At 63.4% G+C, this 40,539-nt stretch carries 35 protein-coding genes and 2 tRNA genes (1 of these 37 cut by a window edge); 14 read left to right on the top strand and 23 right to left on the bottom strand.

Annotation, left to right across the window (positions count from 1 at the left end):
- Window positions 1-44: 44 nt before the first annotated feature.
- Both ACSH0F_RS14795 and recG read right to left on the bottom strand, forming a co-directional pair.
- Window positions 45-803, bottom strand: a complete 759-nt coding sequence (locus tag ACSH0F_RS14795) for an oligosaccharide flippase family protein (protein ID WP_435203871.1) — start codon at window positions 801-803, stop codon at window positions 45-47.
- 159 nt (window positions 804-962) lie between these two features.
- Window positions 963-3,026 (bottom strand): ATP-dependent DNA helicase RecG, encoded by a 2,064-nt coding sequence (gene recG / locus ACSH0F_RS14790; RefSeq protein ID WP_435203870.1) that lies wholly within the window; start codon window positions 3,024-3,026, stop codon window positions 963-965.
- 161 nt (window positions 3,027-3,187) lie between these two features.
- On the opposite strand from recG, the gene ACSH0F_RS14785 reads away from it, so the two are divergent.
- The gene (locus tag ACSH0F_RS14785) at window positions 3,188-3,466 is read left to right on the top strand and encodes a succinate dehydrogenase assembly factor 2 (protein WP_435203869.1); all 279 of its coding nucleotides are present in this window, start codon (window positions 3,188-3,190) and stop codon (window positions 3,464-3,466) included.
- 117 nt (window positions 3,467-3,583) lie between these two features.
- Window positions 3,584-7,075, top strand: coding sequence for a transcription-repair coupling factor (gene mfd / locus ACSH0F_RS14780; RefSeq protein ID WP_435203868.1), 3,492 nt, complete (start codon window positions 3,584-3,586; stop codon window positions 7,073-7,075).
- On the opposite strand, the gene ACSH0F_RS14775 is transcribed toward mfd, so the two are convergent.
- The gene (locus ACSH0F_RS14775; protein ID WP_435203867.1) at window positions 7,072-8,394 is read right to left on the bottom strand and encodes an EAL domain-containing protein; all 1,323 of its coding nucleotides are present in this window, start codon (window positions 8,392-8,394) and stop codon (window positions 7,072-7,074) included. The genes mfd and ACSH0F_RS14775 overlap by 4 nt on opposite strands.
- Before the next feature lie 130 nt (window positions 8,395-8,524).
- Here ACSH0F_RS14775 and ACSH0F_RS14770 point away from each other — a divergent pair, with 130 nt between their 5' ends.
- Both ACSH0F_RS14770 and ACSH0F_RS14765 read left to right on the top strand, forming a co-directional pair.
- Window positions 8,525-9,304: an NAD kinase gene (locus ACSH0F_RS14770; RefSeq protein WP_435203866.1), complete on the top strand. Its 780-nt coding sequence runs from the start codon at window positions 8,525-8,527 to the stop codon at window positions 9,302-9,304.
- Between the two features lie 95 nt (window positions 9,305-9,399).
- Window positions 9,400-9,474 (top strand) — tRNA-Asn (locus ACSH0F_RS14765).
- A gap of 5 nt (window positions 9,475-9,479) precedes the next feature.
- Here ACSH0F_RS14765 and ACSH0F_RS14760 read toward each other — a convergent pair.
- Window positions 9,480-10,217: a sulfite exporter TauE/SafE family protein gene (locus tag ACSH0F_RS14760; RefSeq protein ID WP_435203865.1), complete on the bottom strand. Its 738-nt coding sequence runs from the start codon at window positions 10,215-10,217 to the stop codon at window positions 9,480-9,482.
- Between the two features lie 60 nt (window positions 10,218-10,277).
- Here ACSH0F_RS14760 and ACSH0F_RS14755 point away from each other — a divergent pair, with 60 nt between their 5' ends.
- Window positions 10,278-10,895, top strand: coding sequence for a GNAT family N-acetyltransferase (locus ACSH0F_RS14755; protein WP_435203864.1), 618 nt, complete (start codon window positions 10,278-10,280; stop codon window positions 10,893-10,895).
- Window positions 10,896-10,913: 18 nt separating this feature from the next.
- Here ACSH0F_RS14755 and secA read toward each other — a convergent pair whose 3' ends face one another.
- Both secA and ACSH0F_RS14745 read right to left on the bottom strand, forming a co-directional pair.
- A complete protein-coding gene (secA, locus tag ACSH0F_RS14750) occupies window positions 10,914-13,679 on the bottom strand; it encodes a preprotein translocase subunit SecA (protein ID WP_435203863.1) in 2,766 nt (921 codons plus the stop codon).
- Between the two features lie 99 nt (window positions 13,680-13,778).
- Window positions 13,779-14,051 (bottom strand): hypothetical protein, encoded by a 273-nt coding sequence (locus ACSH0F_RS14745; protein ID WP_435203862.1) that lies wholly within the window; start codon window positions 14,049-14,051, stop codon window positions 13,779-13,781.
- A 163-nt stretch (window positions 14,052-14,214) separates the two neighbouring features.
- Between ACSH0F_RS14745 and ACSH0F_RS14740 the strand changes: the two genes are divergently transcribed.
- Genes ACSH0F_RS14740 through ACSH0F_RS14725 form a run of 4 tightly spaced genes read left to right on the top strand, consistent with a single transcriptional unit; the run spans window position 14,215 to window position 18,346 of the window.
- Complete coding sequence (locus ACSH0F_RS14740) at window positions 14,215-14,691, top strand: hypothetical protein (RefSeq protein ID WP_435203861.1); 477 nt, start codon at window positions 14,215-14,217, stop codon at window positions 14,689-14,691.
- A complete protein-coding gene (locus ACSH0F_RS14735) occupies window positions 14,604-16,274 on the top strand; it encodes a spermidine synthase (protein WP_435203860.1) in 1,671 nt (556 codons plus the stop codon). The genes ACSH0F_RS14740 and ACSH0F_RS14735 overlap by 88 nt, the downstream gene beginning before the upstream one ends.
- Before the next feature lie 39 nt (window positions 16,275-16,313).
- Window positions 16,314-17,540: a bifunctional glutamate N-acetyltransferase/amino-acid acetyltransferase ArgJ gene (argJ, locus tag ACSH0F_RS14730; protein WP_435203859.1), complete on the top strand. Its 1,227-nt coding sequence runs from the start codon at window positions 16,314-16,316 to the stop codon at window positions 17,538-17,540.
- A gap of 5 nt (window positions 17,541-17,545) precedes the next feature.
- Entirely contained in the window at window positions 17,546-18,346 is an 801-nt protein-coding gene (locus ACSH0F_RS14725) for an inositol monophosphatase family protein (RefSeq protein WP_435203872.1), read from the top strand.
- On the opposite strand, the gene trxA is transcribed toward ACSH0F_RS14725, so the two are convergent.
- From trxA to ahcY, 8 genes are all read right to left on the bottom strand, one after another.
- Entirely contained in the window at window positions 18,343-18,663 is a 321-nt protein-coding gene (trxA, locus tag ACSH0F_RS14720) for a thioredoxin (protein WP_278327032.1), read from the bottom strand. The genes ACSH0F_RS14725 and trxA overlap by 4 nt on opposite strands.
- 52 nt (window positions 18,664-18,715) lie before the next feature.
- Window positions 18,716-22,195 (bottom strand): double-strand break repair helicase AddA, encoded by a 3,480-nt coding sequence (gene addA, locus ACSH0F_RS14715; RefSeq protein WP_435203858.1) that lies wholly within the window; start codon window positions 22,193-22,195, stop codon window positions 18,716-18,718.
- A complete protein-coding gene (addB, locus tag ACSH0F_RS14710; protein ID WP_435203857.1) occupies window positions 22,192-25,197 on the bottom strand; it encodes a double-strand break repair protein AddB in 3,006 nt (1,001 codons plus the stop codon). Before addB ends, addA begins: the two co-directional genes overlap by 4 nt.
- Window positions 25,190-25,912 (bottom strand): nucleotidyltransferase family protein, encoded by a 723-nt coding sequence (locus tag ACSH0F_RS14705; protein ID WP_435203856.1) that lies wholly within the window; start codon window positions 25,910-25,912, stop codon window positions 25,190-25,192. Before ACSH0F_RS14705 ends, addB begins: the two co-directional genes overlap by 8 nt.
- The gene (locus ACSH0F_RS14700) at window positions 25,909-26,898 is read right to left on the bottom strand and encodes an aminoglycoside phosphotransferase family protein (protein WP_435203855.1); all 990 of its coding nucleotides are present in this window, start codon (window positions 26,896-26,898) and stop codon (window positions 25,909-25,911) included. The genes ACSH0F_RS14705 and ACSH0F_RS14700 overlap by 4 nt, the downstream gene beginning before the upstream one ends.
- Window positions 26,895-27,332 carry a tRNA (adenosine(37)-N6)-threonylcarbamoyltransferase complex ATPase subunit type 1 TsaE gene (gene tsaE / locus ACSH0F_RS14695; protein WP_435203854.1) on the bottom strand — a complete coding sequence of 146 codons (438 nt, stop codon included), beginning with the start codon at window positions 27,330-27,332 and terminating at the stop codon, window positions 26,895-26,897. The genes ACSH0F_RS14700 and tsaE overlap by 4 nt, the downstream gene beginning before the upstream one ends.
- The gene (locus ACSH0F_RS14690) at window positions 27,329-29,671 is read right to left on the bottom strand and encodes a PAS-domain containing protein (protein WP_435203853.1); all 2,343 of its coding nucleotides are present in this window, start codon (window positions 29,669-29,671) and stop codon (window positions 27,329-27,331) included. The genes tsaE and ACSH0F_RS14690 overlap by 4 nt, the downstream gene beginning before the upstream one ends.
- A 73-nt stretch (window positions 29,672-29,744) precedes the next feature.
- Window positions 29,745-31,160 (bottom strand): adenosylhomocysteinase, encoded by a 1,416-nt coding sequence (gene ahcY, locus ACSH0F_RS14685; protein WP_435203852.1) that lies wholly within the window; start codon window positions 31,158-31,160, stop codon window positions 29,745-29,747.
- A gap of 224 nt (window positions 31,161-31,384) precedes the next feature.
- Between ahcY and ACSH0F_RS14680 the strand changes: the two genes are divergently transcribed.
- Window positions 31,385-31,864: a peroxiredoxin gene (locus tag ACSH0F_RS14680; RefSeq protein WP_435203851.1), complete on the top strand. Its 480-nt coding sequence runs from the start codon at window positions 31,385-31,387 to the stop codon at window positions 31,862-31,864.
- Between the two features lie 79 nt (window positions 31,865-31,943).
- Window positions 31,944-32,228, top strand: a complete 285-nt coding sequence (locus tag ACSH0F_RS14675; RefSeq protein WP_435203850.1) for a hypothetical protein — start codon at window positions 31,944-31,946, stop codon at window positions 32,226-32,228.
- 4 nt (window positions 32,229-32,232) lie between these two features.
- Here the strand turns inward: ACSH0F_RS14675 and folE are convergent, their stop codons facing one another.
- Genes folE through ACSH0F_RS14660 form a run of 3 tightly spaced genes read right to left on the bottom strand, consistent with a single transcriptional unit; the run spans window position 32,233 to window position 34,885 of the window.
- Window positions 32,233-32,844, bottom strand: a complete 612-nt coding sequence (folE, locus tag ACSH0F_RS14670) for a GTP cyclohydrolase I FolE (protein ID WP_435203849.1) — start codon at window positions 32,842-32,844, stop codon at window positions 32,233-32,235.
- On the bottom strand, window positions 32,841-34,379 hold the full coding sequence (locus tag ACSH0F_RS14665) for a phospholipase D-like domain-containing protein (protein WP_435203848.1): 1,539 nt from the start codon (window positions 34,377-34,379) through the stop codon (window positions 32,841-32,843). Before ACSH0F_RS14665 ends, folE begins: the two co-directional genes overlap by 4 nt.
- Window positions 34,380-34,393: 14 nt before the next feature.
- On the bottom strand, window positions 34,394-34,885 hold the full coding sequence (locus ACSH0F_RS14660) for a hemerythrin domain-containing protein (RefSeq protein ID WP_435203847.1): 492 nt from the start codon (window positions 34,883-34,885) through the stop codon (window positions 34,394-34,396).
- A 93-nt stretch (window positions 34,886-34,978) separates the two neighbouring features.
- On the opposite strand from ACSH0F_RS14660, the gene ACSH0F_RS14655 reads away from it, so the two are divergent.
- Window positions 34,979-35,371 (top strand): metallopeptidase family protein, encoded by a 393-nt coding sequence (locus ACSH0F_RS14655; protein WP_435203846.1) that lies wholly within the window; start codon window positions 34,979-34,981, stop codon window positions 35,369-35,371.
- 101 nt (window positions 35,372-35,472) lie between these two features.
- Here ACSH0F_RS14655 and ACSH0F_RS14650 read toward each other — a convergent pair.
- Together ACSH0F_RS14650 and ACSH0F_RS14645 are read right to left on the bottom strand one after the other, a co-directional pair.
- Window positions 35,473-35,549, bottom strand: a tRNA-Arg gene (locus ACSH0F_RS14650).
- A 44-nt stretch (window positions 35,550-35,593) separates the two neighbouring features.
- Complete coding sequence (locus tag ACSH0F_RS14645) at window positions 35,594-36,016, bottom strand: NUDIX domain-containing protein (RefSeq protein WP_435203845.1); 423 nt, start codon at window positions 36,014-36,016, stop codon at window positions 35,594-35,596.
- A 91-nt stretch (window positions 36,017-36,107) separates the two neighbouring features.
- Here ACSH0F_RS14645 and ACSH0F_RS14640 point away from each other — a divergent pair, with 91 nt between their 5' ends.
- The gene (locus tag ACSH0F_RS14640) at window positions 36,108-36,287 is read left to right on the top strand and encodes a Flp family type IVb pilin (protein WP_435203844.1); all 180 of its coding nucleotides are present in this window, start codon (window positions 36,108-36,110) and stop codon (window positions 36,285-36,287) included.
- Between the two features lie 118 nt (window positions 36,288-36,405).
- The gene (locus ACSH0F_RS14635; protein ID WP_435203843.1) at window positions 36,406-36,588 is read left to right on the top strand and encodes a Flp family type IVb pilin; all 183 of its coding nucleotides are present in this window, start codon (window positions 36,406-36,408) and stop codon (window positions 36,586-36,588) included.
- Between the two features lie 77 nt (window positions 36,589-36,665).
- On the opposite strand, the gene ACSH0F_RS14630 is transcribed toward ACSH0F_RS14635, so the two are convergent.
- The 4 genes from ACSH0F_RS14630 to ACSH0F_RS14615 all read right to left on the bottom strand — a co-directional run.
- Window positions 36,666-38,141 (bottom strand): M48 family metalloprotease, encoded by a 1,476-nt coding sequence (locus ACSH0F_RS14630; RefSeq protein ID WP_435203842.1) that lies wholly within the window; start codon window positions 38,139-38,141, stop codon window positions 36,666-36,668.
- A 105-nt stretch (window positions 38,142-38,246) separates the two neighbouring features.
- Window positions 38,247-39,191 (bottom strand): acetyl-CoA carboxylase carboxyltransferase subunit alpha, encoded by a 945-nt coding sequence (locus ACSH0F_RS14625; protein ID WP_435203841.1) that lies wholly within the window; start codon window positions 39,189-39,191, stop codon window positions 38,247-38,249.
- Between the two features lie 9 nt (window positions 39,192-39,200).
- On the bottom strand, window positions 39,201-40,079 hold the full coding sequence (locus tag ACSH0F_RS14620) for a tyrosine recombinase (protein ID WP_435203840.1): 879 nt from the start codon (window positions 40,077-40,079) through the stop codon (window positions 39,201-39,203).
- 9 nt (window positions 40,080-40,088) lie between these two features.
- Window positions 40,089-40,539 carry the 3' portion of a hypothetical protein gene (locus ACSH0F_RS14615; protein WP_435203839.1) on the bottom strand. It continues 1,388 nt past the right edge of the window, so the window shows 451 of its 1,839 coding nt (coding positions 1,389-1,839); its start codon lies beyond the right edge, outside the window — the gene reads right to left on this strand; it ends in the stop codon at window positions 40,089-40,091.

Here is a 40,539-nt window from a genome sequence, read left to right as displayed (position 1 = left end):
CTTCGTCACTACGACGAAGCCCAAATCCTCCTTAAATCACAACCTCAAATCTGTGCCATAGGTGCTGACGGGGGACAGGCCTGAGTACGGCTCACGGTCGTAAGCTGACCGAACATGGTCCAGCCGCCGAATGCAACCATATCCCGCATCAGGGGCAATTCGAAGCGCAGCGTGGCCAGTCTGCACTCGTCATATTTGCGCACGCAGTACACGAAAAAGTTCAAACCGAGCACGAGCGCCACCCCAACGAGCAGAACTCCGTATGCGACCAATTGCCCTTCCTGGAGGAAGATCAGAGCAACCGCCGCCCCCAATCTTAATATAGCGTCGAGGATCGATATCCATGCAAAGGCGTGCATATCCTTATGCGCCAGAATGACCGAGGAGTGAAAGGTCGAGAAAATGTTTAGGGCGAAGGCGAGGCTCAGCAAGTAGAAAAGAATTTGCGCGGCTTCGAACCGCTCCGCCGCGATGACCAATTCGGTCCGCACGAACCACGTGCCAGCTGTTGCCAGAAGGCCCAGCGACAAGACCGCCGCGATTATGGACAAGAGCAGTCCCGCATCATGGACTTTTTTCAGGGAAAATTGCGATTGCTTACCCATCGCAAAAGCAAAGTACCTTTGAATGATGGTGCTCATGGACAGCGTGAAGAACGATCCGAGCATCACCACGCTGAGTATCACATTGTAGATTGCGAAGTCCTGGACGCCTAGCTGATTAAGAAGGATCCGGACCGTAAACAAATTTATGAGGATGGTGAAAATCTGGCGCACGAACAGCATGGCCGTATTCTTTGCCATTCGCGATGTTTCTGATGCACTCACTAGACTACGTGATCCTGGTCATAAGAAAATTTCGTTTCGCAGAATCTGGCTAGCGCATGCCTGCTCGGTGGCTCGTCCGGTCGCCTGCGCGCGCGACCGATAGTGAGGCGATGCGCAAATGGCAAAGATTATGAACTAGCCGCCCCGAAGCGTCTTTACGCCGTAATCCCGTTCGAACAGATAAAGCAGCACCCGTGCCGCTTCACCGCGCTTGCCCTCAAGACCGCCGTCCCGCTCCATGAGGAGCCGCGCATCGTCATGGGCTTTGGGCAGTAGCTGAGTAATCTGGTCGAGGCTGGCGACGGTGAAAGGCGTATCGCCCGATTGTCGCGTGCCGAGCAATTCCCCGCCGCCGCGCAGGCGCAGATCCTCCTCGGCCAGCAGGAAGCCATCCTGCGTCTGGCGCATCAGTTTCAACCGTTCCTGAGCGGTTTCGGACAGATTCTCGCCATGCAGCAGCACACAGAAGCTCTTCTCGCTGCCCCGCCCCACGCGTCCACGAAGCTGGTGAAGCTGGGCCAGCCCGAAGCGTTCGGCCTGTTCGATCACCATCAGCGTTGCATCGGGCACGTCCACACCGACTTCGATCACGGTCGTCGCCACCAGCAGCTTCGCATCGCCGCTGGCGAATCGCTCCATCGCCGCGTCCTTGATCTCGGGCGCGAGCTGGCCGTGGACCATGACGACATCGCTGCCGAACCGCTCCTTAAGCACGGCGTAGCGCGCTTCGGCGGCGGCGATCTCCTCCGGCCCGTCCAGTTCGCGGACCATGGGGCACACCCAGTAGGCCTGCCGCCCTTCCGCAATTTGCGCGGCGAGACGATCAACCAGCGGGCCGATCTTGTCCTGCCCCATCACCACGGTGTCGATAGCCTGCCGACCCGGAGGCAATTCGTCGAGCTTGCTGACATCGAGCTCACCATATTGCGCCAGCGTCAGCGTGCGCGGGATCGGCGTGGCGGTCATCGCAAGAACATGCGGGGCGCGCTTGCCCTTGCTGGCAAGCATGAGCCGCTGTCCGACCCCGAAGCGGTGCTGTTCGTCGATCACGACCATGGCGAGATTACGATAAGCGACCTTATCTTGGAAAATCGCATGCGTGCCGACCGCGATGTCCACACTGCCGTCGAGCAAACCCATCAGCGTCGCCTCGCGCGCCCTGCCCTTGTCGCGCCCGGTCAGCAGCGCGACATGCGCGCCGGTCGGTTCGGCCATACGACGCAGGCTTTCGTAGTGCTGTCTTGCGAGGATTTCGGTCGGGGCAAGCAGCGCGGCCTGCGCGCCCGCTTCTACTGCGATCAGCATGGCTTCCAACGCGACCACCGTCTTGCCCGCGCCTACATCACCTTGCAACAGACGCAGCATGGGTGCCTCCTGCGCCATGTCGCCCTCGATCTCGGCAATCGAACGCTTTTGATCGCCCGTCAGCGGGAACGGCAGTTCGAGCCGTCCGCGATAGCTGCCGTCTCCTTGCAACGCCTGGCCGCGCCGCTTGCGATTGTCCGCGCGCACCAGCATTAAAGCGAGGCTGTTGGCGAGCAGTTCGTCATAGGCGAGCCTGTCGCGAGCCGCTTTGTTCTCGCCCTTGTGCGCCAGGACCAACGCATCGCGCCACGCGGGCCAGCCTTCCTTGTCCAATTGCGAGCCGTCGATCCATTCGGGCAGTTCGGGCGTACGCTCCAGCGCTTGCTCGATCAGCCCCGCCACCTTCGGCTGCGTGAGGCCTTCGGAGAGGCGATAGACCGGCTCGCACAGGCGCTGTAGGCTCTCGCCGCCTTCTTCCAGCACATGATCCGGATGGACGATCTGCAACATGTCGCCGAAGCGTTCGAGTCTGCCCGCCACCCAGCGCGTTTCGCCCACCGGCAGCTGCTTTTTTGCCGTATAGGACGCGCGCCCGAAATAGGTCAGCGCGAGGATATTGCCGATCGCATCCTGCGCCAGCACACGATAGGGCGCGCGCGGACTACGGCTGGCGCGATGCTCGGTGACGGTCAGCTTGACGACGATCTGCTCGCCCTCGCCCGCCTCGTCGATATTGCCGACCGCCCGGCGGGTCACGAAGCGTTCGGGAAGGTGATAGTCGAGATCGCGTATCCGCGTGAGACCGAGGCGCCCGAGCGGTTTCTTCAGCTTCGGCCCCACGCCGTCGAGCGTCTCCGTTTCGGCGAACAGGGGGTTGAGGACCTCGGGGCGCATGGTCGGTCGCTACCAACTTCCGCCCGTCATTGCGAGGAGCCGGAGGCAACTTGGTAATCCATCTCCAAGGCTGTCCACAGCTCAAGGGGCGAACGCTGGATTGCTTCACTTCGCTCGCAATGACTGTTGAAAGGCCGCTTCTCGTGGCCTAACCGCTCCCCATGCCCGAAATGCTCACCTTCGATGGCCGCAAGCAGCGCGCGAAGTTTCGCGCCTGGCACCGCGGCACGCGCGAGGCCGACTACATGATCGGCGGCTTTTTCGACCGCTATCATGCGGACTGGTCCGAAGAAGAACTCGCCTGGTTCGAAATGCTGCTCGAGGAAGACGACGTGGATGTCATGGCCTGGGCCCTCAAGACCCAGCCCACCCCGCCGCGTTTCCAGGGCGAGTTGATGAACGCGATGCAGGAACTCGATTACGTCGACATTCCGCGTTGACGGGCGGCCCGCGGGCACTATCTCGCCACTGACGTATTACTGAAGCACCCCCTTCCCGACCGGGCAGGGGGCAAACGTGCGTGTGCGACAGGCTGCGCCCCCGACGACAGGATTCCGATGCCCGACCTTGCCCGTATCCTGAAAGCCGATAGCCCGCTCACGCTGGCGCAAGTTGCGCGCGGCGCGCAGCCGCTGGTGATGGCCGATCTTGCGCGGGCAAGCGCTGGGCGCGCCGTATTCATCGCGCCCGACGATGCCGCGATGCGCGGAATCGTCGACGCGGCGGACTTCTTCGCGCCCGAGCTGGAAGTGATCGAGTTCCCGGCCTGGGATTCGCTCCCCTACGACCGTGCCAGCCCCGCCCTGTCGATCAGCGCGCGGCGTCTTGCTGCGCTTCACCGACTGCAGACCGGCAAGGCGAAGGCGCAACTGGTCATCACGACCGCCAACGCCGTGCTCCAGCGCGTGCTTACCCCTTTCCGCATCCGCGAGAGCGTACGCGAGTTCAAGCCCGGCACGGAAATCGGCCGGGAAAGCTTGTCGGTGCTCCTGCAAAAACAAGGATACAGCCGAACCGATACGGTCATCGACAAGGGCGACTATGCCATCCGCGGATCGATCGTCGACGTCTTCCCCAGCGGGCTGGACGAGGCGCTGCGGCTCGACTTTTTCGGCGACGAGCTGGAAAGTCTGCGCAGCTTCGATCCCACCACCCAGATGAGCACCGGGCGGCTCGACAGCCATCTGCTGCTACCCGCCAGCGAAGCACTGCTGGACGAGGACAGCATCAAGCGCTTCCGCAGCCGCTATCGCGAGATGTTCGGGGCCAATGCCACACAGGACCCGCTCTACGAAGCGGTCAGCGAGGGGCGCAGGCTCGCCGGCATGGAGCATTGGCTCCCGCTGTTCGAGGACAAGCTGGTCACGCTGTTCGACCACCTCGGCAAGGACGATGTCGTCGTGATCGACAACGCCTCGCTTGCCGCTGCGGAAGAGCGGCTGAAGGATATAGGCGATTATCACGACCAGCGCACCGCGATCAGCGGGCAGGCAAAGGGCAATTACCGCCCGCTGAAACCCGACGCGCTGTATCTTACCGAGAGCGAGTTCAAGGCCGCTCTCGCCGATGCGCCAGCACACCGCGCGACAACATTCGACGAGCCGGAGAGCGACAAGGTCATCGATTTTGGCTTCCGCTCCGGCCGCGATTTTGCGCCTGAGCGCGCGCGCGGCGACAATGTCTATCCGGTGCTGGCCGACCATTTGAAAGCCATCGGCAAGGCCGGCAAGCGCCCGCTGCTGGCGACATATTCCAAGGGTAGCCGCTCTCGCATCGTCTCTATCCTCGACGAAGCCGGCGTAACGGTGCAATTGGCCGATAGCTGGCAGGAAGCACTCGGCCAGTCGGCCAAGGGTAAGCCCTCGGCGATGATTCTGCCCGTCGAGGCCAGCTTCGCCAATGACGAGCTTGAGCTGCTGACCGAGCAGGACATTCTCGGCGACCGACTGGTGCGTCGCAAGCGCAAGCGCAAGGATGCCGACGCCTTCCTTGCCGAACTCCAGGCGCTCAGCGTCGGCGATCTGATCGTCCACACAGAGCATGGCATCGGCAAATATCTCGGCCTCGAACCCATCCCGGTCGGTAAATCGAAGCACGACTGCGTCCAGCTCGAATATCGCGGCGGCGACAAGCTGTTCATCCCGGTCGAGAATATCGATGTGCTCAGCCGCTATGGCTCCTCCGAAGAAGCGGTCCAGTTGGACAAGCTCGGCGGAGAAGCCTGGCAGAAGCGCCGCGCCCGCCTGAAGGAGCGCATCCGCGAGATCGCTGGCGAGCTTATGCAGGTCGCCGCCCAGCGCGCGCTCAAAAAAGCGCCGGTGCTGGAAGTGGAGGACGGCCCGTACAACCAATTCCTCGACCGCTTCCAGTACGAGGAAACCGACGATCAGGAACGCGCGATCGAGGACGTGCTGCGTGATCTCGAAAGCGGCAGGCCGATGGACCGGCTGGTCTGCGGCGATGTCGGCTTCGGCAAGACCGAGGTCGCCCTGCGCGCTGCCTTCGTCGCCGCGATGAACGGCCAACAAGTCGCCGTGGTCGCCCCCACCACCCTGCTCGCCCGCCAGCATTTCGAGAATTTCAGCCAGCGCTTCGGCGGCTTTCCCCTCAAGGTCGGGCGGCTGTCTCGACTGGTGGGCTCTAAAGAAACAAAAGAGACGCGCGAAGGTCTTGAGAAAGGCGATGTCGACATCGTTGTCGGGACGCACGCGATCCTGTCCAAACAGACGAAGTTCAAGAACCTCGGCTTGGTGATCGTGGACGAAGAACAGCGGTTCGGCGTGACGCACAAGGAGAAGCTAAAGCAGCTGCGCGCCGATGTGCACATGCTGACGCTGACCGCCACGCCGATCCCGCGGACGTTGCAGATGGCGATGACGGGCCTGCGCGAACTTTCCACCATTCAGACCCCGCCCGTCGATCGTCTCGCCGTGCGGACCTACGTAATGGAATGGGACGACATGGTGATGCGCGAGGCGCTGCTGCGCGAACATCATCGCGGCGGGCAAAGCTTCATCGTCGTTCCGCGCATTTCCGACATGGAACAGGTGTCCGACTGGCTTCACGAGAATGTGCCCGAGGTGAAGTTCGTCGCTGCTCATGGCCAGATGAACGCGGGGGAGATCGAGGAGCGGATGAGCGCTTTCTACGAAGGCAAATACGATGTGTTGCTCGCGACGACCATCGTCGAAAGCGGCCTTGATTTGCCAAGCGCAAACACGATCATCATCCACCGCGCCGACATCTTCGGCCTCGCCCAGCTCTATCAGTTGCGCGGCCGCGTGGGCCGCTCGAAGCTGCGCGCCTACGCCTATCTCACGTATGCCGCCGATACGCAGTTGAGCGAAGTCGCGGAGAAACGGCTGAAAGTCCTGGGCGATCTCGACAGCCTCGGCGCGGGCTTCCAGCTGGCGAGCCACGACCTCGACATCCGCGGCGCAGGCAATCTTCTGGGCGACGAACAATCGGGCCATATCCGCGAGGTCGGCTTCGAACTCTACCAGTCGATGCTCGAGGACGCGATCCTTGCAGCCAAAGCCGGTGAACTGGGCCTCGAGGCCAAGCCGGAGCGCGTCAGTCCGCAGATTACGGTCGATGCCCCAATCATGATTCCGGAGGATTACGTGCCTGACCTCGCCGTCCGCATGGCTCTCTACCGCCGTCTCAACGATGCCGGGGACAAGGCTGAAATCGAGGCGCTCGCCGCCGAAATGATCGACCGCTTCGGCGATCTGCCACCCGCGACCGCGAACCTCGTCCGCCTGATCGAGATCAAGCATCAGGCCATCGAGGCGAACATCGCCAAGATCGACGTCGGCGCGCAGGGGACGCTGGTGACCTTCCACAATGACGATTTCCCCGACGGCCCCGGCCTGATCTCCTATGTCGATCGCCTGCAGGGAACGGCCAAGCTGCGGCCCGACATGAAGCTGGTGATCAGCCGCGCATGGAATTCGCCGGAAAGCAGGCTGAACGGCCTGTTCCAATTGACGAAGGGGCTATCGGGGATCGTGCGGAAAGCAAAAAAGCGCGAGAAGAAGGCGGCCTAAGCCTCTGCCAGCTCTAGAAATTCCTGCGCTGTCTTAGGTTCGGCGCGCAGGAAACCCTGATAATATTCGCAACCTTCGGCGGCGATCAGCGCGCGCTGCTCTTCCTTCTCCACGCCTTCCACCACGACCGCGAGATCGAGCGCGCTGGCCATCGCGATGATGGCGCGAAAGACCGCGAGGTCGCGATCGTCTTCCAGAACGCCGTCGATCATCGAGCGGTCGAGCTTGATGCAGTCGATCGGCAGAACCTTGAGGTAGCGGAAGTTGCAGAATCCCGCGCCGAAATCGTCGAGCGCCAGGCGGATGTCGAAAATCTTGAGTTGGTCGAGCACATGTCCGACCCTGTCGAGATCGGCGAGCAGGACCTGCTCGATGATTTCCAGCGTGATGCGCGACATGGAAAAGCCGATCCGCTCGGCCAGTCGGGCAAATTCCATCGCAAAGCTGTCGGCAGCGAGATCGGCAGGCGTGACGTTGAGCGAGAGCCGCAGATGCTCGGGCCAGTGTACCGCCTGTTCCAGCGCCCGCTGCGCGATATGGCGCGAGAGGTGCGCGACATGGTCCGCGCGCTCGGCAATCTGGAACAGGGATCCTGCACCCACGCGCCCGATGGTGGGATGGTGCCACCTCGCCAGCGCTTCGGCCCCGATCATCTTGTCGTCGGCCAGCGCATATTGCGGCTGGAAGAGTATCTCGATCTCGTCCTTGTCGATCGCAGCGAGCAAATCGGCCTCGAGATCGCGGAACGAACGGCCCGACAGTTCGATCTCTCCGCTCGACCAATCGATCCTGCGTCCCTGCCCCTGCCGCATGCGGTTGGCCATCTCGGACAGGCGATCGAATATTCGCTCAGGAGAGTCGTCTTCCGTCGCACGCAACAAGACCACGCGCGGCCACAGGCGCAGGCTGCCGACATCGTCTCCCGGGCTGGCGATCGGCATGGCGATCGCATCGGCAAGTGCTTCGGCGAGCCATTCCCAGCGTTCGCGGCTGCATTGCTGGCGTGAAAGCAAGAGGAAACTCCCGCCGCTGATCCGCGCCGCCAGCCACGCCATGCTGTCGAGCTCGTCGGCGGCGAAATGCTTGATGCGCTGCGCCACTTCGACCAGCGCCCCGTCGCCCGCGCTTTCGCCGAAGGCCACGTTGACGGTGTCGATCCGGCCGAGCGTGATCATCATCGCATGGATCGGGCACGGGATCGTGTCCTGCGGCCAATCGCGCTGCCACCGCGCAATGGTCGCGCGTGCTTCTTCCAGATCGGCCAGGCCGGTCAGGCTATCGCGCGACTCTCTTGTATTGTCTTGGGGCAGCGTTGCCATGGGAACGTTCCTATCCGCTTTACCGACAATTTAATCCAGTCATTTGGCTCTGTTGCCAAATGGGACGGGCGGCCATAGGTAGCGCGCCGAACCGGGCGACCTGCCTGCGGAACGGAGCACGCGCCGCACCATGACCGATTATCGCCGCTTGGCTTTGCTGGTATCGGATACGGAGCGCGCCCAAGAGGCCGCCGCCGGTTTTCGCGACATCGCCGATTGGGTCCCGATCGAGGAGGCGGAGGCGGCCGTGGTGCTGGGGGGCGATGGCTTCATGCTGCAAACCTTGCACGCGATGCTGGACAGCGACCGCGTGATTCCGGTCTATGGCCTCAACGTCGGCACCGTCGGCTTCCTCATGAACCGCAATCGCAACCCCGATACGCTGCTGACCCGCATCGGCAGGGCCAAGCCGGTCACGATCTCTCCCCTGTCGATGCAGGCCACCACGCAGGACGGGACGCAGCACCGCTTTTGTGCCATCAACGAGGTCTCGCTGTTGCGCGAAACGCGCCAGACCGCAAAGATCGAGGTCAGCGTCGACGGCAAGGCGCGCATCAAGGAACTCGTCTGCGACGGCGTGCTTCTGGCGACCCCAGCAGGCTCGACCGCGTACAACCTGTCGGCCGACGGCCCGATCCTGCCGCTGGATTCGCATCTGCTCGCCCTCACCCCGATCTCGGCGTTCCGGCCGCGGCGCTGGAAGGGCGCGATCCTCCCGGACCGAAGCCGGGTGACCTTTCGTGTGAACGAGCCCAACAAGCGCCCGGTCAGTGCGGTGGCCGATCAGAAAGAACTGCGCGACGTCGCCGAAGTCAGCCTTGAGATCGCACAGGATAGCGAATTGACGCTGCTATTCGACCCTGGCCACGCATTGGACGAACGCATCGTCGCCGAGCAATTCGTGGTCTGAGCGTCACGGCTCGGCAAGGCTGCGAATTTTTGCCAATTGCCCGCTTGCAAAACCGGAATCGCCCCCATATACGCGCTGCCTGCCTAACGGGCTGCTCCCCGATAGCTCAGCGGTAGAGTAGGTGACTGTTAATCACTTGGTCGTTGGTTCGAATCCAACTCGGGGAGCCATTTTCTCACATCGTCAGCAGCAGGCGTGCGCCGACCCAGATGGTCAGCGCCGCGGTGCCGAGCCGTATCCAGCCTTGCGGTAGGTATTTGAGGGCCAGAAAGCTGCCGATCTGACCTCCGATAGCGACGGCCAAGAGCAGCGGCAGGCCCAAGTCGATGGCCACGGCGATCCGTCCAGTGCCCCCCTTGATGGTCTGACCCACCAGCCCGAAAATAGAATTCACCAGGATGAACAGGCTGGCGGTGGCAGCCACTGCCTTGGCCGAGTTCCAGCGTACCAGATGCAGTAACGGCGCAAGGAAGATCCCACCGCCGATGCCGACCAGTCCCGCCAGATAGCCGAGCGGTATCGCGAGGAAAGGCATGAACCGCGCAGCCTTGGCTGGCTCCGCCGACGAAACGCTAGGTTTCAGGAGCAACGCTCCACCGGCAAGCAGCAGGCTTATACCCAGGATCGTGAGGAAGAGTGTCTCGGAAATAGGAGTCAGTCCTCCCACCAGAGCGGCGGGTGCAGCGAGTGCCGTGAGAAGCCCTGCACTTCGCCAGGGCGTAACGCCGGCCCGAGCGAACCGGACGGTGCTCCCAGCAACGACGACGATGTTGCAGGAGAGCGCAAGCAACGGAAGGATACGATAGTCCAGTCCTGACAGCGCCAAAAGCGCGGTATAGGTGGAGCCGCCGCCGAACCCGACGCTGGCGTAAAGCAGCGCGGTGACGAAGAAGGCGAGGATCAGAAGCGGCATTTGGTTCGACTAGACCGCCCCGCCCCGTCCCGCTAGCTTGCGATGGGGGTAAAGAACGCAATGACAGCTGACGATATCGTCCTCGGCGATGACCTGAGCCGAGCGGGAGCGGATGATGCGAGATTGCTGGGCGACATCACCGCCGACGCCTTCCGCAATGACCCGTTCAACAGATGGATGTTCGGCAATTTTGCCGGAATCGAGCATCTGTTCCGCCTGCAGGCACGCCGGATCTACTCGCAACGCGGATACTGCTACACCAGCGGCACCGAGGGCGCCTGCATGTGGATGATGCCGGGCGGCGATGCGAGCTTCAGCAAAATGGATTACGCCGCCTTCGCGATCCCGACGCTATTCAAATGCGGAGCGGGCGCAGTTAGGCGCGGAATCCGGACGGGCGAAGCGATGGAGACGCGCCATCCGAGCTTCGAACACGCCTACCTCTTCAGTATCGGCGTGCGGCAATCGGCGCAGGGCAAAGGCTTGGGGCGTAAGCTGATCGAGCCGGTCCTCAACGCCTGCGACCACACCGAGACAATCGCCTACCTCGAAAATTCGAACCCGGCCAACCGCGGATTCTACGCCAGCTGCGGGTTCGAGGAGATGGGCGGGCCTATCATTCCGGAGGAAGGCGCCCCGCCCCTCGTTCCGATGGTTAGGCAGCCCCGCACCACTTAGAAGCGGGGCTGCTCATTCTCATGCCTGCGGAGCTGCGCCAATAGCGCCGTGGCAATGCTTGTACTTGTTGCCCGAGCCGCAGGGGCACGGCGCATTGCGGCTGATGTTCATATCGGCATAGGGATTTTCCGTCGCCGAACCGCCGGGACCGACGGCTGCCTGCGAGCTACCTGCCAACGCGCCGAAGAGCGCCTTGCGACTTTCCGATCCGTCGCCGTCCTCCGAATTGTCGAGTCCGGTGAGGGGGTCGATATGGCCGGTCAGGAAGTCCGGCAGTTCGGGCAGGTCGATCGGGGGCAGCGCCTCCGGCTCGCGAAGTTCGATACGCAGCAGCTTGTTGGTCACCGTCTCGCGCAGCTTGTCGAGCATGCTTTCGAACAGGATGAAGGCTTCCTGCTTGTACTCGTTGAGCGGCTGCTTCTGCGCATGGGCACGCAGGCCCACGACCTGCCGCAGCGCGTCGAGCGTCGCGAGGTGGTCTTTCCACTCGCTGTCGAGTTCCTGCAGCAGGATGCTCTTCTCGATCCGCCGCCACATGGCTGCATCGCCCGAAGCGAGCTTGCTGTCCATCGCCTGGTCGGCGGCCTCGCGGATGCGCTCCTCGATGATCTCCGGCTCGACCTGTTCTTCCTGGAGCCACTCGTCCAGCGGGAAGTTCATCCCGAGAACCTCTTCGGTCTGTTCCTTGAGGCCCTCGATATCCCACTGCTCCGGATAGGAGCCCGGGGGGCAGGCATTGGACACCAGCGAATTGATCGCATCGTGGCGCATGTCGACGACCACATCATCGACCGCTTCGCTATCCATGATCTCGGCGCGTTGTTCATAGATGACCTTGCGCTGATCGTTCATCACGTCGTCGTATTGGACGACCTGCTTGCGGACCTCGTAATTGCGCGCCTCGACCTTCTTCTGCGCGGTCTCGATGGCCTTGGAAAGCCACTTGGACCCGATGGCCTCGCCGTCCTCGAGGTTGGAGTTCATCATCTTCGAGAACAGCGTATCCGGCCCGAAGATACGGAGCAGATCATCTTCGAGACAGAGGTAGAACCGGCTCAGGCCAGGATCGCCCTGACGACCCGAGCGTCCGCGCAGCTGGTTATCGATGCGGCGGCTCTCATGCCGCTCCGTGCCGAGCACGAAGAGCCCGCCGGCATCGAGCACGCGTTGCTTTTCCTCCGCGACCTCGTCCTTGATCTTGGCGATGGCCGCGTCTTTTTCAGGGCCGTCCGGCATGTCGGCCAGCTCGTCGCCGATACGGAAATCGACATTGCCGCCTAGCTGGATGTCCGTGCCGCGGCCGGCCATGTTGGTCGCGATGGTGACGGCGCCGATGCGGCCCGCCTGCGCCACGATATGCGCCTCGCGCTCGTGCTGGCGGGCATTCAGGATCTCGTGCTCGACGCCTTCCTGGTTGAGGAATTCGCTCAGCAGCTCGGACTTTTCGATCGACACCGTGCCGACGAGAACCGGCTGACCGATCTCGTTCTTCTCGCGGATCGCTTTGGCGATGGCGCGGAACTTGTCCTGCGTGTTCTTGTAGAACTCGTCGTCCTCGTCGATGCGCTGGACGGGAACGTTGGTCGGGATTTCGACCACGTTCATTTTGTAGATGTCCCAGAATTCCGCCGCTTCGGTGGCTGCCGTACCGGTCATGCCGGACAGTTTGGGATACATGCGGAAATAGTTCTGGAAGGTGATCGAGGCGAGCGTCTGGTTCTCCGGCTCGATCTTCACGCCTTCCTTGGCCTCTACCGCCTGGTGAAGGCCGTTCGACCAGCGGCGACCGTCCATCATGCGGCCGGTAAACTCGTCGATGATGACGACCTTGTCGTCCTTGACGATGTAGTCGGTGTCCTTCTTGAACATATGCACGGCACGCAGGGCCTGGTCGAGATGGTGCACGACCTGGGTGTTTTCCACGTCGTAGAGGTTCTCGGTTTCGAGCAAGCCGCGCTCGATAAGCAGCTTCTCGACCTCCTCGGTGCCTTCTTCGGTCAGCTGGATGCTGCGCTGCTTCTCGTCCTTCTCGTACCAGTCCTCGGGGAAGGTCTTCACCACCTCGTCGATCGAGATATAAAGGTCGGACTTATCCTCGGTCGGACCGGAGATGATCAGCGGGGTGCGCGCTTCGTCGATCAGGATCGAATCGACCTCGTCGATTACCGCGAAATTGAAGGGGCGCTGCACCATCTGGCTGCGCTCGTGCTTCATATTGTCGCGCAGATAATCGAAGCCGAGCTCGTTATTGGTCGAGTAGGTAACGTCGGAATTGTAGGCTTCACGCCGCTCGAACTCGTTGAGGTTCGGAACGATCACCCCGACCGTGAGACCGAGGAACTGGTGCAAGCGGCCCATCCACTCGGCGTCGCGGCGAGCGAGGTAGTCGTTGACCGTCACGACGTGGACGCCCTTGCCCTCGATCGCGTTGAGGTAGGTGGCGAGCGTCGAGACCAGCGTCTTGCCCTCACCCGTCTTCATCTCGGCAATCTCGCCGCGGTGGAGCACGATGCCGCCGACCATCTGTACGTCAAAGTGGCGCATGCCGAGCACACGGACCGAAGCTTCGCGCACGGTGGCAAAGGCTTCGGGCAGAATGTCGTCCAGCGTCTTGCCATCGGCCAGCTGCGCGCGGAACTTCTCGGTCTGGGCAGCCAGCTCTTCGTCGGAAAGCGCCTGCAGTTGCGGCTCGAGCGCGTTGATCTGGTCGACGATCTTGCCGAGCGATTTGACGTAACGATCGTTGGACGAGCCGAAGACGGCTTTCATCACGGAATTGAACATGGAACGGGGTGCCCCTGAATCTGGTAGGCTGTGTCTATAGATGGAATGCCCGCGCACACCTGCAGTGCCGGGTCTTGGAATACTGGCGCGGTAGAAGCCTTATTCGAAGGCGCGGTCGGGCCCGAACATCACGGTCGGGATGACGACGGTGACGGTACTGGCCGGCCGACACGGCCGCGCTTTTTCTCCGCGGGCCTTGCGCTGCCGCTCCCGCTCTTCGCAAGAGGCGATGTCACCCTTGGCCGGCTGGTCGGCCCGCTGGCTCTGCTCCAGCGCGACGCCGAGCGTACCTGCCGCAGACACATGCACCGGCGCACCGACCGCGGTCAGGCCTGTGATGATCGCCAGAAATGTGAGCAGGCGCTTCAGCATACTCGACACAAGATAGCGTGAATGGCCGAATTGTCTACCGTCCGCCCTTTCGGCCCACAGGCCTGCCGCATCCGACGCGACATCTTTACCTGCTGGTAACCATACTTCCGATAGCACCCGGCACGCGGTGGGCGATGCACGCCCGACACCGGGGGGAAATGAATTGACCGACATCACTGCCGACAATGCCGCATTCGCTGGCGGCAATGGAACTCAAACGACTGCGGAGAAAGCGATCGACGACAATCCGGCAGTAGTCCGCCGGCTGATCCTTGCCGCATTCACGATGCTGTTCGTGGAGCTTGCACTGATCCGCTGGCTGGGCGCCAATGTCGTGCACCTGTCCTATTTCTCGAATTTCGTCCTGCTCGGCTCGTTCCTCGGCATCGGCGCCGGTTTCCTGATCAGCCGCAAGAGCTGGTCGATCTGGCCGTTTTCCCTGCCCCTGCTCGCGGTGCTGGTCATCGCCGTGGTCAAATTCCCGGTTACGATCGAACAGAGCGGTTCGGACATCATCTATTTCTCCTCGCTCAAGGTTTACGGCCCGCCCGCGTGGCTCGCGCTGCCGCTGGTATTCGTGACGGTGCTGCCATCCTCGCCGGTCCAGCCGAGCTGGTCGGACGTTGCTTTGCCAAACTGACCCCGCTCACCGCCTATCGCTGGGACCTCATCGGCTCGCTCGCCGGCATCCTGACCTTCACCGCGCTCAGCTTCCTTCGTGCACCGTCGATCGTCTGGGGGCTAATGGCCATCGTGCCCTACCTGGTTCTTACCGATCCCAAGCGCCGTCTGGTCAGCCTAGCATGGTGCGTGGCCCTTCTGGTGCCGCTGGGCCAGGAGAGCCTGCGCGACGACATCTACTGGTCGCCCTATTACAAGGTCGAAACCACGGCCAAGGAAGGCATGCCGGGCTTCATGGAAATCCGCGCCAACCGCGTGCCGCATCAGCTGATGGCTCCCGCCCAGTGGAAGATCGAGCAGGGCGAACACATCTACGAGATGCCATACAACCGCTTGCCGGTCGGCGATCTCGGCAATGTCCTGATCATCGGCGCAGGGTCCGGCTCGGACGTGGCCATTGCCTTGTCCAAGGGTGCGCAATCGGTCGATGCGGTCGATATCGATCCGGTTATCATGGAACTGGGTGCGGCGCACAATATCGACCGCCCCTATGATGATCCGCGCGTCACCCGCCATGTCGATGATGGCCGCGCATTCCTGCAGAACACCGACAAGAAATACGATCTGGTGCTCTTCGCCCTGCCCGACTCGCTAACCCTGGTGAGCGGTGCGTCGCAGATCCGCCTCGAAAGCTTCCTCTTCACCGACGAAGCCCTGCAATCGGTCAACCGCGTGCTGACCGAGGACGGTGCCTTCGCCATGTACAATTACTACCGCGAGGACTGGCTGATCGACCGCTTGGCCGGTACCGCGGCCAAGGCTTTCGGCCACGCGCCCTGCGTCGATACGTTCGCTGGGCAGCAGGCCGTCATTTCGGTCGCGAAGCAAGAGTCGTCGCAGACCTGCGGTGCAGCGTGGACACCCAGCGCGTCGGCCGAGGAAATCGGCACGGTCAGCGACGATGCCCCATTCCTCTATTTCCGCGGCAATGGCTTCCCGCCGCTCTATGCGATCACTCTGTTCGGCATCCTCGCCGTCACCGTGCTGACCGTGCGTGTGCTGGGTGGGCCGTTGAAGGAAATGCGCCCCTATGCCGACCTGTTCTTCATGGGCGCAGCCTTTTTGCTGCTGGAAACGAAGAACATCGCAACCTTTGCGCTGCTCTTCGGCACCACGTGGTTCGTGAACGCGCTCGTCTTCGCAGGCGTACTCGTGGTGGTGCTGGCTGCGGTCGAGACCGAGCGCAAGTTCAAGACTCCGCCATTGAAGGTCGTCTTTGCCGCCATCGCGGTGTCGCTGGCTGCGGCCTGGGTGATCAAGCCGGAGTGGCTGCTCGCGCTTTCCTTCTGGCCGCGCCTGATCGCGGGGACGGTTCTGGCGTTCCTGCCGATCTATCTCGCGAATATCGCCTTCGCAAAGCGCTTCCGGGAATCGTCCAATTCGCAGAGCGCCTTCGCGCTGAACCTGATCGGGACCATCGTGGGCGGCTGCCTCGAGTATCTCGCGCTGTTCAGCGGGTACAACAATCTGCTGATCGCCACGCTGCTGCTCTACGGCCTTGCCTTCTGGCTGGTGCCGCGCGGGGCCGCCCGCACCGCCTGACGCTTGGCAAAGCGATTGTCGGGGGGTAGCGCGCGAGGCATGGACCTCGCCCGCTCTCCCCTCGCCGTTTCCTTTCCCGAGCTGCCCGCCATCGGGGGTGTAACTTTGCGTGTCGCAAGGGCGCACTACAAAAATTGGGACCGCTGCGATCTGACGCTGGTGGAGCTGGCTCCGGACACGAGCGTTGCAGGCGTATTCACCAAGAGCGCGTGTGCTTCCAGCGAGGTCGAACTCGGCCGGGAGCAAGTAAAGCTTGGTCAGGCCCGCGCGCTTGTCGTCAATGCAGGCAATTCCAATGCCTTCACCGGCCATCGCGGGCGCGAAACGGTCGAGCAGATCATGGCCCAGGTGGCTGGCGCGCTAGACTGCGAGCCGAGCGACGTGTTCGTTTCGTCGACCGGAGTGATCGGAGTGCCGCTGCCGAAGGACAAGGCGCGAGCGGGGATCGACGCGGCCCTCGAGGCGCAACCCTGCGGCTGGCGAGATGCGACCGATGCCATCGGCACGACCGACACTTTTGCAAAGGGTGCCGGTGCTTCGGCTATCGTCGGCGAAACGCGGGTCGAACTGGCGGGGATCATCAAGGGTAGCGGCATGATCGCGCCCGACATGGCGACGATGCTCGGCTATGTCTTCACCGACGCGGCGGTGGAGCCTGCCTTCCTGCAGGAAATGCTGGATAAAGCGAACGCCGCGACCTTTTCCTGCATTACCGTCGATGGCGACACATCGACCAGCGACACGGTGTTGGTTTTCGCGACCGGGATAGCCGGGAATGCGACGCTGGCAGGTTGGGACGATGCCGGTGCCAACGCCTTCTACGCCGCCCTGCTCGAGGTCTGCCGGACGCTGGCGCAGCTGGTCGTGCGGGATGGCGAAGGGGCGCAAAAGTTCATCGAGATCGCAGTTTCCGGCGCGGAGAGCGATGACAGTGCGCGCCGCGTAGGTCTTGCGATTGCCAATTCGCCGCTGGTGAAGACGGCAATCGCGGGCAGCGATGCGAACTGGGGCCGCGTCGTAATGGCAGTGGGCAAGGCTGGCGAGCCGGCAGATCGCGACCGGCTTTCCATCGGCTTCGGCGGGACATGGGCGGCGAAGGACGGCCAGCCCCTGCCCGATTACGACGAGGGCCCGGTGGCAGAACATCTGGCCGGACAGGAAATTCGAATGGACGTCGATCTGGGGATCGGCGAAGGCCGCGCGACGGTGTGGACCTGCGATCTGACGCACGGATACATCTCGATCAACGCCGACTATCGCTCGTGAGCGACATCGACGCTCTGCATTCGGCGGTTGAACGACTGCTGCAGGAAACGACCGAGAAGGCGATCCTCCCACATTACCGCAATCTCGCGGACAGCGACATCGAGGACAAGGGCGGCAACGATCCGGTCACCATCGCCGACCGCGAAAGCGAGGCCATGCTGAGCGAGGGACTGCCTCGGATCATTCCCGGCTTGGCCATGGTCGGCGAGGAAGCGGCCCATACCGATCCGACTGTCCTCGACCGTTTGTCCGGCGACTGCTGGATCGTCGACCCGATCGACGGCACCCGCAACTTCGCAGCCGGGAAGCCTCCCTTCGGGATCCTAATTGCGATGGCCTCGGGCGGAGAGGCGCATACCGGCTGGATCTACGATTGTCTGACGGGCCGCCTCTGCACCGCCCATCGCGGGAAAGGGGCTTTCATCGATGGTCAGAAGGTGTCGGCGCGATCGACTAACGGGAAACGTCCAGTGGCGGCCATTTCGCTCGTCTTCATGGACGACTCCCGGCGCGAAGCCACAAGGGCGCATATCGCGCCGCATTACGACTTGGTCGACATCCCCTATTGCGCGGCGGAGCAATATCCGCGGCTCGCACTAGGCGTGAACGACGTGTCGATCTTCGAACGGACGCGGGCATGGGACCACGCCGCCGGAGCGCTGTGGCTCAACGAAGCGGGCGGAAAAGCAGCGCGGCCCGATGGCTCACCCTATCGCGTGGACGAGGTGGGCCGAACGGGTCTGCTGGGTGCGTCCAGCCCCGCCCTGTGGGACGAGCTGGCCGAACGTTATGCGAAACTGGATTAGAGCTCGCCTTCGAGCCACTGCTTGAGCTGACCCTTGGGCGCAGCGCCGCGCATGTGTGCGGCCGGTTCGCCGTTCTTGAACAGCACCAAATAGGGGATCGACTGGACGCCCATGCCGCCCGGCACTTCCGGGTTTTCCATGATGTCCATCTTGGCGATGGTGACCTTGTCGCCCAGTTCCTCGCTCAGTTCTTCGAGCGCGGGTGCGATCATCTTGCACGGGCCACACCAGTCGGCCCAGAAATCGACCAGCACGGGCTTGTCGCTTTCCAGCACGTCGGACTTGAAGCTGGCGTCGGTTACGGCGGTAGTGGCCATGGGGTATCTCCTGAAATTCTCTGTCGCGAACCCATTTGGGGGTGGGCGTCGATTACTCAACGGATGGCAGGGCAAAGCTTTCCTGCCGCGCTGCAAACGCGCCCTTGTAGGCATCGAGGCGCGCGGGCGGCAAGGCGATCAGCTGCGGCGTCTGGGTATAGAGCACTGCGGCTTCGACCGCGCGCCCTGGGTAGATCATCTCCAGCGCAGCGACGTAGGCCGCCATCTGGCGCATCGTGCTGTCCGGGATTTCATCGAGGTCCGATGGTGGCCGCCGCGCGGTCTTGAAATCGACGACCGTCACTGTGTCGGCTGTCACCAGCAGTCGGTCGGCCGTGCCCATGACGACCTGCCCTTCTACCGTGGCAGCCAAGGGTATCTCGGCCAGCGCGTCCGGCCCGAAGATCGCGCCGAAGTTCGGGTGATCGAGTACCGACAGTGCCCGATCGAGCATCTCCTCGCGCGCCTCGGCATCGAAGTCGCCGCCCTGCCGTGCGAGCCATTCGCGCGCACGATCGGCGCGCTGGTCGGGCGCGACCTGCGGCATTCGTTCGAGCAGCGCGTGGATCAGCGTGCCTCGGCGCGCCGCTTGTGCCGCATGATCGGGCGGCAGCGGCGGATCGCTTCCCTCCACTTCGCCGAGGCCCGAGGGCGAAAGGGGGCGTGGCGGGCGCGGTTCGGGGCCGACCGGCGTGGTTGCCCAGACCGGTAGTTGCGGGATGGCGTTTGTCGCGACTTTGGCACTCACCGGCACCGATGGCCCCAGTGCACCGATCTCCCAGCGTGCGCCCCAGATGTCGTCCTCAAGTCCCTCGTCCGCATCGAACAGGTCGCGCAGCCGAGCATACCAGCTATCCTCATGCGGCCCGTTCTTCGCATCGCGCGGGCCGAGCGATCCGCCGATGAAAAGCGCTTCCTCCGCGCGGGTCATCGCGACATAGAGCAGCCGCCAGTGCTCCTGCATCGCCTTAGCTGTTTCCTCCGCATCGACCTCGGCGACCGGCCCTACCTTCTCGTCTTTCGTTAGACCGGGCAGCGGAACGGCGCGAGCATCGTCCGCTCCTAACGGACGGTCTTCCAGCGCCAGTTCCCCTGCCGCATCGGGGCGGATGGCCGTATCGGCGAGGATCACGATCGGTGCTTGCAGACCCTTGGAGCCGTGCACGGTCATCACCCGCACCTGGTCCCCGCCCTCGCCTGCTTCGCGCTTCAACTCGCCGTCGCCCGCATCGAACCAGCGGATGAAGCCCTGCAGGCTGGCGACATGCGCGCTGGCATAGGCATTCGCGGCGTTGAGCAATTCGTCGATCGGATCGTTCGCCTCGCGGCCGAGCCTCGCGACAAGCCTGCGGCGGCCATCCATCGGCCCCACGAGTATCCAGTGCAGCAATTGCTGCGGACTGTCGAAGTCGGCGCGGCGCAGGATCTCGCGCAAGGACGCGACAGTTTCTTGCACCAGCGGCGCCTCGCTCTCGCGCAGATGCTCCCACAAACGCATCTTCGGCGGCCGGAAGCCGTGCTCCAGCAGGTCCTCCTGCGACCAGCCGATCAGCGGCGACACCAGCAGCGAGGCGAGCATCAAATCGTCGAGCGGCTGGGCTGCGAACCGGATCGCCGCCATCAAATCCTTTACCGCAAGCGGATTGCCCAAGCGCAGGCGATCGACGCCCGCCACCTGCACTTTATGGCGATAGAGCCGCGCCACAATCAGCGCGGCCAGCTCGCGCCGCTTCTGAACGAGGATCATGATGTCGCCCGCCGTGGCGCGGCGCGGCTCGTCCTTGGACAGGGTGAAGCCCGGGCCATCCTCGTCGAGCCATTGCCTGACCTGTCGCGCGATCTTGTCCGCCATCATGCGGTCGTGGCGGGCGAGCCAGCTATTGCCCTGCTCACCATCGTCCGCAGCGTCCTCCGCGACGCGCACGTCCTTCCACAGCGTCACCAGCCCTGGCTTGTCGCTGCCGACATGCGGCTCGTCCGGTCGATCTAGGCCGAGACCATCATGCCCGATCGCATCGATGGCGCGATCCACGAAATCCAGCACCACGGCATTGGTGCGATAGCTGCGTTCCAGCCCGTATTTGCGTAGCGGAGACAGGTTTGGAGCGTCGCGCAGCGAGGATGCGGCCGCCACTGCAGTGTTGATGCGTTCTTCGAACCAGTCCCGTGCGCTGCGGAAATTCTCCGGGCTGGTGCCTTGGAAACCGAAGATCGCCTGTTTGTAGTCGCCGACCGTGAATATCGTGCGGACTGCGTTCCCGCGCGCACCTTCGCCGGAGAAATAATCGTCCGTCAGCGCCTTGATGATCGCCCATTGCGCGCTGTTGGTGTCCTGCGCTTCGTCCACGAGGATATGGTCGAAGCTGCGGTCGAGCTTGTAGCGGATCCAGTCCGCCATATCGCTGCGCGAGAGAAGCTCGGCAGCCCGCGCAATCAAGTCGTCGAAATCGACCAGTCCCTCGCGCTGCTTGGCCTCCTGCCATTTGAGGGCAAAGGCCCGGCCCGCTTCAAGCTGCGGCGCGAGAAACCCCGCAAGATCGAACAGCGCCTTGCGTTCGCTTACCCGCCGGACCCCATCGACGACGCTGGCGATCAGCCCCGGATATGCCGGGTCGATCTTCTCGAGATTGGACAATCTGCTCGGCTCGCCCTTCTTCGTCAGCAGGGTCCCAAAAAACCCAACGATGGTCGCGAGCCGCTGGTCCAAACCAGCCGCCAACCAAGATGCGGCGAAGTCCGTATTCTTGAGCCCCGTCGGCGTTCCCCACTCCGCATTGGCCCTGCTGCAAGCGAGCAGGTCTCCGACAGGAAATACTTCGTCGGAACAGGCGTCGGCAATCCAGGCTTCGTCGGCATCGCTCGGAACGCCGAGCAGCCGGCGCACGCGGGACTGCATCGGGGGCTGCCAGCTGCCCGGTCCTTCCCACAATTCCATGTGGCGCGCGCAGCGCATCAACCATGCGCGCACGGCATCCGGACCCTTGCGCCGGCTCATCTCGCCTACCGCTTCGAGAATGCGGGGATCGCCCTCCTGCAAGAGGTCGTGCAGCACCTCGCGGCTCAGCAAATCGCGCTCGCGGTCTTCCATCGGGCGCGATCCCGGCAGAAGCCCCGCCTCTCCCGGGAAGGCTGCGAGCAGATATTGCGCAAAAGCATGGATCGTATCGATCCGCAGCCCGCCGCCCGGACAATCGAGCACGCGCGCGAACAGCGCACGGGCGCGCGATTGAGTCCCCGGATCGATCGGAGCGCCCAGATAGCCCAGCTCCTCGGCGAGCCTGACCGCATCCATCCGCACCCAGCGCGCCAGCACCGAATTGACGCGCACCGCCATCTCCGCCGCGCCAGCCTTGGTAAAGGTCAGGCACAATATCTGCGACGGGTCCGCTCCCGGCTCCAGCAACAGGCGAAGCACGCGCGCGGAGAGGACCTGCGTTTTGCCGGTGCCCGCGCTGGCCGAGAGCCAGACGCTGTCCTGCGGCTCGACCGCCGGGCGCTGCTTGCCCTGCAGGGGATAGACAATGCCGCTCACGCCGCGCCCTCCCCGTCCTGCGTCGCGATCCACTCATCGAGGCGCATCAACTGGTCGTAAGTATCATAGGCCGGATAATCGGGGTTTTCGCGCGCCGTGAAGGGATCGGAGCCCTTGACGAAGCGCCCAATCGCTTCGGACAGCTTCGCAGCGGTCAGCGGTAGGAACTCCTCTGGCGGCACACCGCTGCGCTTGTTGCCCACCTTCAGCGGCACTTCGACATAGCCGAAACCATGCGCGTTCTCGCCCTTGGCTTTGCCCAGCGACCAGTATTCGTAGCTCTCCGGATCGCCCGCAAGGCCTTCGAACCCGCCACGTTCTGCAATCAGGCCGAGTATGCCGAGTTGCAGCGCGAAGCCCCGCTCGACCATGGCAGCGCTGGGCGGTGAACTGGTCTTGTAATCGACGATGGCGAGGCCGCCATCGGGCAGCCTGTCGATCCGGTCCGCCCGGCCATGGACGCGGACATCGTCGTAGGTCATCGCGCCCTTCTTCTCGACCGCCAGCACCTTGCGTTCCGGGGCTGCATCGACCTGCTCCTCTATCCAGCGCAGCGCTGCCTCCAGCCGCGGTTGCCATAGCCTGCGCGTCACGGGGTCGGCGCCCTCCTCTTCCAGCACCCTGTCCATGATGGGGGCCAGACGGGTGGACGGATCGCTCTCGCGGGCTTCGTGCCAGCGCTGGAGGACCAAGTGCGCGGCGTTGCCCTGCCACAGCGGCCCGGCTTCTGCATCGAGCGCGTCGAGGTCGCTCAATTGCAGTATTTTCTGCGCATAGAACTGGTACGGATCGCCGAGCAGGCGGTCGAGCGCGGTGGCCGAGATGTCGACATCGCGCTGCTCCGCAGTCGGTGTCGGCGCGGGCCGCGAGTGCGGTTCCATCGGCTCGGTCCGCCCCATCGCGCGCGCGAGTTCTACCATCCGACGTTCGCGATGATCCTCCGCAAGGCTGCCGAGCAAGGCTTCGACCCGTAGGAGGAAGCGCGAAGGGATGGTCGGGCCGCTTTCGTCACGCTCGGCCCGACTCAGCACAACTTGCGGTGCGCCGAGAGCCCCGGCGAGATCGTGTGCGGACAGGCCGAGCCGGAAGTCGCCTCCGGGAACGCCGAGTCCGCGGAGCAAGGGCGGTGCCAGCAGCGAGTCCACGCTACCGCGAGGCGGCCAGCTACCTTCGTTTAGGCCTCCGCAGATGACGAGATCCGCGCGGTTCATGCGACTTTCGAGCAGGCCGAGTACCTGCACGCGGGCATGGCCGCCATAGGGTGGGCGCACCGCGACCTGTTCCATCGCATCGCGAAGGGCGACGGAAGCCTCCTTGCGCGCCAGCGTGAAATTCACTTCGCGCGCATTGGCGCGCATATCTTCGACAAATTGGGCGAGCGAACGGCCGTCTTCGCGCGCCCACAGAACCTCGCCGCACAGCGCTTCTCCGGCGAGCACTAGCGCGTCGAGCAGATCGGCAAGCGCAACCTCATCCGGCAGGTCCAGCAAGGGGGCGACCACCGTCTCGACCTGCAACCACCAGTCAGCAACTTGCGGGTGGCTATTGGCAAGCTTCGCTACGATCTTGCGTACCGGTTCGAGACTGCCGGTCATACGGGGTCCGCGCAGTTCGCGCTCGACCCGGCGCAGCTGGCGCAGCCATGTCCCGCGCTCCATGTCGCCGCGAACGAGCGGGTGGCCGAGCAGCGCCATCAGCGGAACGGGCGCGGCATCCTCCGCCATTACCTCGGCGAGCAGCAGTAGCAGCCGGCCCGCCGCAGTCGCCGACAGCGGACGTCCCGCAGAATCGTCGGCTACGATGTTCCACCGTTCAAGATGATGGACGACCCGCCGCGCCAACCCGCGATCCGCAGTCACGACCGCCACACGGTGCTCAGGCGCATCGACTGCCTCACGCACCAGCAGCGCGATCGCCTGCGCCTCTTCCTCCGGGTTGGCCGTCGTCATCAGACGCACACCCGAGAGGCGTCGCTTCTCCGCCGGAAGATCGATCCAGCCCTTGCTAGCTTCTGGCGGCAGGAACAGCGAGCCGATCGCATGGCTGCGCTCCGGCGGAGCGGCGGTCATGCCCTTGCGGTGCCACGGCTGCACCTCCTCGCGCCGGATCGCCATGCGATTGAGCAGCAATTTGAGGTGATATTGTGGGTGGGTGACCGCATCATCCTTCGCGAACGGCGTGTCTCCCGGCTCGGGCGCGGCACCAGCCCTGCCCAGTTCCTCCCACGTCGCCTGATCCATCGTCAGATCGAAATCGGGAAGGATTACCGCTCCGTGCGGCATATGGGCAATCACCCGCAGCAGGTTTGCGAGCGACGGGGCTGCGCTGGTCACACCTGCGGCGATCACCGGCGTGGCGGGCGGTTCCCTGCGCCACGAAAGAGCAGCGTGGTCGAACAGGCGGTTCCGCCGCGCGGCCTGATCGAGCATGCCCAACGCGTCCAGTTCGGCGAGCCATCTTGCCTGCACGGTCGCGAAAAGACGCAGGCTGTCCTGCCAATGCGAGGCGAGCGAGCCGAACAGGTCAAGCACCTGGTCGCCGACCAGCTCCTCCGGACCGACCCCTTCGACCATCAGCCGGTACATGGTCGATGCAGCCTCCCGCGCGAGGCGCAGGAGGCCCGCGCCGCCCGGGGCCTTTTCGCCCAGTTCCTGACCGATCAGCTGCGCCAATCGGAACAGCCGCCGCTGCGGATCGATCGCCGGGGGAATGTCGCTCGCGCCGAGCGGATCGAGCAGCGGGCCGAGCGTCTCGTCGAGGTCGAGATCGCCGATGATCGCCATGCGCGGCATCAGCAGGCCGCTCTCGCCAGCATCACCCGCGTGGCGGATGAACGCCTCCGAGATCGTGCGGCGCGCCCGGTTGCTCGGGAGGAGCAGCGTAAGGCGCGCGAGACCGAAGTCCGGCTCGCGATAGCGCGGCACAAGGCCTGCCACGAGGGCATCGGCAAAACCGCGGTGTGCGGCGATGGAATAGATGCTGGGTTCGGGGCGCTCAGCCACCCCGCAGCGCTTCCTCGGTCGGCGCGATGTGCTGCGGCGTGCCGACTTCGTACCATTCGCCGGTGAAGGCGAGGCCGAACAGCCGCCCTTCCCCGATCGCCCGATCCCACAGGATATTGGTCGAAAACTTGCCTTCGGGCGCATCGCGGAGCAGACGGTGCGACACGACCTGTATGCCGGTGTAGATGAAGGGCGCGATCCGCTCCGGCTGCTTGCGGGTCAGCCGCCCAGCGGCATCCATATAGAAGTCGCCCGTGCCGTCGAAATTGAAGGCCCGGACGTGGCTCACCACTAGTAGCAGCGCGTCCATCTGCTCGGGATCCCAGCGCGCCGAAAGCTCGGCAAAAGCGTTACGCGGGCCGTCGAGCCATATACTGTCGGCATTGCAGGCGAAGAAGGGGTCGGGCAGCTGGCCGGCGGCCTGAGCCTTCACCATGCCGCCGCCGGTTTCAAGCAATTGCTCGCGCTCGTCGGAGAAGCTGATCGCCGGCGCCTCGCGCGGCCCGACATGCGCCTCGATCGCATCGGCGAGATAGTGGACATTGACCAGCGCCTTTTCGATCCCCGCGTCCTCGATGCGGTCGAGCGCACGGTCGATCAGCGGCTTGCCTGCCACCCGCACGAGGGGTTTGGGCGTCGTGGCCGTCAGCGGGCGCATCCGCTTGCCGAGCCCGGCGGCCATGAGCATCGCGGTATCGGAGACGAGTTCGCTCATGTTATCTGGCCGCCTCCGTTCTCGCGAAGCTCGGCCGGGATGTTCGCCGCGAACCACGCCGCGAGAGGTGCCGCGACCGGATGCGCGAGGTCGCGCTCCATCGCGTGCCATACGCGCGGGATCATCGCGAGATAGCGGGACTTTCCGTCGCGCTTGTAGAGGCGAGTGAAGATGCCGACGATCTTCGCATTCCGCTGCGCGCCGAGCCGCGCGTAGTCCGCCTCGAAATGCTCGCCAGGATCGGCTGCAGCGCGGTAGCGGCAGAGCATGTCGTGTTCGAGCTGCTGCGAGACGTCGCGGCGCGCATCCTGCAGCAGGCTGACGAGATCGTAAGCCGGATGCCCGACCAGCGCGTCTTGGAAATCGATCAGCCCCTGCTCGCCGCCGAGTGTGCCCGGCTCCAGCAGCATGATATTTTCAGCATGATAATCGCGCAGCACGGTGACGCCGGGGTCCTGCCGCGACAGCAATGGCTCCAGCACCTCGCGCCAGGCTGCGGTCCAGCCCTTCTGATCGACCTCGAGACCTGCGGCGGGGCAGTACCATTCGGTGAAGAGGTCGACCTCGCGTAAATAGCTCGCCATATCGTATGGCGGGAACGGCCCTGGCGGCAGCGTGTGCAGCGCGACCAGCGCCTCGATCGCACCGGCATAGATGCCGTGCTCGTCGTCGGGATGATCGTCGATCCATTCGCGCACGCGGTGATCGCCGAAATCCTCGGTCAACACCCATCCGGCGTCCGCATCCTGAAGATAGATTTCCGGCCCCCGCATCCCGTTTGCCGTGAGCCAGTCCGCGACATGCAGGAACGGTTTCGGATCTTCCTCCGGTGGCGGCGCATGCATCAGCATCGCGCTGCGATCGCCCAGGCGGAGGCGGAAATAGCGGCGGAAACTGGCATCGCCGATGAGCGGGGCGATCTCGGCCCCCTCCCATTCGGTATCGCCGAGAAATGCGTGAAGTCCGTGGGGTAGCGTTGCGCTCATGGCCAGCGGCTTTGCCAAGTCTCGCCTGCGGTTACAACGGCTTCGCGCCCTTCGCCCACTTTTTCGAGCGCTACGGAAAGGCAGCCCGGCTCTTGGGCGAACCCGCCCGCATGATCGGGCCACTCCGCGATCAGTGCGGCACCGTCGCGGTAATCGTCGAGGCCCAACTCGTGCACTTCGTCCGGATGGCGGAGGCGGTAGAAATCGGCATGCACTATAGGCGGGTGCAAGCCGTCATAAGTCTCGATGATGGTGAAGGTCGGTGACGGCACTTCGCCCTGATGGCCGAGAGCGGCAATGATGGCGCGCGCCAGCGTCGTCTTTCCGGTGCCGAGATCGCCGGTCAGCGCGACGACATCGCCCGGCTGGAGCAAGCTTGCAATCCGCGCACCCAAGGCTTCCATCGCGGCGAGATCGGGTAAGGCAATCGTCATGGCAGCGTGATGGTCGCGGTCGTGCCGGAACTCGGGCGGCTGACGATTTCGAGCTTGCCGTCATGCGCCTCGATCAACTGCCGTGCGAGCGGGATGCCGAGGCCATGCCGCCGTTCGATCCCCTTGCCATCCGCCGCCATGCGGATGCCTTCGAGCGCCCGCGCCAGTTCATGCTGGTTCATGCCGCGGCCATTATCGGAGATCACGATCTTCGTCTCGCCGCGCGACTTACCGAGCTCGACAAGGATACGGCCTCCCTGCGGGGTCGCCGAGATGGCATTGTCGAGCAAGTTGGCGATTGCGCGGCGGAGCTGTTGCGGATCGGCTGTCACGACCTTGCCTGCCCCGCCCTTCAGATCGAGCGTGAGGCCGCCGTCGACGATCCGCTTTTCCTCCGCCCGCACCACTTGCGTGATGAAGGGCAGCAGCTCGATCTTGGCTGTGTTCAGCGGCATCAGCCCCGCTTCGCTTTGCGACAGGTCGAGGACGTTTTCGACCTGCTCGGTCAGCTTGCCGACCGACAGCGAGATGGCCTGCACATATTCCACCGCTTGCGGACTGAGTTCGCCGGCGATGCCGCTGGAGAGCAGTTCGGCGAAACCACCGATGGAAGTCAGCGGTGTGCGGAATTCATAGCTCATATTGGCGAGGAAGCGGGTCATCACGGCATCCGCTTCCTCGAGCGCCCGGTTCCGCTCGCGCAGCGCCTCTTCGGCCTGCTGCGATGCCGTCACGTCGAGGATGGTGAGCAGCCCATTGCCATCGGGCAGAGGCACCCCTTCGAGATCGAGCGTGCGTCCATCCGCCAATTCCACCCGCGCCGTGCGCTTCTTGCGGTCCAGCGTGGCCGAGCGAATGGTATTGCCGACTACGTCGATAGCCCCGGGATCGGCGAGATTGCCTGCGATCGCTTCCAGCAGGTCTTCCGCCTGCGGATGCCCATCGACGACTTCCGGTTCCAGCCCCCAGGCGCCGGGGAAGCTGCGGTTCCACAACTCCAAGTGGCCGTCGGGTGCGAATACCGCGAGCGCCTCGAACAGGCTGTCGAACGTCGCGGTGCGCGTCCGCAACAGGGTGTCGCGCGTGGCCGACAGGGCGAGTTGCTCGGTCCGGTCTTCGGCGATCATCACCAGGCCGCCATCAGGCAGCGGTTGGGCGACGACGCGCAAATGCGTGCTGTCGGAAAGCGGCCAGGCTTCCTCATGCGGTTCGTCGCGCTGGAACCAGTTCACCAGTTCGTTGCGCCACGATGGGAAATCCCGGACTTCGGGGATGCGCCCCGCCTCGCGCGCGATCAGCAGCATGTGCTCGAACGTCGTGCGATCGTTCACCACACCCGGCGGGAGGGCGAAAACGCGGTGGAACGGCTGGTTCGCAAAGGTCATGCGGTGCTGCGCATCGAACTGCGCAACGCCGATGGAGAGCTGGTCGAGCATGGAGCGCTGCGCTTCGCGGAAAGCCCGGAATTCGCGGGCCTGCTCTTCCATCTCTTCGATATCGACCGCGTAACCGGCAATGCCCTCGCCGACCAACGGCAGGTCGGTAACGCGGATCGTGCGCCGTGCTTCGTTGATCGTGGCCGACACGATGCGCTCGATCGGCTGGCGGCGGTCGGCGGCCTGCTGGGCGACTTGCGATGCGCTGCGGCCGCCGACGGTCTCGACCAGCTCGACCTGCTTGGTCACCACCTCGTCCGCGCTCTGCGCGCCGACAGCTTCGACATAAGCGCGATTGACGAGGCGAAGCTTCATGTCGCCACCGCGAAACCACATGGGCATGGGCGCCGCTTCGATGAGGCCGACGAGCGCGCCGAAATCGTCCTTCGCACGGGCCGCTTCCTCGCGCAGCTGGCTGAGCTCGGTCTGGCTCTCGCTATAGTCGAAAACCCAGACCAGCGCGGCGCCGTTGGGCGAAACGGCCGGGTCGGCCAGCGTTCCACTCAGCGTGAGTGCGCGCTCCGATCCCGGCACGGCTAGCGACATACGGAACGGCTTGGCCGTCTTCTGTGTGCGACGAACCTTGCTCGTCAGCTCTTCGACCTGTTCTTCGCTAAGGCCGTTGCCATCGGCGCCGGTCAGCTCGCTGAGGAATTCGGGCACTTTCGCAAGGCCCAGCCAGCGCGCGAAGCGGTCGGGCGCTTCGATCCGGCCATCGGCCCGCACGAGCAATGGAACCGCAGGCGATTCCTCCAGCATCCGCGCCATCCGCAGCGCCGACTTGCGGGTGGAGGCGAACTTCTGTTCCCGCCCGCTCGCGCGCAACATCACCCAGACCGCCGCGGCGGTCCAGAGGGCAAGCAACAACCCGACGAGGGCTAGCAATGCAGGCGATATTTCCATTACCTGCCAGCTATGCCGCCTGTCGCGGGGATGCAATGGCAAGCCATTGCAACTCCCCGCAAAGGATCATCGATCAGTAGCGATAATGTTCGGGCTTGAACGGCCCTTCGACCGGAACGCCGATGTAGTCGGCCTGCTTCTGGCTGAGCTCGGTCAGCTTCACGCCGAGCTTGTCGAGATGCAGCGCCGCGACCTTCTCGTCGAGGTGCTTGGGGAGGACGTAGACGTCGTTCTTGTACTCGTCGCCCTTGGTCCACAGCTCGATCTGCGCCAGCGTCTGGTTGGTGAAGCTGAAGCTCATCACGAAGCTCGGGTGGCCGGTCGCGCAGGCGAGGTTCACCAGGCGCCCCTGGCCGAGCACGATGATTTCCTTGCCGTCGGGAAACTTGACGAGGTCGGTGCCGGGCTTGAGTTCGGTCCACTCGTAATTGTCGAGTGCCGAGATCTGGATCTCGCTGTCGAAGTGGCCGATGTTGCAGACGATCGCCTTGTCCTTCATCGCCTTCATGTGTTCGGCGGTGATGACGTGTTCGTTGCCGGTGGCGGTGCAGAAGATGTCCGCGACCTTCACGGCTTCTTCCATGGTGACGACTTCGAAGCCGTCCATCGCCGCCTGCAGCGCGCAGATCGGATCGATTTCGGTCACGAGTACGCGCGCGCCGCCATTGCGGAGCGACTGGGCCGAACCCTTGCCGACATCGCCGAAGCCGGCGACGCAGGCGACCTTGCCCGAGAGCATGACGTCGGTCGCGCGGCGGATGGCGTCGACCAGCGACTCGCGGCAGCCGTAGAGGTTGTCGAACTTCGACTTGGTGACGCTGTCGTTCACGTTGATCGCCGGGAACGGGAGCTTGCCCTGCTTGGCGAGGTGGTAGAGTCGGTGAACGCCGGTCGTGGTTTCTTCCGAAACGCCGACGATGTTCTTCACCGAGTTGGTCAGGTAGCCCGGGCGGTCCTTGAGGAAGGCCTTGAGCGCGCGCTGGAATTCGATTTCCTCGGCATTCTGCGGCTCGGGCAGTTCCTCGCCGGCTTCGATGCGGGCGCCCCAAAGGGCGAACATGGTCGCATCGCCGCCATCATCGAGGATGATGTTGGCGGTCCGGTCGGGGTCCTCATCCGTGGACCAATCGAAGATCTTGCCGACATAGTCCCAGTAATCGGCCAAGCTTTCGCCCTTGATCGCGAACACCGGAATATCTTGTGCTGCGATGGCAGCGGCCGCATGGTCCTGGGTCGAGAAGATGTTGCAGGTTGCCCAGCGCACGTCGGCGCCCAGCGCGACCAGCGTTTCGATCAGCACGGCGGTCTGGATGGTCATATGAAGCGAGCCGGTGATGCGCGCGCCCTTCAGCGGCTGCTCTTCGCCATATTCCTCGCGCAGGGCCATCAGGCCCGGCATTTCGGTTTCGGCGATATTGATTTCCGCGCGGCCATAATCGGCCAGCGCGATGTCCTTGATGACGTAGTCGGAAAATGCGGTCACGCTCATGTCCTCGAGAGATATTTGAAAAGAATGGCCTCGCACGCGGAAGGGGCGATGCCGTATGGCGCCGCCCCTACCCCCTCCCTCGGGCGAAAGCAATTCTCGGCGCCTGCCGCTCGGGCCGCCGCCAGGCGAGTGTCCGACGAGCTGGTTTTCGCCGGGACACCGGTTGCATGGGCGGCCCGCGCGGCCTACCTCGGCACCGGACGGGACAGACAAGGAATTCAGCGATGACGATTTCGGTGGGCGACAAGCTGCCCGATGTGACCATGGTCAAGGCGACGGAAAACGGCCCCGAGCAGGTTCAGTCCGGCGAGTATTTCAAGGGTAAGACGGTAGCCCTGTTCTCGGTTCCGGGTGCCTTCACGCCGACCTGTTCGGCGCGCCACCTCCCCGGCTATGTCGAAAAAGCCGACGAGCTGAAAGCCAAGGGCGTCGACGAGATTGTCGCTACGGCCGTCAACGATGCCTTCGTAATGGGGGCCTGGAAGTCGTCTGCTGGCAGTGACGACATCACCATGCTTGCCGATGGCAATGGCGACTTCGCGGAAGCGGTCGGTCTCACCATGGATGGCTCGGGCTTCGGCATGGGCAAGCGCGGACAGCGTTACTCGATGGTGGTCGAGGATGGCGTGGTGAAAGAACTCAACGTCGAAGCGCCGGGCGATTTCTCGGTGTCCAGCGCGGAGCATATGCTCGGCCAGCTCTGACGACGAAAGCCGTCCCAGCTGCGGACAATAGCGCGCCCCGCCTTGCCCGAATCGCAAGGCGGGGCGCAGTCGTATCCGGATGGGAGCCAAGAAAAGCGAAACCGGACAAGCGACCGCGCCATCCCCCGATGAGGATTTCGGTGTGCTGCTCGGCTGGGATTCGAGCCCGGCGGGTCAGCGCATCATGCTGCTGATGCAGAGCGCGCGCAAAACACCGGACCAGCCCGACGATGTGCGCGATTTCCGCTATTTCCTGACGCGGGAGCAAGCCGTGCAGCTCGGCAATTATCTATACGGTCTCGCTGGCGAGACGGCCCCCAAACGCAAGTCTCGCGGTTTTCTGGAAAAACTGATCGGCGACTGAGCGGTCAGCCGTAGCCCATCAGGCTCAGCACTTCCTTACGGCTGCGCTGGTCTTCGAGAAACGTGCCCATCATCCGGCTGGTGATCATGCCCACCCCCGGCGTACGGACACCGCGTGCCGTCATGCAGCTGTGCGACGCTTCGATCACCACCGCAACGCCCTGCGGTTCCAGGTTTTCCCAGATGCAGTCGGCGACTTCGGCGGTCAGCCGCTCTTGCACTTGCAGCCGACGCGCGAAGCCATGCAAAACGCGGGCGAGTTTCGAGATACCCACTACGCGATCATTGGGCAGGTAAGCGATCGCCGCCTTACCGATGATCGGGGCCATGTGGTGCTCGCAATGCGACTGGAACGGGATGTCCTTGAGCAGGACGATCTCGTTATAGCCGCCCACTTCCTCGAACACGCGATCGAGGTGAATGGCCGGATCTTCCGTATAGCCGACGCAATATTCCTTCCACGCGCGTGCCACACGCGCGGGCGTATCCAGCAACCCCTCGCGCGAAGGATCGTCACCCGTCCATTCGATCAGCGTGCGGATGGCATCCTGCACATTCTGCGGGACCGGCGGTTTGCCGCGCGGATCGTCTTCGTCTGGTCCAACCAGGCTGCTCATTTACGCCACTTGCCTTTCCATCGGTTGCGAGCCCGTTCGAGCCTGCTCCCTTTGCGGAAAAGGCCGCCTTTGGCAAACGGCTCGAACATATCGTCAGGGCGTTCGGGGTCGAGCATACCGCTTTCCGCGACCTCTTCCTGCGCTCCGTTCAATTCGGGCGGATGGTATCGTATCAGGTTGCGGCCATCCTCCGTGATGGAATGATCGATCATCGCGGTCATCGATCCCTGTCGCTCTAGCAACTCGAGAACTTCTTTCTCGTCCAGCCCGCAATGCTCGGCCAGCAGGGAATAGCGGATTTTCGCAATCGCTTCGCAGGCGTGCCGGTTTCCTTCGCGCGTGCCATCGACGAACACATCGCATTCGCTGTCGAGCCCCATGGAGCGGTTGTTCATATTCGCCGAACCGATGCGGAAAATCTCGTCGTCGACGATCATGATCTTCGCGTGCACGTAAATGTGCGTGATGCCGCTGACAGGCGTCCAGATGCTGAAGCGGCCCTTCTTGTCGTTATCCTCGATACATTTGACCAGTTCGGCACGGGTATGGTCCATCGCCTGTTGCTCCAGCCAGCCATCGGCGTGTGCAGGATGGACGATGACGATCTCGGGCGGATCGTCTTCTTGCACCCGCTCCAATATCGCCTCGGCGATCGCGCGCGATGCGAAATACTGGCTCTCAGCGTAGATGAATTTCTTCGCCCGCTTGATATGCTCGACGAACAGGGTCTCGATCTCGCGGACCTCTTTCCAGTCGCGATACTCGGCGCGCGTGCGGGCGATGCCGATCTCGACGTCTTCGAAAGTCGCCTCCAGCCCTTTAGGCCAGAGGCTCTCTTCCCGTTTCTGGATCGGCAGCAAGGGCGTCCCGCCGGCGCGAATCCAGCGGTCGCGACCCAATTCGCTCAACGCATCGGCAATATCGCCTTCCATCATCATCGAGGCATCGTGCCAAGGCTCGTAAGCCTGCCCTCGCGGCGTTTTGCGCAGCGGGTTGTCTTCGGCATGGTCGCGAGTGTCCCAGCGCTTGACCGTCATGTCGATCCCGCCGCACACCGCCAGCGAATTATCGAGGACGGCGATCTTTTGGTGGTGGCTGCACCCAACCGGATGTGCGCTGTCGAACTTGAAATCGATTCGGCGGTGCCGTGCCCAACGTATCAGATCCCACCACATCGATCCGCGCACGACGAACTTGAATACACCGAAGCTCCATTTCAGGATCCGGATTTCAAGTGTCGGTCGATTGCGCATCAGCCACGAAAAGAAGCTCCCCAACCGCGCCGGGTATTTGTCCTTGTAGCTGCGCTGCCACCAGCTGCGCCCTTCGGCGAGATGGATACGAGTGTCGAAGTCCCATCCGATCAGGAAGATTCGGTGCCTGGCCTCCAGCATCGCAGCCTGCATTGCGGAGAAGTAATCGGCCGCATCGATGATGACGGCAGCCCGCTTGACCTTCTCATAACGCCAGACACCCGGCTCGACGCCATCGTCCAGCCGGGTGACCTGTGTCGGGTCCTGCTCGTGCGTGTCCATACCCCCCGCCGAACCTATTCCTTGGCGTCTTCCTTCTTTTCCGGAGTCACCTCGGCCTCGGCTTTTTCCTCTTCCTTGCGGCGCTCGAACACCTTTTCCATGTGCGCGCGGTCATCATCATCGAGGTAATTCTCGAAATCGGGGAAGTGGTCTTCTTCTTCCTCGTCGATATGGTGGCGGTACTGGTGATCGAAATCCTTGAATTTGGTCAGCCACGCACTCGATGACATCTCGGTCGCCGCAAGGTCGTTCAGCGCCTCGTCGATTTCGTGGTGTTCGGCCACGGAATGGCGAGTCTCGTCCGTCGTGGGCGGCTTGCGGAGCATGGTCGAATAGAGCGCCTGCTCCTCTGCCGCAGCGTGGCTTTTCAGTTCCTTCGTCAATTCGGTGAAGAGCTCTTCCCGTTCGCTACTGTCGCCGCTCGTCTCCAGCAGCTTGTCCAGCAACTCGCGATGCGTGTCGTGATCCTGCTTGAGGCGGTCGAATATTTCTGTGTTGGTGGCCATGGGATTGTCTCCTTTGCCTATCAAACAGGTAAATGTGGCGCGGGTTCCGCTTCCTTGCACGCATGGCCCGCGCCCCCCATACTCGGAGGCACGATGCACCACCGCCCGGGTCCCACCGCAGTCCAGATGCAGCAGATGGCAGAGGCGGTTGTACGCGCTCTCCCAGGCGAGTTTCGCGAGCAAATGCAGGATATCGTGCTGCAGGTCGAAGATTTCGCGACCGCCGAGCAACTCGAAGCAGTCGGCTCATCGGACAAATGGGAACTGACCGGTTTGTACGAAGGCGAAGCTTTGCCCGACCGGTCGATCTGGAGCAGTGGGAGGATGCCGGCGCGAATCTGGCTGTTCAGAGAGCCGCTGATTGCGGAATGGCGCGCGACGGGCGTGTTGATGGACGACCTCGTACGCCACGTGGTGGTGCACGAGGCGGGACATCACTTCGGCTTCAGCGACGACGACATGCACAGTCTCGAGGATGAAGCCTGAGAGAAGGCTTCCCATAGTGTGCCGCAAAAGGTTGCATGCCACCGACTTCCCGCGGGGTAGAACCAAAAAAGCCCACGACCTTCACAGGTCATGGGCTTTTTTGGCGCGCCAGGAAGGATTCGAACCTCCGACCGCCTGATTCGTAGTCAGGTACTCTATCCAGCTGAGCTACTGGCGCGTTGGAGGGGGCCACATAAGGGGGGCATCATCCCTTGGCAATCCCTAATGCGAAGCTTTTTCGAACATGCCGCGAGCCAGCGCCACGTCGAGCGGCGGCCTTTCCAGCATGGCGATCTCTTCGGGCCGGAACCAGTCGATGTCACCACCCTCGCGCGCCGACAGCGGGCTGCCGTCCCACGGCGATTTGTAAAGAAGGATGACAATCTGCCGGTGGCCGTCCGACGCTGGCTCTTGCGCAAAAAATACCGGCTGCAAGGCATCGGGTTCGGGCCGGTACCCAAGCTCTTCCTTGATCTCACGCACAAGTGCCTGGGCAGGATTCTCGCCGTTCTCGACCTTGCCACCGGGGAATTCCCACAGCCCGGCGTGCTGCCTGCCTGCCGGTCGGCGGTGCATCAGCCAGCGCCCTTGCCCGTCGCTCAAAGCCAGGGCGACCACCGGCAGCCATGTCGGAAAATTTTGCAATCTCGGAAGCCTTCTCAACTCTTTCTTAACAGTCGGACCCGTATCCCGCCGATGTCAGCTTGGACAAAGCGACGAAAGAGGCAACGTTCTAATGGTCAAATTCCTTAAATCTCTGGGACACGACGAGAGCGGCGCCACTGCTGTCGAATACGGGCTGATCGTCGCCCTCATCTTCCTTGCTGCGGTTGGGGCCGTGCAATCGTTCGGCACCGAGACAATCGCTACTTGGAACAACATCGAAACAGCGGTCGTCGCTGTAACGGGAGCGTGAGGGAATTTGGAAGTTACGGGTGTTAGGAATTTCTCAACACCTGGGCTCCCATAAGAAGATCGCTCGAACCGTTTGATCGGAGCGGGCCGGGAATGAAGACTGAACCAGGAGACACCACATGAAGTTTTTCAACAAGCTGCGTCGTAACGAAGAAGGCGCTACCGCTATCGAATACGGTCTGATCGCTGCCCTGATCGCAGTTGCTGCCATCACCGCACTCGACAGCTTGGGCGACGAAGTCTCGACGACTTTTAACACTGCGAGCACCAAGATGGGTGATGCTAACACCGTCACCCCTTAATCGGGTAGAACCGAAAAAGAGGCGGCGGGGTTTGTCCCCGCCGCCTTTTTTGTGTCTGTCCGAATTTGCGCGGCTGCTCAGCGACCACGCACGACAACCTTGACCTTCTGGCCAGGGGTGACGTTCTCGTCGGACGAAAGCCCGTTGAGCACGCGGAACCGCGCAACCTGATTGTCGTCATAGGCCATGTTCCGTGCCAGCGACGCCACGGTGTCTCCGCTCCGCACGGTCACTACATCGACGACCCGAGGGATCACATTACCCGCCTGCTGCGCGCTGATGCGGCGCATCGACGAGAACATCGAATTGAACGAACTGGCTTGTCCCGCCGGTGTAATTGCCAGGAAGTGATAGGCCCGATCGTCGGCGAACTCGTAGGCAAAAACAGTCACATCTACCTGCCCATTGCCTGACTGCACGCGCGTGGAGCCATAGGCGGCAGGCAATCCGTTCACCATCGTGCGCTGGATCGACTGCGGACGCAGGTTCTGTTCCGTGCTGAGATTGGCAAATACCGTCGACACATAGGAATTGAGGTCGCCATTATAGGGTGCGAGGGTGAACTGCGCGCGGCCGCTCTGGCCGTTGATGGTCACGGCGCTTGTCCCGTTGACCATGTAGAACCCCTGCGGCGCGCTAAAGGCGAGGCGAAGTTCCGGGTGAATGAACTCGCGCCCTTCGATCACGCCCTGTTGCGGATCGTCGCCATAGAGCAGGCCGTCGATCCGGCTGAGGAAGGTGTCGCGATTGGTGACGCCGGTCATGCCATGCGCCTTGGACAACGCAGTCTGGACGCGGCTGGCGGGGTCCGGGTGAGTCGATGCCCATTCGGGAACGGTCGCATTGTCGCGGCCCTGGACGCGGGCATCGAGTGCGTTCTGCTGGGCGAGACTGTTCAGCACGGTCGCCATCGCGCGCGGGTCGTAGCCGGCCTGGTTGAGATAGCGGATACCGAGTTCGTCGGCCTCCAGCTCCTGCGAGCGCGAAAAGCGCAGGGTAAGGAGCTGCGAACCCTGCAGCAAAGTCTGCCCGACTTGCTGGCCGAGGCCGGAATTGCCGAGAAGAATGCCGGACAGGATCGCTCCTGCCGCGCCGAGCAGGGTGTTGCGCTGGGCCGCCTGCTGGCGGCGCTGCGAGTGGCGCGCGGCCACGTGTCCGACTTCATGGCCGAGAACACCGGCCAGTTCGGCCTCGTTGTTCATCAAGGCCACCAACTGCCGCGTGGTGTAAACGTAACCGCCCGGGATCGCGAAAGCGTTGTTTACCGAGCTGTTGAGCAGCGACACCGTAAAGGCACTGCGAGCATTGCCCAGTCCCGACTGCACCGCGATATTCTGGCCGACCTGCTCGACGTATTGCGCTTGCGACCCCGTCATCGCGCCGCCAAATTCGCTCAAGAGCTGTGGATGGGCCTCGGCGCCCATCTGTGCCTCGCTCTGCGTAATCGGAGCCGACGAATCGGGGATCGGGCCGCCACCGACGGCCGCGCATCCCGCGAGGGCGAGCGACAAAGATGCAGTTGTTGCAGCGAGTATGGACTTGGAGCGCGACATGAGGTGTTCCCCTTGCGTAACGAGCGCCGGTTGGCGGTCTAAGTTCGTGTACGCATGGGAGAACATGGCGGCGGGTCGCTTTGTTCCCGCCGAGCGAATGCGTCGCTAGCCTGCGATGCGGAGAAAACGCTCTTCGCGCATCCGTTTGTGCTCGTCTGCCGAATGGCGACCGAGCTTGTCCAATTCTTCGGCAATCGCATCGCCCAGAGAAGTTGCCGCAGCGCGGGGATCGCGATGAGCACCACCGACGGGTTCGGCGACGATTCGGTCGATAACGCCGAGGCCTTCGAGATCCTGCGCCGTCACCTTCATCGCCTCGGCTGCATCGGGCGCTTTTTCGGCAGTGCGCCAAAGGATAGAAGCGCAGCCTTCGGGTGAAATCACCGAGTAAACCGCGTGCTCCATCATCAGCACGCGTTCCGCGCTTGCGAGAGCCACGGCACCGCCCGAGCCGCCCTCGCCCACGATTGCGGCGACCATGGGGACCGGTAGCGCAAGGCATGCCTCGGTCGAGCGGGCAATGGCTTCCGCCTGCCCGCGCTCTTCGGCCTCGACGCCGGGAAACGCGCCCGAAGTGTCGACCAGCGTAACGACCGGCAGATCGAACCGCCCCGCCAGCTCCATCAGCCGGATCGCCTTGCGATAGCCTTCCGGCTTACCCATGCCGAAATTGTGACGCAGGCGGCTGGCCGTGTCGTTGCCTTTCTCGTGACCGATCAGGACGACCTTGCGCCCATCGAGTTTGGCAAAACCGCCGAGGATCGCCTCGTCCTCGCCATAAGACCGATCCCCGCCGAGCGGGACGAACTCGTCGAACGCGTATTCGACGTAGTCGCGGAAATGCGGACGCGAGGGATGGCGAGCCACCTGGGTTTTCTGCCAGGGGGTCAGCGTTTCGTATGTGCTGGTGAGGAGCGCTGAACTCTTGAGCTCGAGCCGCTGCAACTCGTTGGAAATATCGACGTCGTCGCCCTCTGCTGCGGCGCGCAATTCGGCGATGCGCTGTTCAAGCTCGGCGACCGGCTTCTCGAATTCGAGGTAGGAAATCATCGCGCTCCGCTAGTCCGATGCGCGCGCTTTCGCAAGCGGGTGGCGCTGGTTGACCAGCTCGACAAGCCGGGCGGCATCGACATGCGTGTAGATCTGCGTGGTGGAAATATCGGCGTGCCCCAGCAGAGTCTGGAGCGCGCGCAAGTCCGCCCCGCCCTCCAACAGATGCGTTGCAAAGGCATGGCGCAGTACATGCGGGCTGAGCTTTTCGGGCGCCAGACCGGCACGGGCCGCCAGTGCCTTGACCAGCTGGAACAGACGAACGCGCGAAAGATGCCTGCTGCGCGACGGAAACAGCCATGGCGAGCCATTTGGCCGGACCGCAAGCCAGCGCGACAGGGCAGCCTTGGCACGGCGACTGACCGGTACCATGCGCGCTTGCCCGCCCTTTCCTGTCACTGTCAGGAACGGCGCGTCGCGCGGGACGGCAGCAAGCGGTAGCGAGACCAGCTCTGTCGCCCGCAATCCCGAGCCGTAAAGCATTTCCAACAGGACGAGCATTCGGATCGCCTGAGGAGAATCGCCCGCGGCCTCCTCTTCCGCCGTCCTGAACAATCGTTCGATTTCGTCGTGAGAGAGAATTTTGGGGAGCGGCCTTCGCGTCGTCGGACGCGGCAGGGCGTGGGTCGGATCGTCCGATCGGATTCCATCGTCGACGAGAAAGCCGAAGAACTGCCTCAGCGCGGACATCTTGCGCGCGACCGTCGCCGGGGCGAGAGCGGACCAGCCTTGGGCCAGCTTCGCCAGTTGCGCAGGTTGCGCCTGCTCGAGCTCGCCACCCAGCATTTCCTCCGCCTGTTCGAGATCGCGGCCATAGGCGAGGATCGTGTTTCGAGCGGCTCCGCGTTCTGCGGAGAGCATAGCCAGAAAATCGTCGACGGCGCTCACGGCCCGACCTCAGGCCCGTGCGACCGCCTCCGCGGCGATCATGCGCGCTTCGGCGTCCAGTCCCACGCGGCGCAGCGCGGACACGATGTGAAAGAGATGCCGCGCCGTCATGCGGTCCCAGCTATCGCCCTGCATGCCGAGGCCGGCGAGAATGGCCACCAGCGCCGGATTGCCCGCGTTAGCCGCCGCATCGATAGCCCGGGTCCAGCGCGTTTGACCGCCAAGGCTCATGGAAAGCCGACCGCTGTATTCGTCAATCTCGCCCGATCCTACACGTTCCAACCCGGCAAGCCCGGCAAGAAACATGCGCGACTTGCGTTGCCCGCCCGATTCATCGGCATCGACGAAACTGTCGAGTTCGCCATCGGTGACAGCTTCGCTACGCGTCGGCGCGGCCAAGGCCAGCAAGGCCCAGCCGAGGCTTCCCTCCTCGACGATGTCCGACCAGCGCATCGCGTCA

Source organism: Qipengyuania sp. 902, from assembly GCF_051195295.1.
GTDB lineage: Bacteria > Pseudomonadota > Alphaproteobacteria > Sphingomonadales > Sphingomonadaceae > Qipengyuania.
This window is presented reverse-complemented; position numbering and strand designations above follow the sequence as displayed.

Bases quoted from the DNA above. Each gene is read 5' to 3' on its own strand.
- ACSH0F_RS14795 (WP_435203871.1), bottom strand. From the start codon at position 803: ATGGCAAAGAATACGGCCATGCTGTTCGTGCGCCAGATTTTCACCATC.
- recG (WP_435203870.1), bottom strand. From the start codon at position 3,026: ATGCGCCCCGAGGTCCTCAACCCCCTGTTCGCCGAAACGGAGACGCTC.
- ACSH0F_RS14785 (WP_435203869.1), top strand. From the start codon at position 3,188: ATGCCCGAAATGCTCACCTTCGATGGCCGCAAGCAGCGCGCGAAGTTT.
- mfd (WP_435203868.1), top strand. From the start codon at position 3,584: ATGCCCGACCTTGCCCGTATCCTGAAAGCCGATAGCCCGCTCACGCTG.
- ACSH0F_RS14775 (WP_435203867.1), bottom strand. From the start codon at position 8,394: ATGGCAACGCTGCCCCAAGACAATACAAGAGAGTCGCGCGATAGCCTG.
- ACSH0F_RS14770 (WP_435203866.1), top strand. From the start codon at position 8,525: ATGACCGATTATCGCCGCTTGGCTTTGCTGGTATCGGATACGGAGCGC.
- ACSH0F_RS14760 (WP_435203865.1), bottom strand. From the start codon at position 10,217: ATGCCGCTTCTGATCCTCGCCTTCTTCGTCACCGCGCTGCTTTACGCC.
- ACSH0F_RS14755 (WP_435203864.1), top strand. From the start codon at position 10,278: ATGACAGCTGACGATATCGTCCTCGGCGATGACCTGAGCCGAGCGGGA.
- secA (WP_435203863.1), bottom strand. From the start codon at position 13,679: ATGTTCAATTCCGTGATGAAAGCCGTCTTCGGCTCGTCCAACGATCGT.
- ACSH0F_RS14745 (WP_435203862.1), bottom strand. From the start codon at position 14,051: ATGCTGAAGCGCCTGCTCACATTTCTGGCGATCATCACAGGCCTGACC.
- argJ (WP_435203859.1), top strand. From the start codon at position 16,314: ATGGACCTCGCCCGCTCTCCCCTCGCCGTTTCCTTTCCCGAGCTGCCC.
- trxA (WP_278327032.1), bottom strand. From the start codon at position 18,663: ATGGCCACTACCGCCGTAACCGACGCCAGCTTCAAGTCCGACGTGCTG.
- ACSH0F_RS14705 (WP_435203856.1), bottom strand. From the start codon at position 25,912: ATGAGCGAACTCGTCTCCGATACCGCGATGCTCATGGCCGCCGGGCTC.
- ACSH0F_RS14700 (WP_435203855.1), bottom strand. From the start codon at position 26,898: ATGAGCGCAACGCTACCCCACGGACTTCACGCATTTCTCGGCGATACC.
- tsaE (WP_435203854.1), bottom strand. From the start codon at position 27,332: ATGACGATTGCCTTACCCGATCTCGCCGCGATGGAAGCCTTGGGTGCG.
- ACSH0F_RS14690 (WP_435203853.1), bottom strand. From the start codon at position 29,671: ATGGAAATATCGCCTGCATTGCTAGCCCTCGTCGGGTTGTTGCTTGCC.
- ahcY (WP_435203852.1), bottom strand. From the start codon at position 31,160: ATGAGCGTGACCGCATTTTCCGACTACGTCATCAAGGACATCGCGCTG.
- ACSH0F_RS14680 (WP_435203851.1), top strand. From the start codon at position 31,385: ATGACGATTTCGGTGGGCGACAAGCTGCCCGATGTGACCATGGTCAAG.
- ACSH0F_RS14675 (WP_435203850.1), top strand. From the start codon at position 31,944: ATGGGAGCCAAGAAAAGCGAAACCGGACAAGCGACCGCGCCATCCCCC.
- folE (WP_435203849.1), bottom strand. From the start codon at position 32,844: ATGAGCAGCCTGGTTGGACCAGACGAAGACGATCCGCGCGGCAAACCG.
- ACSH0F_RS14665 (WP_435203848.1), bottom strand. From the start codon at position 34,379: ATGGACACGCACGAGCAGGACCCGACACAGGTCACCCGGCTGGACGAT.
- ACSH0F_RS14660 (WP_435203847.1), bottom strand. From the start codon at position 34,885: ATGGCCACCAACACAGAAATATTCGACCGCCTCAAGCAGGATCACGAC.
- ACSH0F_RS14655 (WP_435203846.1), top strand. From the start codon at position 34,979: ATGCACCACCGCCCGGGTCCCACCGCAGTCCAGATGCAGCAGATGGCA.
- ACSH0F_RS14640 (WP_435203844.1), top strand. From the start codon at position 36,108: ATGGTCAAATTCCTTAAATCTCTGGGACACGACGAGAGCGGCGCCACT.
- ACSH0F_RS14635 (WP_435203843.1), top strand. From the start codon at position 36,406: ATGAAGTTTTTCAACAAGCTGCGTCGTAACGAAGAAGGCGCTACCGCT.
- ACSH0F_RS14630 (WP_435203842.1), bottom strand. From the start codon at position 38,141: ATGTCGCGCTCCAAGTCCATACTCGCTGCAACAACTGCATCTTTGTCG.
- ACSH0F_RS14625 (WP_435203841.1), bottom strand. From the start codon at position 39,191: ATGATTTCCTACCTCGAATTCGAGAAGCCGGTCGCCGAGCTTGAACAG.